The sequence below is a fragment of the Sulfitobacter sp. NFXS29 genome (genome assembly GCF_040148765.1).
Taxonomy (GTDB): domain Bacteria; phylum Pseudomonadota; class Alphaproteobacteria; order Rhodobacterales; family Rhodobacteraceae; genus Sulfitobacter.
On sequence record NZ_JAGDED010000002.1, the window covers coordinates 220,097 to 275,747 of the forward strand.

59 protein-coding genes (2 of these 59 cut by a window edge) are annotated in these 55,651 nt (G+C 61.9%); 22 read left to right on the plus strand and 37 right to left on the minus strand.

All coding sequences use genetic code 11. From position 1 onward, the window contains the following. The 3 genes in view from flhA to flhB are tightly spaced (at most 3 nt apart) and all read left to right on the plus strand, a layout consistent with a single transcriptional unit that may run on beyond the window. Positions 1-1,523: the 3' portion of a flagellar biosynthesis protein FlhA gene (gene flhA / locus J3456_RS05930; protein ID WP_349579325.1), read on the plus strand. Its footprint begins 562 nt before the window's first position; 1,523 of the gene's 2,085 nt are visible here — the last part of the coding sequence; its start codon lies beyond the left edge, outside the window; the stop codon is at positions 1,521-1,523. Positions 1,524-1,525: 2 nt separating this feature from the next. Continuing rightward, positions 1,526-2,281 (plus strand): flagellar biosynthetic protein FliR, encoded by a 756-nt coding sequence (locus J3456_RS05935; protein ID WP_349579326.1) that lies wholly within the window; start codon positions 1,526-1,528, stop codon positions 2,279-2,281. A gap of 3 nt (positions 2,282-2,284) precedes the next feature. Further along, positions 2,285-3,403 carry a flagellar biosynthesis protein FlhB gene (gene flhB / locus J3456_RS05940; protein WP_132445027.1) on the plus strand — a complete coding sequence of 373 codons (1,119 nt, stop codon included), beginning with the start codon at positions 2,285-2,287 and terminating at the stop codon, positions 3,401-3,403. Between the two features lie 9 nt (positions 3,404-3,412). Here flhB and J3456_RS05945 read toward each other — a convergent pair whose 3' ends face one another. The 4 genes from J3456_RS05945 to J3456_RS05960 are packed head-to-tail and all read right to left on the minus strand — an operon-like array spanning position 3,413 to position 5,898. Next, positions 3,413-4,042 (minus strand): MotE family protein, encoded by a 630-nt coding sequence (locus J3456_RS05945; protein WP_120350433.1) that lies wholly within the window; start codon positions 4,040-4,042, stop codon positions 3,413-3,415. Then, a complete protein-coding gene (locus J3456_RS05950; protein WP_349579327.1) occupies positions 4,039-4,440 on the minus strand; it encodes a flagellar motor switch protein in 402 nt (133 codons plus the stop codon). The genes J3456_RS05945 and J3456_RS05950 overlap by 4 nt, the downstream gene beginning before the upstream one ends. Continuing rightward, complete coding sequence (locus J3456_RS05955) at positions 4,421-5,368, minus strand: flagellar motor switch protein FliM (protein ID WP_067938964.1); 948 nt, start codon at positions 5,366-5,368, stop codon at positions 4,421-4,423. The genes J3456_RS05950 and J3456_RS05955 overlap by 20 nt, the downstream gene beginning before the upstream one ends. Further along, entirely contained in the window at positions 5,365-5,898 is a 534-nt protein-coding gene (locus tag J3456_RS05960) for a flagellar basal body-associated FliL family protein (RefSeq protein WP_349579328.1), read from the minus strand. The genes J3456_RS05955 and J3456_RS05960 overlap by 4 nt, the downstream gene beginning before the upstream one ends. 182 nt (positions 5,899-6,080) lie before the next feature. Between J3456_RS05960 and fliF the strand changes: the two genes are divergently transcribed. Genes fliF through J3456_RS05985 form a run of 5 tightly spaced genes read left to right on the plus strand, consistent with a single transcriptional unit; the run spans position 6,081 to position 10,783 of the window. Further along, complete coding sequence (gene fliF / locus J3456_RS05965; protein WP_349579329.1) at positions 6,081-7,784, plus strand: flagellar basal-body MS-ring/collar protein FliF; 1,704 nt, start codon at positions 6,081-6,083, stop codon at positions 7,782-7,784. Continuing rightward, entirely contained in the window at positions 7,781-8,443 is a 663-nt protein-coding gene (locus tag J3456_RS05970; protein ID WP_349579331.1) for a FliH/SctL family protein, read from the plus strand. The genes fliF and J3456_RS05970 overlap by 4 nt, the downstream gene beginning before the upstream one ends. After that, the gene (locus J3456_RS05975) at positions 8,430-8,888 is read left to right on the plus strand and encodes a FliM/FliN family flagellar motor switch protein (protein ID WP_349579332.1); all 459 of its coding nucleotides are present in this window, start codon (positions 8,430-8,432) and stop codon (positions 8,886-8,888) included. The genes J3456_RS05970 and J3456_RS05975 overlap by 14 nt, the downstream gene beginning before the upstream one ends. Beyond that, entirely contained in the window at positions 8,875-9,711 is an 837-nt protein-coding gene (gene fliP / locus J3456_RS05980; RefSeq protein WP_349579333.1) for a flagellar type III secretion system pore protein FliP, read from the plus strand. The genes J3456_RS05975 and fliP overlap by 14 nt, the downstream gene beginning before the upstream one ends. A 22-nt stretch (positions 9,712-9,733) precedes the next feature. Then, positions 9,734-10,783 (plus strand): flagellar motor switch protein FliG, encoded by a 1,050-nt coding sequence (locus J3456_RS05985; RefSeq protein WP_259947975.1) that lies wholly within the window; start codon positions 9,734-9,736, stop codon positions 10,781-10,783. A 6-nt stretch (positions 10,784-10,789) separates the two neighbouring features. Here the strand turns inward: J3456_RS05985 and J3456_RS05990 are convergent, their stop codons facing one another. From J3456_RS05990 to J3456_RS06040, 11 genes are all read right to left on the minus strand, one after another. After that, positions 10,790-11,623, minus strand: a complete 834-nt coding sequence (locus tag J3456_RS05990; RefSeq protein ID WP_349579334.1) for a DUF1217 domain-containing protein — start codon at positions 11,621-11,623, stop codon at positions 10,790-10,792. Beyond that, complete coding sequence (locus J3456_RS05995) at positions 11,620-12,045, minus strand: flagellar biosynthesis repressor FlbT (RefSeq protein WP_349579335.1); 426 nt, start codon at positions 12,043-12,045, stop codon at positions 11,620-11,622. Before J3456_RS05995 ends, J3456_RS05990 begins: the two co-directional genes overlap by 4 nt. Before the next feature lies 1 nt (position 12,046). Further along, on the minus strand, positions 12,047-12,451 hold the full coding sequence (gene flaF, locus J3456_RS06000; protein WP_349579336.1) for a flagellar biosynthesis regulator FlaF: 405 nt from the start codon (positions 12,449-12,451) through the stop codon (positions 12,047-12,049). Between the two features lie 105 nt (positions 12,452-12,556). Further along, a complete protein-coding gene (locus J3456_RS06005; protein ID WP_349579337.1) occupies positions 12,557-13,432 on the minus strand; it encodes a flagellin N-terminal helical domain-containing protein in 876 nt (291 codons plus the stop codon). A gap of 107 nt (positions 13,433-13,539) precedes the next feature. Beyond that, positions 13,540-13,917: a hypothetical protein gene (locus J3456_RS06010; RefSeq protein ID WP_209217508.1), complete on the minus strand. Its 378-nt coding sequence runs from the start codon at positions 13,915-13,917 to the stop codon at positions 13,540-13,542. Further along, a complete protein-coding gene (locus J3456_RS06015) occupies positions 13,914-14,216 on the minus strand; it encodes a rod-binding protein (protein ID WP_349579338.1) in 303 nt (100 codons plus the stop codon). Before J3456_RS06015 ends, J3456_RS06010 begins: the two co-directional genes overlap by 4 nt. Before the next feature lie 9 nt (positions 14,217-14,225). Further along, positions 14,226-15,326 carry a flagellar basal body P-ring protein FlgI gene (locus tag J3456_RS06020; protein WP_260011716.1) on the minus strand — a complete coding sequence of 367 codons (1,101 nt, stop codon included), beginning with the start codon at positions 15,324-15,326 and terminating at the stop codon, positions 14,226-14,228. A 15-nt stretch (positions 15,327-15,341) separates the two neighbouring features. Further along, the gene (locus tag J3456_RS06025) at positions 15,342-16,403 is read right to left on the minus strand and encodes a flagellin (protein ID WP_349579339.1); all 1,062 of its coding nucleotides are present in this window, start codon (positions 16,401-16,403) and stop codon (positions 15,342-15,344) included. A 7-nt stretch (positions 16,404-16,410) separates the two neighbouring features. Beyond that, entirely contained in the window at positions 16,411-17,826 is a 1,416-nt protein-coding gene (flgK, locus tag J3456_RS06030; protein ID WP_349579340.1) for a flagellar hook-associated protein FlgK, read from the minus strand. Between the two features lie 12 nt (positions 17,827-17,838). Continuing rightward, positions 17,839-19,107 (minus strand): flagellar hook protein FlgE, encoded by a 1,269-nt coding sequence (locus tag J3456_RS06035; protein WP_349579341.1) that lies wholly within the window; start codon positions 19,105-19,107, stop codon positions 17,839-17,841. Between the two features lie 98 nt (positions 19,108-19,205). Further along, entirely contained in the window at positions 19,206-20,972 is a 1,767-nt protein-coding gene (locus J3456_RS06040) for a hypothetical protein (RefSeq protein WP_349579342.1), read from the minus strand. Positions 20,973-21,071: 99 nt separating this feature from the next. On the opposite strand from J3456_RS06040, the gene flgF reads away from it, so the two are divergent. The 5 genes from flgF (at position 21,072) to J3456_RS06065 (ending at position 24,710) form a co-directional block, all read left to right on the plus strand. Next, entirely contained in the window at positions 21,072-21,815 is a 744-nt protein-coding gene (gene flgF / locus J3456_RS06045) for a flagellar basal-body rod protein FlgF (protein WP_259947964.1), read from the plus strand. A 33-nt stretch (positions 21,816-21,848) separates the two neighbouring features. After that, the gene (flgG, locus tag J3456_RS06050) at positions 21,849-22,634 is read left to right on the plus strand and encodes a flagellar basal-body rod protein FlgG (RefSeq protein WP_067938908.1); all 786 of its coding nucleotides are present in this window, start codon (positions 21,849-21,851) and stop codon (positions 22,632-22,634) included. Beyond that, on the plus strand, positions 22,634-23,293 hold the full coding sequence (gene flgA, locus J3456_RS06055) for a flagellar basal body P-ring formation chaperone FlgA (RefSeq protein ID WP_349579343.1): 660 nt from the start codon (positions 22,634-22,636) through the stop codon (positions 23,291-23,293). Before flgG ends, flgA begins: the two co-directional genes overlap by 1 nt. Then, a complete protein-coding gene (locus tag J3456_RS06060; protein WP_120350413.1) occupies positions 23,290-24,060 on the plus strand; it encodes a flagellar basal body L-ring protein FlgH in 771 nt (256 codons plus the stop codon). Before flgA ends, J3456_RS06060 begins: the two co-directional genes overlap by 4 nt. Before the next feature lie 80 nt (positions 24,061-24,140). Next, positions 24,141-24,710 carry a hypothetical protein gene (locus tag J3456_RS06065; RefSeq protein WP_349579344.1) on the plus strand — a complete coding sequence of 190 codons (570 nt, stop codon included), beginning with the start codon at positions 24,141-24,143 and terminating at the stop codon, positions 24,708-24,710. A gap of 19 nt (positions 24,711-24,729) precedes the next feature. Here J3456_RS06065 and J3456_RS06070 read toward each other — a convergent pair whose 3' ends face one another. From J3456_RS06070 to J3456_RS06095, 6 genes are all read right to left on the minus strand, one after another. Continuing rightward, positions 24,730-25,398, minus strand: a complete 669-nt coding sequence (locus J3456_RS06070; protein ID WP_067629244.1) for a flagellar hook assembly protein FlgD — start codon at positions 25,396-25,398, stop codon at positions 24,730-24,732. 11 nt (positions 25,399-25,409) lie between these two features. Beyond that, complete coding sequence (locus tag J3456_RS06075) at positions 25,410-26,765, minus strand: flagellar hook-length control protein FliK (RefSeq protein WP_349579345.1); 1,356 nt, start codon at positions 26,763-26,765, stop codon at positions 25,410-25,412. Positions 26,766-26,818: 53 nt separating this feature from the next. Beyond that, positions 26,819-27,451 (minus strand): hypothetical protein, encoded by a 633-nt coding sequence (locus tag J3456_RS06080; protein WP_067938894.1) that lies wholly within the window; start codon positions 27,449-27,451, stop codon positions 26,819-26,821. Between the two features lie 275 nt (positions 27,452-27,726). Then, on the minus strand, positions 27,727-28,656 hold the full coding sequence (locus J3456_RS06085) for a flagellar motor protein MotB (RefSeq protein WP_269343590.1): 930 nt from the start codon (positions 28,654-28,656) through the stop codon (positions 27,727-27,729). 42 nt (positions 28,657-28,698) lie between these two features. Next, positions 28,699-29,166, minus strand: a complete 468-nt coding sequence (locus tag J3456_RS06090) for a Ros/MucR family transcriptional regulator (RefSeq protein ID WP_120350411.1) — start codon at positions 29,164-29,166, stop codon at positions 28,699-28,701. A 186-nt stretch (positions 29,167-29,352) separates the two neighbouring features. Then, on the minus strand, positions 29,353-30,453 hold the full coding sequence (locus J3456_RS06095; protein WP_349579346.1) for a hypothetical protein: 1,101 nt from the start codon (positions 30,451-30,453) through the stop codon (positions 29,353-29,355). 93 nt (positions 30,454-30,546) lie between these two features. On the opposite strand from J3456_RS06095, the gene motA reads away from it, so the two are divergent. The 5 genes from motA (at position 30,547) to J3456_RS06120 (ending at position 32,885) form a co-directional block, all read left to right on the plus strand. Beyond that, the gene (gene motA, locus J3456_RS06100) at positions 30,547-31,413 is read left to right on the plus strand and encodes a flagellar motor stator protein MotA (protein WP_120350409.1); all 867 of its coding nucleotides are present in this window, start codon (positions 30,547-30,549) and stop codon (positions 31,411-31,413) included. Further along, entirely contained in the window at positions 31,410-31,667 is a 258-nt protein-coding gene (locus tag J3456_RS06105) for a hypothetical protein (RefSeq protein ID WP_349579348.1), read from the plus strand. The genes motA and J3456_RS06105 overlap by 4 nt, the downstream gene beginning before the upstream one ends. After that, the gene (locus tag J3456_RS06110; RefSeq protein WP_349579350.1) at positions 31,664-32,089 is read left to right on the plus strand and encodes a hypothetical protein; all 426 of its coding nucleotides are present in this window, start codon (positions 31,664-31,666) and stop codon (positions 32,087-32,089) included. The genes J3456_RS06105 and J3456_RS06110 overlap by 4 nt, the downstream gene beginning before the upstream one ends. A 159-nt stretch (positions 32,090-32,248) precedes the next feature. Continuing rightward, positions 32,249-32,515: a hypothetical protein gene (locus tag J3456_RS06115; RefSeq protein ID WP_349579351.1), complete on the plus strand. Its 267-nt coding sequence runs from the start codon at positions 32,249-32,251 to the stop codon at positions 32,513-32,515. 31 nt (positions 32,516-32,546) lie between these two features. Further along, positions 32,547-32,885, plus strand: a complete 339-nt coding sequence (locus tag J3456_RS06120) for a peptidoglycan-binding domain-containing protein (RefSeq protein WP_349579352.1) — start codon at positions 32,547-32,549, stop codon at positions 32,883-32,885. Between the two features lie 30 nt (positions 32,886-32,915). Here J3456_RS06120 and J3456_RS06125 read toward each other — a convergent pair whose 3' ends face one another. Next, the gene (locus J3456_RS06125) at positions 32,916-33,833 is read right to left on the minus strand and encodes an MYG1 family protein (RefSeq protein WP_349579353.1); all 918 of its coding nucleotides are present in this window, start codon (positions 33,831-33,833) and stop codon (positions 32,916-32,918) included. A gap of 232 nt (positions 33,834-34,065) precedes the next feature. After that, entirely contained in the window at positions 34,066-34,782 is a 717-nt protein-coding gene (locus J3456_RS06130) for a GntR family transcriptional regulator (protein ID WP_349579354.1), read from the minus strand. A gap of 124 nt (positions 34,783-34,906) precedes the next feature. Between J3456_RS06130 and J3456_RS06135 the strand changes: the two genes are divergently transcribed. From J3456_RS06135 to J3456_RS06145, 3 genes are all read left to right on the plus strand, one after another. Next, the gene (locus J3456_RS06135; RefSeq protein WP_349579355.1) at positions 34,907-36,256 is read left to right on the plus strand and encodes a glutamine synthetase family protein; all 1,350 of its coding nucleotides are present in this window, start codon (positions 34,907-34,909) and stop codon (positions 36,254-36,256) included. After that, positions 36,256-37,560 carry an NAD(P)/FAD-dependent oxidoreductase gene (locus J3456_RS06140; protein WP_349579356.1) on the plus strand — a complete coding sequence of 435 codons (1,305 nt, stop codon included), beginning with the start codon at positions 36,256-36,258 and terminating at the stop codon, positions 37,558-37,560. The genes J3456_RS06135 and J3456_RS06140 overlap by 1 nt, the downstream gene beginning before the upstream one ends. Positions 37,561-37,632: 72 nt before the next feature. Then, complete coding sequence (locus J3456_RS06145; protein ID WP_349579357.1) at positions 37,633-38,328, plus strand: haloacid dehalogenase type II; 696 nt, start codon at positions 37,633-37,635, stop codon at positions 38,326-38,328. A 3-nt stretch (positions 38,329-38,331) separates the two neighbouring features. On the opposite strand, the gene J3456_RS06150 is transcribed toward J3456_RS06145, so the two are convergent. From J3456_RS06150 to J3456_RS06200, 11 genes are all read right to left on the minus strand, one after another. Then, positions 38,332-39,066 (minus strand): ABC transporter permease, encoded by a 735-nt coding sequence (locus J3456_RS06150; protein WP_349579358.1) that lies wholly within the window; start codon positions 39,064-39,066, stop codon positions 38,332-38,334. Continuing rightward, the gene (locus J3456_RS06155) at positions 39,063-39,998 is read right to left on the minus strand and encodes an ABC transporter ATP-binding protein (protein WP_349579359.1); all 936 of its coding nucleotides are present in this window, start codon (positions 39,996-39,998) and stop codon (positions 39,063-39,065) included. Before J3456_RS06155 ends, J3456_RS06150 begins: the two co-directional genes overlap by 4 nt. Then, positions 39,995-41,161, minus strand: coding sequence for an ABC transporter permease (locus tag J3456_RS06160; RefSeq protein WP_349579360.1), 1,167 nt, complete (start codon positions 41,159-41,161; stop codon positions 39,995-39,997). The genes J3456_RS06155 and J3456_RS06160 overlap by 4 nt, the downstream gene beginning before the upstream one ends. Positions 41,162-41,178: 17 nt before the next feature. Further along, a complete protein-coding gene (gene osmF / locus J3456_RS06165) occupies positions 41,179-42,093 on the minus strand; it encodes a glycine betaine ABC transporter substrate-binding protein OsmF (protein ID WP_349579361.1) in 915 nt (304 codons plus the stop codon). A gap of 190 nt (positions 42,094-42,283) precedes the next feature. Beyond that, positions 42,284-45,334, minus strand: a complete 3,051-nt coding sequence (locus J3456_RS06170; RefSeq protein WP_349579362.1) for an efflux RND transporter permease subunit — start codon at positions 45,332-45,334, stop codon at positions 42,284-42,286. Between the two features lie 4 nt (positions 45,335-45,338). Continuing rightward, positions 45,339-46,418, minus strand: coding sequence for an efflux RND transporter periplasmic adaptor subunit (locus tag J3456_RS06175; RefSeq protein WP_349579363.1), 1,080 nt, complete (start codon positions 46,416-46,418; stop codon positions 45,339-45,341). Positions 46,419-46,420: 2 nt separating this feature from the next. Continuing rightward, on the minus strand, positions 46,421-47,011 hold the full coding sequence (locus tag J3456_RS06180; protein WP_120350395.1) for a TetR/AcrR family transcriptional regulator: 591 nt from the start codon (positions 47,009-47,011) through the stop codon (positions 46,421-46,423). 118 nt (positions 47,012-47,129) lie between these two features. Beyond that, a complete protein-coding gene (locus J3456_RS06185) occupies positions 47,130-48,041 on the minus strand; it encodes an AEC family transporter (RefSeq protein WP_349579364.1) in 912 nt (303 codons plus the stop codon). Between the two features lie 110 nt (positions 48,042-48,151). Further along, positions 48,152-50,392 (minus strand): TRAP transporter permease, encoded by a 2,241-nt coding sequence (locus J3456_RS06190; protein ID WP_349579365.1) that lies wholly within the window; start codon positions 50,390-50,392, stop codon positions 48,152-48,154. A gap of 111 nt (positions 50,393-50,503) precedes the next feature. After that, complete coding sequence (locus J3456_RS06195; protein WP_067935707.1) at positions 50,504-51,484, minus strand: TAXI family TRAP transporter solute-binding subunit; 981 nt, start codon at positions 51,482-51,484, stop codon at positions 50,504-50,506. Between the two features lie 287 nt (positions 51,485-51,771). Continuing rightward, positions 51,772-52,758 (minus strand): zinc-dependent alcohol dehydrogenase family protein, encoded by a 987-nt coding sequence (locus J3456_RS06200; RefSeq protein WP_349579366.1) that lies wholly within the window; start codon positions 52,756-52,758, stop codon positions 51,772-51,774. A 157-nt stretch (positions 52,759-52,915) separates the two neighbouring features. Here J3456_RS06200 and J3456_RS06205 point away from each other — a divergent pair, with 157 nt between their 5' ends. Then, the gene (locus J3456_RS06205; protein WP_349579367.1) at positions 52,916-53,821 is read left to right on the plus strand and encodes a LysR family transcriptional regulator; all 906 of its coding nucleotides are present in this window, start codon (positions 52,916-52,918) and stop codon (positions 53,819-53,821) included. A gap of 18 nt (positions 53,822-53,839) precedes the next feature. Here J3456_RS06205 and J3456_RS06210 read toward each other — a convergent pair whose 3' ends face one another. The 3 genes in view from J3456_RS06210 to J3456_RS06220 are tightly spaced (at most 47 nt apart) and all read right to left on the minus strand, a layout consistent with a single transcriptional unit that may run on beyond the window. Then, a complete protein-coding gene (locus tag J3456_RS06210; RefSeq protein WP_349579368.1) occupies positions 53,840-54,553 on the minus strand; it encodes a hypothetical protein in 714 nt (237 codons plus the stop codon). 47 nt (positions 54,554-54,600) lie between these two features. Continuing rightward, on the minus strand, positions 54,601-54,960 hold the full coding sequence (locus J3456_RS06215; RefSeq protein WP_067630899.1) for a response regulator: 360 nt from the start codon (positions 54,958-54,960) through the stop codon (positions 54,601-54,603). After that, positions 54,957-55,651, minus strand: the 3' portion of a protein-coding gene (locus tag J3456_RS06220; RefSeq protein WP_349579369.1) for an ATP-binding protein. 1,309 nt of this gene lie beyond the right edge of the window; the window shows 695 of its 2,004 coding nt (coding positions 1,310-2,004); its start codon lies beyond the right edge, outside the window; it ends in the stop codon at positions 54,957-54,959. Before J3456_RS06220 ends, J3456_RS06215 begins: the two co-directional genes overlap by 4 nt.

Below are 55,651 nucleotides of genomic sequence, written 5' to 3' on the forward strand. Positions count from 1 at the left end.
AAGACGAAAGCGCCTTTTTCGGTGCGATGGACGGTGCGTCTAAATTCGTGCGCGGCGATGCGGTGGCGGGGCTGATCATCACGCTGATCAACGTAATCGGCGGCATTCTGATCGGCGTCGTGCAGCGCGGCATGGGGGTGGGCGATGCCTTTAACGTCTTCACCTCGCTGACCATCGGCGACGGGCTGGTGAGCCAGATCCCGGCCTTGGTCGTCTCGCTCGCCGCCGGTCTGATCGTGACCAAGGGCGGCACCCGGGGCGCGGCGAACGAAGCCGTCTTTGACCAGCTTTCGAACTTCCCCAAGGCGCTTTACATGGCGGCCTTGCTGCTGTTCGGCATCGGCCTTTTGCCCGGCTTTCCGCTGCTGGTCTTCGCCCTTCTGGCCGCTGCCATGGTGGGCTTGGGCGTGGTGATCCAGCGCGGCGCGGCAGAGGCGGCAGAGGCCAAGGCAAAGGCCGACGCCGAGGCGCAGAAACAGCAGGACATGCCAGAGGTCGACAGCAACCCGATGCACCTCGATGAGTTGCGGCTGGTTCTGGGCGAAGGGCTGGTGGCGCTGGCCAACCGCCCCGACGCGGTGCTGCCGAGCAAGATCAAATCCCTGCGCAAGCATTTCGCCGAAGAGTTCGGCTTTCCCATGCCCTCGGTGCGGATCAAGGATGACGTGAGCCTGCCGATCAACAGCTATTCCTTTCAAATCCACGGCGTCGACGTGGCCAAAGGCGACATCCGCGCCAATCAGATGATGGTGATCAACCCCGAAGGCGCGCCGCTGCAACTGCCCGGCGAGGCCACGCGCGAGCCGACGTTCGGGCTCGACGCGCTTTGGGTCGACAGCAAGGTTGCCGATCAGGCCGAGGCGCAGGGCTATACGGTCGTCGATCCCGAAAGTGTCATCACCACGCATCTGACCGAAGTGGTGAAAGAGAACATGTCGGAGTTACTGACCTACGGTTCGGCGAAAGAAGCGATTGAGGGGCTGGACCGGAACTATCAAAAGCTGGTCAACGACCTGCCCGTCCCCTCCCCCGCCATTCTGGTACAGCAGGTCTTGCAGGAATTGCTGCTCGAGCGCGTCTCGATCCGCAATCTGCCGCTGATCGTAGAGGCCATGGCCGAGGCGACGCGCCAGACATCCAAACCCGCGCTGGTGCTTGAGAACGTGCGCCGCCGCCTGTCGAGCCAGATTTGCCAAGGCCTGTCCGATGGTCAGGGTTTCGTGCCTGTCATCACCCTGTCGCCCTCTTGGGAGGCCGAGTTCATCGAGGCGGTCAAGATCGTCGGCGAGGATCGCACATTCGTCATGTCGCCCAAACGGGTACAGGAATTCGTGCTACAAGCCCGCCAGCAAATCCAGCGCTTCGCCTCAGAAGACAGCTGGCCCGCGCTGATGGTCAACCCCGAGGCGCGGTCCTATGTGCGCTCCATGCTGGAGCGGGTCAGCCCGATGACGCCGGTGATCTCCAACGCCGAAATTCATCGCAAGGTATCCCTGCGGACCGTCGCCACCATCGGGGGCTAGGGATGGACCTCTCTGCCCTTTTGACCGACGCGCTGATGGGATACTTCGTCGTCTTTGCCCGCATCGGCAGCGCGCTTTTGTTCATGCCGGGCTTTGCTGAAACCTCGGTGCCCACGCGGCACCGGCTGTTCTTTGGTCTGATCCTGAGTGCTGCGCTTTATCCGGTCACCGGCCTTGGCCCCGTGGCCGAAGATCGCCCCGGTGCCTTGCTGTTGATCTTCGGGTCCGAGATCACTGTCGGCCTCTGGATCGGGCTGGTGGCGCGCACGCTGCTCTCGGCGCTGCAATTCGCGGGCTATCAAATGGCGCTGATGTCGGGGCTGGCGAATGCCTTGGCGCCGAACATTGGCGCGTTTGAGGGGGCGACCTCCATGGCGGCGATGTTGCTGATTGGGGCCACGGCGTTGATCTTTGTCACAGACCTGCACCACCTCATTATTGAGTCGTTGCTGATGTCCTATCAGGTTTTCATCCCCGGCACTTTCATGCTGGCCGATCTGACCGATCAATTCGCCCGCGCCACGCAGGTCAGCCTCTACCTTGGCCTGTCGATCGCCGCGCCTTTCTATGTGGCGGGTCTGGTGCTGAACGTCGGGATGGGTCTGGCGAACCGCATGATGGCGAGCCTTCAGGTCTTCTTTATTGCCCAGCCCTTGCTGATTGCGGCGGGGCTGGCCTTGATGGTGCTGGCGGTTCCGACCATGATGCGCGGGTTTCTTGAGCCTTTCGCGAATTGGCTCACCACCTACGGATTCTAGGCCATGTCAGACGAGGACAAGAGCAGTAAGACCGAAGAGCCGACGGAGAAAAAGCTCCGCGACGCGCGCAAGAAGGGCGACGTGCCTCAATCGCGTGAGACCGGCACGGCGATGCTGGTCTTTGCCCTGCTGATGATCCTGATCTTCGTGCTGCCAAGTTCGATTGGCCGGATCGTCGAAGCGCTGCAAGGCCCGCTGCTGGACGCTGGTGTCACCGCCATTGGCACCGGCGGCACCGGGGTCGTTGAGGCCGGGAATGTGTTGAAGTCACTGGGGTTTACGCTGGGACTGGCGATGATGCCGGTTGCGGGGATCATGGTGTTGGCGGCCCTCTTTGGGGTGCTGATCCAAGGGGAGACCGTGGTCTCTGCCGAACGGATCAAGCCGAAAATTTCCAAACTGAATCCGCTATCGGGGTTCAAGCGGCTGTTCTCGGCCGAGGCCTTTGTCGAGTTTGCCAAGAACACCGCCAAGGTGCTGGTGATCGGCTTCATCACCGTTTGGGCCGTGCGCGATATTGCGCAATCGCTGGGCCAGACGCAGGCATTCATCCCCGAGACATTGCTGGATGCGGCCCTGCAAAAGGTGCGCTGGATCTTTCTGGTCACCACCGTGCTCTTGGTGCCCATCGCCATTGCCGACATCATCTGGAAGCGCGCGCAGTGGAAGAAAAAGCAGATGATGAGCCTCAAGGAAATCCGCGACGAGCATAAAGACAGCGAGGGCGATCCGCAGATCAAGGGACGCCGTGCCGAATTGCGCCGCGCCCGCGCCCGCCAGCGCATCGCGCAGGCCATCCCCAATGCCAGCGTGATCCTGACCAACCCAACCCATTACGCCGTAGCGCTGAAATATGAACAGGGTGTCGATGATGTGCCGGTCTGCGTGGCCAAAGGGGCCGATGTGATGGCCCACCGAATCCGCGAATTGGCCAAAGAGCATGACATTCCGATGATCGAAAACCGCCCGCTGGCCCGCGCGCTTCACGCAGCGGTAGAGGTGGATGACCGTATCCCGATGGAGCATTGGCAGGCGGTGGCCGAGATCATCGGCTTTGTCATGGACCTGCGCCGCAACGTGCGCCGCAAGCCGCCCGCGGGGTCGTCAATCCGCGAAGATTAAACCGCCCGCTCAGCGCAGGCGCAGCCCTTCGAGGTTGCGGTCGGCGGGGAGTTTGGAGCGTTCCAGCAGGATTTTGGTAATCAACCGCGCACGGACAAGGCTGAACGAGCCCATGATCTGCGCAGCATCGCGTTCGGGCATGGCACCGATCACCTGCACAGCGGTTTCCACGTCGATTTCGTCCATGATGCCCGCCGCCACCTGTGGCTTCATGTTGCGATAAAGCTCGACCAATTTGGTCATGTCTTGGTTGTTGGCCTCTTCGATCACCTTCAGCTGCGCGCCGATCTCGTCGCGCAGGCTCGCAAGTCGGGTCTGCTCGGCCTTGAGGCTCTCCTCGGCCAGCGCCAGCTTGGCTTCCCGGTCGGCGATTGTGTCGCGTTGGTCTTTGAGCAGGGCACGCTCTTCGGCGATGGCCTCGGCGATCAGATGGCTCGGCTCGCACATGCCGCTCTGCCCCGGAGCGCTGGCGTCATAGCTGGGCGGCGCGGGGGCTGCGGCAAGCTCGACCGGTACCGGGGGTGTGTCACCCGGCGTCTCGGCGATGGCCATCATCGGCATGAACTCCACCGTGAGCTTGAGCACCCCGGCGACGCCAAGGCCAAAAAGCGCGATCTTTGGTAGGGAGATACGGCTCATTCCTTACGCTCCTTGGTGATGTCGAAAAAGGTGCGGACCAGTTCGGATTTGCCCTGCACCGCCGCCTGCCCGCGCACTTGGCTGCGCCCTTTGAGCCGCGCGGCACGCATCTGTGCCGGGCTTTGGCCTGCGGTGGCAGGCTCGGCCGCGGCTTGGCGCGGCTGCGGGGCGTCGCGCTGCACGGGTGGCTCGGGGCGCTGCACCTTGGTGCTGAGATCGCGGAGGTCCTCTACCGATTTGGCGGATTGATCGACCGCGCTGGAAAAGGCCCCGACCATCGGCTCCATTTCCTTTAGGGTGGCCATGAGCGCGCGAACCCGACGATCAAGGATAAAGGCATAGACCAGCGTGCCGACCAGCAGCACGATGATGAGGATATCAATCAAGGCCGGCATCATCGTCGCTGTCCTCCTGACTTTCCTTGGGCAGCAAGGATTGGATCACCCGCAGCGCCAAAGCGCCGTTGCTGCGCTGGCCAAAGGCGGCTTGGAACATCGGCTGCGCGTTCACCATGCCGACCACGGGGGTATCGACCGTCATGCCCAGATCGATCACCTGACCGGGCTTCCATTCCAGCACCTCATGCAGCGGGATCGTCACCTCTTGGAGCACGCCGGTGATGGTGACCGTGGTGCTTGATATCTGGCTGTTCATATCCTTGCGCGCGTTGCTGTCGGTGGGCGAACGCCCGCCAAGGAAGGGCTGCGCCAACTGCGCGCTGACCTCATCAAGCGTGCCATAGGGCAGCACCAGCGCCATATGGCCGCTGCGGTCTTCGAATTGCAGATGCATCCGGACCAGCACCGTCGCGGTACGCGGCGCGGCCAGCATGACCGACCGGGGATTGGACTCCAACGATTGGATGTCGAATTGCACGGGGCTGACATCCTGCAAGCAATGCGCCAGCCCTTTGAGCGACAGTTCCGCCAGTCTGCGGCCCAGTTTCTGCTCAATCGCAGTCAACCCGCGGGGCTTCCATTGTTGGCTCGTGGCGCGGCGGCCGCCCAGCATGATCTCTAGGACCGAAAACAGCAGATCCGGCTCGACCACACAGGCGATCTGGCTGCCCCAGCCCTCGGCATTGGCGATGGCGATGAGCGAGGGCGCCTGAATGCTCTCCATCGCGTCCTCATAGGGCATATATTCCAGCGAGCTAAGCTCGATCTCAGGTGCTACGGTGCAATAGGATTTGAGGTCAGGCACCAAAGCCAGCAACAGGCGGTCGATGATGATCTCAAGCGTGGGCAGGCGCTGAAAGCTTTCGCGCGCCTGACGGATCATCGTCTCTTCGAGGCTTAGCGCATCGGAGGAATCCGCTATCGTCATTGCACCACCATATCGGCAATCAGTATTTCATGCGGCGCGTCAGTGTGGCCCACCGCCCGCGCCCGGCGCAGCAGTTCGGTTTTCAGCATCGCCAGCCCATAGCTGCCAGTCAGGTCGCTGACATGCAACTGGCGCAGGAAATCTTGGAAACTGTCGCGCAGGTAAATCTCACGCGCGATCAGGCGGTCCGCGCCCTCGGCGGTTTCGTCATAGACCATCAGCATGTTCAGCTTGAGAAACCGGCTGGTCTGCCCGCCTTGCGGCCCGGTGTCGGTGACGTTCACGATGATCTCGGGGAAAGGCATGACCGGCATCTTGATCTCGGTCTTTGGCTTTTCGCCATGCGCGTCTTCGCTGCCTTCCTCACCATGGGCGTTGTCCGCGGTCTCAACCGCTTCCTCGACGGTTTCATCCCCGCCGAGCCCCACCATTTTCAACAGCCCCGAAGGGCCAATGGCAAGTGTCACCCCACCGACGCCAGCAAGAAGGCAGAGCAAGACGACAGCAAGGATAGCAAGAGGCTTTTTCATTCTTCAACTCTTAATCGGATCCTGCGCGGAGCGCCATATGCAAGAACAAATACATCCCCAAACAAGCTTTATTGCAACAGAAACCTGTTTATTTTTCGGTTCTCACAAGTATAAATCGATATATGCTTGCATAGTGGCGACCGAGCGGGGAATGCTCGGACTATCCAATCGAGTGAGGGCCCGTGAATCAAATCGTTGAAAACCTTAAGGATTTAGGTCCAAAGCGGCTGGCTCTTCTGGGCGGCATCGGTCTGGCGATCACCGCGGCCATCTTTATCGGCGCGCGGACCATCCTCGCCCCTACCTATGTTCCGGTTTACAGCCAGCTTAGCCCCGGCACCGCGTCGCAGATGATGCAGACGCTGGAACAGGCGGGGCTGACGGTCGATCTGTCGCGCAATGGCGATACCATTTCGGTGGCCGAGACCGATATCGCCCGCGCCCGCATGGCGCTAGCCGATGCGGGGCTGCCGGGCGAAGGTGTCCCGGGTTGGGAGATTTTCGACAATATGTCCGGCATGGGGATGAACTCCTTCATGCAAAAGGTGAACCGGCTGCGCGCGCTGGAAGGCGAGCTGGCCCGGTCGATCCAAACCATCAGCGGCATCAAGGCCGCGCGGGTGCACTTGGTTCTGCCCGAACGCGCCGCCTTCTCCCGCAGCCGGGCCGAGGCCAGCGGCTCGGTCATCGTGCGCTCGCAGGCCAATGCCAGCATGACCCGCAGCCAAGCGCAGGCGATCCAGGCTCTGGTGGCCTCTGCCGTGGCGGATTTGGAAGCGCAGAACGTGACCGTCCTGTCGGCCTCCGGTGAGACGATCTTGGCCAAGGACGAGGGCGGCAGCTCTGACTTCTCGCTCCAAGGTCAGCGCAACATGATCGAAGAGCAACTGGCGCAAAAGGTTGAATCGATCCTCAACGCCCGCGTCGGGCCGGGCAATGCCCGCGTGCGGGTCAGTGTCGATCTGACGACCGAGCGTGAGGTGCGTGTGTCCCGCACGTTTGATCCCGCCCAGCAGGTTGCCCGGTCGATCGAGACCCGCGTGCGCAACTCCAATGAGACCGACCCGGCGACGGGCACAGTCGATGTGGCCAATAACATCCCCGATGAGCTGCGCGACGATGCAGGCGGCGGCGCGGGGCAGTCCACCCGCTCCGAGAACGACGAGATCATCAACTACGAGATCGGTTCGGTCCAAAGCGAAATGGTGCGCGAGCCGGGCGATATCGAGCGTATCTCGGTCGCGGTGCTGGTGAACGGCAGCTATGGCACCCTACCCGACGGGTCAGAGGGTTATATCGAGCGCAGCGATGAAGAAATGCAGCGCCTGAGCCAATTGGTCAGCACGGCCATCGGTTTTGATCAGGCCCGCGGCGATCAGGTGCAGGTCGATAGCCTTCAGTTCCTTGATTTCGATTCAGAGTTCAGCAGCCCCGCAGGCCGTGGCTTGGGCGCGGTGCTGGCCGATAACGCCATGACCATCCTGCGCTCGCTCTTTGCCTTGGCGCTGGTGGCGATCATCATGGTGCTGGGCGCGCGCCCGCTGCGCATGGTGCTGGATGCCACCCTGCCCCAGCCCGCGCTGGCCGGTGCTGGCGCCGACGCGGGCCTTCTAGACGGCCCTGAGCAGGATAACGCGCCAAAAGCGCTAACCGGCGGCACCCAGAACGAGACCCCGCCAAACCGCCTGCCCACCCCGGCGGGCGGCCAGACCGGTGCCGTGCTTGGCCCAATGGACGAGATGCCCCGCGACATGGTGCAACTTGCTTCGGTCGAGGGCGCGGTGCAACACAGCCAATTGCGCGCCGTGGCCGAACTGGCCGAAGACAACACCGAAGACGCCCTGCGGGTTCTGGGCCAATGGCTGTCGGAAGGGGATGATCTGTGATTACGACCCTCAAGCTGCAGAACTTCGACGAGGACGGCAAAAGCAAGCCGCAGGATCCGGCGCTGCCCACGCCCGAAGAAATCGAAGCGAAGATCAGAAAGGCCCATAAGCAAGGCCATATCGAAGGCTATTTGGCCGGGGCCGACGCGGGCCGGGCCGAGATGCACCAGACCATGCAGGCCGAACATGCCGTGATGGCCGAAAAGCTGGCGCAGGAACTGGCGCGGCTGTCGCAGGCGATGCAGGCCCATCAAGAGGCGCTGATGGCGCAGATCGTGGGCTTTACCTTGCAAACCTGCGAGATCGTCTTGCCCGAGGTGATCGAACGCCTATCAACCGCGCGGGTGAAAAAGACCGTGACCCAATCGCTGAAAATGGCCATCGGGTCGAGCCAGATCAAAGTGCGCCTGTCGCCCGCCACGCTTGACCAGATTGGCCCTGAGCTGCGCCAGCGCGCTGTGTACTACAAATGCGACGGCGTGCTGGACCTGCGCGCCGATGCCGACCTGCCCGATGGGGATGCCCGGATGGAATGGGATCACGGCAGCCTTGATTACGGGTTCAAAAAGATTTGCGACCGCCTGCTCGCCGAATTGCGCGACACCCATGCGCGGGCGCTGAAAGCACAAAAGGAGAAGGACGGAAATGGACAAGCCTGACCTGCAATCGCCCACAGACGACAACAACGCCGCGAAAGGCACCGCGCCTGACGCCACGCCCGGCGCGCAAGAACAGCCGCGCGCTGACGCCTTTGGCAATACCGCCAGCACCGGCAGCGATGACGCGGGCGTCTTCCCGCAACTCGACACCGAAGACTCGCGCAACGCCCTTGCCCCCCGCCCCGAGGCCGGTGGCGCTGGCATCAACGCCATGTTGAACGTCGGCCTAGATGTGCAGATCGTGCTGGGCCAAGCCCGCATGCCGATCTCGCGCCTGCTGGAACTCACCCGAGGCTCCATCGTAGAGCTGAACCGCAAAATCGGCGCGCCGGTCGACCTCATGGTCTCTGACCGTCTGGTGGCACGCGGCGATCTTGTGAAGGTCGGCGAAGACCGGCTTGGCGTGTCCCTGACCCAGATCGTCAAGGACTATGTCCCTGACTGACCTCCCCTCTCTGCGCGCCTATGCGCCAGGCCGCATGGGCCTTGCCCTGCTGGTGCTTCTCGCCAGCGGCGGCATGGCCATGGCCCAAGACGGAGGGTTTCTCTCCACGCTGTCGGATGTGATTGGCGACACCGCGCCCGGCAGTGACGAAAACGCCAATCTGTCGGGCCGGATCGTTCAGTTCATCGCGCTGGTCACCGTGCTGAGCATCGCGCCGGGGCTCTTGGTGGTGATGACTAGCTTCACGCGCTTTGTCATCGTCCTGTCGATGCTGCGCTCGGCCCTTGGCCTGAACCAGACCCCGCCCAATATCGTGCTGACCTCGCTGGCGCTGTTCATGACCTTCTTCGTCATGCAGCCAGTGTTCGAGGACGCCTATGAGGCCGGGGTCGAGCCGCTTTTGGAAAACGCCATTGGCGAAGAACAGGCGCTGGAGCGGATCGCCACGCCCTTCAAAAACTTCATGTACGTCAACACCCGCCCCGAGGATTACGCCCTGTTCCTGCGCATCGCCCCGGCGGATGAAGAGGCCGAAGAGACCCCCCTGCCCGCCTCGGCGGAAGAGGCCACCTTTCGCCATCTCGTTCCGGCCTTCATGATCTCGGAACTGCGCCGCGCCTTTACCATCGGCTTTCTGATCTACCTGCCCTTCGTCGCCATCGACCTCATCATCGCCTCGGTCTTGATGAGTGCGGGCATGATGATGCTGCCCCCGGTATTGATCTCCCTGCCGTTCAAGGTGATCTTCTTTGTGCTGATCGACGGTTGGTACATGCTGGCAGGATCGCTGATCGAAAGCTATGTGCCGCTTGCCGGTGGCTGACCTGCACTGAAAGGATTTATCTATGTCGACCAATGCCCTTTCCAAAACCCGCAGAAAGCCCATCACGGTGGAGGATCTGAACGGCCCCACCAAGGCGGCCATCACCTTTTTGTGCCTCGGAGAGCAGACCGGATCGGAACTCATGCAAAAGCTCGGCACTGCCGAGATCGAGCGCATCACCAGCGCCATGAGCCGCCTTGGCCCGATCCCCGCAGAGGTGGTGGAACATGTGCTCAAGGAGTTCACGCAAAAGGTGGTCAGCGGCACAGGATCGGTCGTAGGGTCGCTGTCGACGGCAGAGTCCATGCTGCGCAAGTTCATGCCCGAAGAACAGGTGTCCAGCATCATGGCCGGGCTCAAGGACAGCGAACGCGAGAACGCCATGTGGCGCGGCTTTGGCGCGCTGGATGAGACGGTGATCGCCAACTATCTCAAGGGCGAGCACGACCAGACCGCGGCGGCGATCCTTAACAACGTCGACACCAGCGTGGCCGCCAAAGTGCTGCCGCTGCTCGGCCCTGAGCGGATGCAAGACATCGCCGAACGCATGATCGCGATGGAGGCCGTGCCGCTGCACATGATGCAGCAGATCGAAGAGACGTTGAAACAAGACATTCTGTCGAACGCGATGCACACCAATTCGGTAGAGACGCATCAGCGCATGGCGGATTTATTCAACCAGTTGGATGTGCAGGCCTTCGAAGAGCTTTCCGGCGCGCTGGATTCGCGCATCCCCGACGCCTTCCAAGCCATCAAACAGCGTATGTTCGTCTTTGACGATCTGTTTAAACTGCCGATGCAGGACTTGGCGCAGGTCATGCGCGGGCTGGATGGGGCCACCCTGCCCATGGCGATGCGCGGGGCCAAGAAAGAGCAGCGCGATCACCTGATGGAATGCCTGCCGCAACGCTCGCGTCAGATGCTGATGGACGAGATGGCCGCCACCGGTCCGGTCCGGGGCCGCGACGTGCGCGCCGCACAGGCCGCCATGGTGGAATATGCCAAGACCCTCGCCGACGAGGGCGTGATCGAACTGCCCTCGGCAGCCGATGACGACGAATTCATCGAATAAAGAGGGTCAACGGTAGGCGCTCGACGCGCTGTAGCCGCCGGTGATCGTGGGGATGTCGATGGTGATGGCCGTAAAGGTGCTGCCCTGACCGATAGAGACGGCCCCCTGCATCAGTGAAAGCACGGTGTTCGACGACGACGAGACGCCCTCTACCGCATCGTAAATCGCCGAGAACCGCGAGACGAGTTTGTCGACCTCGGCGGGGTCTTTCAGCTTTTCGATGTCGAACTTCTGCTCGAAAAGCGCGATCTGGCGGTCGAGATCGACTTGGATAGCCTCGTCCGGCACGCCAAGCGCACGGCGCATGAATTTGCCGAGGTCTTCGTCTTTCAACACGTCGAGCCAAGTGTCGATTTCCGACGCTTTGGATTTAAACTCCAAGGCGATCCGCGCGCCTTCGTTGTCCTCTCCGGCCGCATTCAACACAAAGCGTTCCTTGAAACGGTCGATCATCTCCGCTTGCCAGTCGACTTTATCGAGGTTCTCGCTGCTCCCCCCTCCGGGCGTGAACCCCAAGGTCAGATACATGTCGCGAATCTTGGGATCGCTCAGGCGGTTCACCAGCGCGGAACTGTCGGTGATATCGCTTTCCAGCGTCTTGCGGATCATAGCCTTGCCAAAAATCTGGTCTTCGAGGTCAAAGGCCCGCATGACGAAAGTATAGACTTCTGTATCGGCAATCAGTTCCTGCGGGGAAGAGATACTGCCGATACGTTCTTCAAAGGCCGCGATCTGCCGGGCGTTCAGGGCATTGCTGGCGGCAAGGTCGAGCTGTTTGTCGCGCGTTGCGTCAAACAGCTTAACCGCCACCTGCGTGCCCATGCCGCCCAGCGAAATCATGCGTGCGCGGCCTCATGGCTCGGTGCCGGCGGTGCCGGGCGGAGCTGCATCAGCTCAGTCTCGTATTTGAGCACCGCGCGCAATTCGCTCATGGCCTTGTAGAAGTCGGCCATGGAGACGAAGTTCGCCGCTTCCATGATCCGGCTGCGCATCTCAGCGCCAAAGCAACAGGCGAGATCGGCCAAGCCTTGTTGGATCATTGGCAAGATCTGATCGCGGGTGTCGGGGCGGATCAGCGCCGTTTGCACCAAGAAATAGACCTTGGAAACAGGCGTGGATTCCGCGTCCGGCTTCAACAGATCGGATTCGCGCACAATGTCGGCGCGGTTTTCGACCGTCAGCGCCTGACGGCGGTCGCCGTTGCGGATGACACAGCCGTTCACGACAACGCGTTCACGCGGGCGGAGGGTAAGTTTCAGCATCTCACACCTCCTGCATCTGCGGCGCGGCCTGACCGGCCAAACCTGCGGCAATGTTGCCGTTGATCTCAATAAGACCCGCCAAGCGGCCTTCGCCTGCCATCAGCGCAGTGCTGTGACGGTCCACCCAAAGCGCGATGGAGATCAGCGACGCCTTTAGCCCGTCGGGCATCTTGTTTTCCGGCTCGGACAGGTCAAAGCGCAGGGCCGACCAGAACCGTTGATTTTCGTAAATCGCGTCGCGCAGACCAGAAGCGAGGATGTTCAATCGCTCACTCTTGCTCTCTGTCGCATCAAAGCCTTGGCCTTTGTCGGCAAGGTCATGTGTGACGCGGCTTAGAATGCGGCGCTCGATCTGCCGCGGGGTTTCGCTTTCGCGAATTGTTCGTTTGTATGCTGCCAGCCCCATAGGAATTCTTCCTTGTTTTTATAGTTTGCTGCCTGCCAACCGCAAATTCTGACGCGGTTGGACCGGGGCCAAAGCACTAGGCCTTGGCCCCGAAAACCCTAATCCTTAACGGAACAGGCTCAGAATGTTCTGCGGTGCCTGGTTGGCGATCGACAGGGACTGCGATGCCAGCTGCTGCTGAACCTGAAGCGCCTGAAGACGGGCGGCTTCTTCTTCCATGTTCGCGTCAACCATCGCGCCAACACCGGAGTCGAGGTTGTCGGTCAGTTTGGTCAGGAATTCTTGCTGGTTTTCGATCGCCTTCTCACCAATGCCTAGATCGGTCGAAGCTTTAGTAATCACTTCCAGAAAGCTTTGGGCAGCGTCAAGAGATGCGTCCAACTCAGCTGCCGTTGAAGTGTTGCTAATCAAAATGTTAGAAAAAGAGCTGTTATCCCCTGCGTTCGCAACGGCAGGATTCCCCACCTGGGTGTCGAAATCGCTCAGTGTCACGCTGATTGTCGTTGGCGTCAACGTAGCGTCAGCTGCGCGAGATACACCGGAAACAAACGAAATCGAAGTATCACCGCCTAAGCCGCTAATAAGATTTTCGCCATTGAAGCCAGACTGGTCTAGCGCCGTTTTCATTTGCGAAGATAGAGCAGTAAGTTCTTTCTGCACGCTCTCTTGGTCTACACCTTCGTTTTGCGCGAAAGCGAGACGTTCGACAAACTGCTGAGCCAAATCCTGTACGGTTTCCGCACCAAGACGGGCAGTCGAAACCGAGTTCTTCGCTAAGGTCAGGCTCTCGTTCACGGCTTTGTTCATGCCGCTCTCGCCCTTCATGGTTTCGGAAATCGCGAAATAAGCCGCGTTGTCCTTACCGGAAGTAACTTTAAGGCCGGTCGAGATACGGTCCTGAGTTTGGTTCAGGCCATTATTCACGCTCCGCAGAGTCGACAGAGCGTTCATTGCTGAGTTGTTTGTGTTGATCGAAGACATATTCTTATTCCAGACTATTCTAGTTCGTTATGTCGTCTTTCTGACAACTGCGGGGCGAACCCGCTTGATTACGTTTTTACGCGAAAAACTGGCAACATTGAGGCAAATCAGAAACTTTTGTCCACGGTTGTCATCAGTGTTGCGCGGTTGTCACGTTTCGCACCGCTTCGGCCGTAAATGCCTGCAATGCTGTGCTTTTCCCGGATTTGGGAAACCTGTGAGATCATCTCTGACGTGGCTTGGCGGGCCAGTTGCAGGTGGTGATGATCGCGCGCGATCAGATCTTTCAAATCGCGCAATTTATCTTTGCTAACCGCCTCGGGATCGTGGCTCAGTTGCTCTTCCAAGACGGCGGTGAGTCGGGCTTTTTCGCTGGCAAATTCGACCAGCTGGTTGAACGCCCCGCCCTCGACCGCGGCGATTTCGCGGCGCAGCAGGTTGCCCAATGCGTCAACGGCGGCCAGTGCTTTGCGCGGATCGCTCATCGGTTGGCCCCCGTTTGATAGCGCTGCATGGCGGTCTCGATACTGCGGGCAATTCCGGTGCTGTTCTGCTCGGCGATGCTTTCGCCGATCGCGTTGGACAAAAAGCTGCGCCATGTCTCTTCGGCATGGCCGCCGCCAAAGCTTCCGATGTCCACGGTCGAGAGCATTTCATCGACCATTTGTCCGAGGAACATCGCCTCGAACTCCTGCGCTTTTTCGGCGGTGACGGCATCGGCCTGGGTCACTGCGGGCTTGGCTGCCGAGGTCGGCGCGGGGATTGGGAGAGATGCGAATTCCATGACCTGCCCCTAGATGATCTCAAGGTCAGCGTGCAGAGCGCCCGCCGCCTTGATGGCTTGAAGGATTGAAATCGTCTCGGTCGCGCCGACGCCAATGGCGTTCAGCCCGTCGACCAGCCGTTGCAGGCTGACCGACCCGTCGATGACGGCGAATTTCGCGTCTTTCTCTTCCACGCCGACCGAAGAGTTCGGCACCACCACGGTGGTCCCGCCAATCGACAGCGATTCAGGCTGGCTGACGTTGAAATCATCGCGGACGGTGACGGTCAGCCCACCTTGGCTGACCGCGACGCGGTCGATGCGGACATTCGCGCCGATGACAATGGTGCCAGAGCGTGCGTCGATCACCACTTTGGCGACTTGATCGGGCTGCACTTGCAGCGGCTCGATCAGGGCCATCGTCTCCATCAACGATCCCTTGCCATAGGCCGACACGGTGATGGTGCGCGAATCGATGGCGGTGGCGACCGGGCCCATGGCTTGGTTGATGGCCGCCTCGACCCGCTGCGCGGTGACGAAATCTGCGTTGCGCAGCGCCAGCTTGATGCTGGTCATCTCGCTGAAGTCAAAATCAACCTCACGCTCAACAATGGCGCCGTTGTCGATCCGCGCGCCGGTTGGCACGCCTTCGACGATGGAGGCATTGAGGCCTTGGGCCGCGAAACCCGCGACCGCAATCGGGCCTTGGGCCACGGCGTAAATCTCACCATCGGCGGCGGTCAGCGGCGTGACGATCAAAGTGCCGCCGCGCAGCGAAGACGCATCGCCCAAGGAGGACACAACCACATCAATGGTGCTGCCCATCCGCGCGAAAGGCGGCAGGGACGCGGTGACCATGACCGCGGCAGTATTCGCCGTGCGCATCTGGTCTTCGGTCAGGTTGCCGATGCCGAGCCGTTCCAACATGCCTTCGATGGCGCGTTCGGTGAAGGGCGCATTGCGCAGGCTGTCGCCCGTACCGTTGAGGCCCACGACCAGACCGTAGCCCACCAATTGGTTCGACCGCACGCCTTCGACGGTGACGATATCCTTGATCCGCACCTGTGCAGCCGCCGGCGCGGCAAGCGCGAAGGTGAGGCCGATCAGCAGGAGTTTAAACAGGGCGTTCATGGGCGGCGGTTCCGGTTAAAGGTAGTTCAAAAAGGACAGGCGCGAGAGGCGCGCGGTGACGGCAAAGCTGGAGTCGAGTTGGTTTTGCAATTGGGTCAGACGGGTGGCTGCGTCATATTGATCGACGCCTTCGAGGTTCATCACCTCGGCGTCGAGAAACAGCGCCCGGCTTTCCTGAGCCGAGATCGTATCGGCCAGTTGCGCCCGCTTCAGGCCGGTCTGGGTTTCCAGATCCGTCAGCCCTTCGAGCCCCGCGCCGATGGCGCTGCGGGCCTCGGTTAGCCACGCATCGCGGGCGGCCGCATCGGGAATATCGCTGGGGTTTACCGCGCTTAGCATGGCCAGACCGCGCATGAGATCGCGGATCGCCGGGTCATTGGCCTGCGCGCCTTGGGTTAGCGTCTGGGTCTCAGAGGTGCGCGAGGTCAGCGGCGGATTGCCCGTTGGCGCGCCGTTGTAGAATGTGTTCTCGAAATTATGGTTTGGGAACATTGAACTATCGCCAAACCCCGCCTTCAGATCGTCGATGGCGCGCTGCACGTCGGCCATGTCCGTTAGGGGGCCGCCGATCATATGATCCACTGCGATGGCCGGGGATTCCCCCGTGCGCGGGTTGATCTCATCCCATGCCTGCAGCGGGTTGGTGTCGCTTCGGGTGCCGGACATCAGGAAACCGGAGCTGTCGCTGACCGCTGCACGTTCCAACACTTGGTCAAGCGCCGTACGCGCCGCCTGCGACAGATAGGTCGCCGAAAGCCCGCCCGCGTTGTCGGTGGTGAAGGCTTGCTCAAGCACACTTTGACCGACATCGCGCATCGCGCCGAGCGAGGTTTCCACGGCGAGAAAGCGGCGATCCAAAAGCGTATTGGAGGTCAGGAAACCATCGTTGCGGGTGATCTGCATCCGGATCGCGATGGCATCGGCCGAACGGTGGCCCAGATCGTCGTAGGGGTTGGCCTTCAGTCCGGACGTCACCTCTTTTGACACGTCCGAAATTTCGGCGGCGAGGCGGCTGGTCTGCTCGCGCTGGCGCAGGCTTTGCAGGGCGGTGGAGACGGTGCGGGAAATCTCGGTCATTCTATCCTCACACGCTGGCCAAAAGGGTATCGAGCATGTCGCTCAGGCTGCTGAGCACCTGCGAATTGGCGCCGTAGGCCTGTTCGATTTCCAAGAGCTTTTGCAATTCGGTGTCGACGTTGACGCCTTCAATGCTGCTCCGGTTGTCCTCAAAGGTGATAAGCCGCACGCGAGCCGTCTCGGCCTGCGCGTCGGCGCTGACCCGCAGGACGTTCTGCTGGCTGACCAGATCAGCGGCAAAATCCCCCAGACGCGCATTGGTGCTAAGGCCGGTCGCCGCGTCGAAGGTCATGCCCGTTTCAAGGACATCGACGAAGGCGTTCAATTGCGTGGTGTCGCCCGGCTCTCCGGGGGCTGGGGCCCCGACGCCATCGCGCAGACGCCACAGCGCGCCGCCCTTGTCGGGCTGAACGCTGTTGTTGACCGAAAGCCGCCCGGCCAGCCCATCCAATTGCGCCGGGTCAAATGCGCCACCCGCGTCAGTGAACAGCCCCGGCTGCCCGGCCCCGACAGAGGCATCGGCGGCCTCGAAACTCTGCACCAAACCGCGGGCGAGTTCATCCAGCTGCAGTTTCATCTGCGGCAGGTCATTGGCGATCAACCCGCTCAGCCCCGCAAGGCGGCCGCTGTCGGATCCGCGCGCGGTGGTGCTGTTTGGCGTGATGTCGATGTCCCCGGCCATCAGCCGCCCGGTGTCGCGGTTGGCGCTCAGCGTGACGGCGGTCTCTCCATGGACCAGTTCCGTGCCGCCGGTGGTGTGCAGCGTCAGCGTTCCATCCGCTTCCCAACGGCTTTGGAAATCCATCTGCGTGCCCAAAGCATCGAGGCGGCGGTTCATCTCATCCATCAGCCCGCTGGTACCGGTGGGATCGGACCCGGCAAGCGCCAGACGTTCGTTCAGTTCGGCAATATCCGACAGCGCTGCGTTCACCTCGCCCACGCTTGACACAAGGCTATCGCCAGCCTGTCCGCGGCTGGCATCAAGCTCGATGGCGGCCTTGTTAATGCTGTGCACCAAGGTCTCGGTCCGCGACAGCAGGTCGTTCTGCGCCGCAGGATCGGAGGGGTTGTTCGCCAAAAGGTCGAGACCGGCCTGAAACTCCGCCAGACGGGCGGCGGGGGAAACCTCATCGCCCGGCTCGCCCAAAGTGATCAGGTAACTGCCGAGAATCTCGTTTGTGGCAGAGGCTTGACCCAGTTCAGCCGAAGCATTCCGCGACAAGCCTGCAAGGCGTTCATCCACCTGCCGCGCGATGCGCAGCTCAACCGTTCCGCTTTGACCGTTGGTGGAGACCTGCGCCGCTTCACGGCGGGCGTAACCTTCGGTTTGCGCATTGGCGATATTGCCCGCAACAAGGTTGGCGCGACCCTCTGTCGTGCTCAGCCCGCTGCGGGCAATGCTAAAGGCGGATGAGATGCTCATTCATGCACCGGGTTAGCGTTTGATACTTAGCGTTTCACTCAGCATTTCGTCGCTGGTGGTGATGATCTTGGCGCTTGAGGAATAGGCCCGCTGCGTTTGGATCAGGTCGGTAAGCTCTTGGGCGATATCCACGTTGGAGCCTTCCAGCGCGCCGCTGTTGATGCTGCCCAGACCGTTCAGCATCGGATTGCCGATGCTCACCGCGCCGGAATCGCGGGTGGCAACATAGGCGTTGCCATCGACCGAGCGCATCTGGTCGGGGTTGGCAACATTGGCAAGCGGCACTTGGAACAGCGCGCGGCGCTGGCCATTGTCAAAGACCCCGTAAAGGATGCCACTATCGCTCATCTCGGCCCGCTCAAGGCTGCCGGTCTCGGTGCCGTCATCCGCAAAAGCCGGAGGCGTGTAATCGCCCGAGAACTGGGTCATCCCCTCAAAGGTGCCGGGCGCGCCGAAGTCGATCTCAAGCGGCTGTGGGGTGCCGCCGTTGTTGATCTGCAGGGTCACAACGCCGGTTGCGGGGTCAATCGGCAGGGTGCCGGGCGTGTAGCTGTCGGGGGTGCCCGCGTTGACGCCGCTGTCGGTGAAATTCACCGTTGCATTGCCATAGTCGTTGCCCGCCTCATCGCTGATGTTGACGGTCCATTCATTGGCCGTGGCGCCGGGGGTCCAAGACAGGTTCAGCGCGTCGCTGCCGCCCAGTTGGTTGACATAGCGCAGGGTGGATTCAAAGGCCGTGCCCGTGGTGCCGGCGCCGGTCTCTTGCGCAGGCACATTGCCCGATACGCCGACGCGGGTGCTGGGCGTGCCTTGAACCTGATAGCTCGCCACATTCACAGTGCTGAGGTCATTGTAGCTGGTGCTGCTGACGCTTCCGGTGGCCCCGGCTGCATCGGTGGGAAAGCCCGACAGGAAATAACCCGCCGAATTGCGCAGGTTGCCGTCCTGATCCGGGGTAAAGGATCCCGCACGGGTCATGTAGTAATTGGACTCGACAGGATCATTAGGGTTGCGCGACACGACGAAAAAGCCATCGCCCTGCACGGCCAGGTCTGTTGAGCGACCGGTGCCCATGATGTTGCCATTGGCCGAGATATCGGCCCGCACATCCGTCAGCACCCCCGCCTGCGTCGACCCGGTGTTCTGCGTCACGAATTCCGAGAAGGTCCGCCGATAACCGACCGTATTGGCGTTGGCGATATTGCTAGAGATATTCTGGACGCGGGAGGAGTTGGCCTGCAACCCGCTGACCCCGATCTGAAGGGCGCTTGTAATGCTCATGACTTGATCCTGCTCGTTCTTGTTATTCTTGGGTTATACATGACAAAGCCGATTCTTCATGACCAAAGCAAGAATAAAATTTGCGTTTGATATTTATGTCACTGACTTTCCTTGACATCCGTCACTTTGGTCACGGCATCAAGGATACGGTCCGCGCTTTCCATACTCAGCCGCATCACGTCTGATCCCCGCGGCCCCTCCCCTCGGGGCTGTGCGCCGAGCCCGGTGGCGAGGTCTGCCCAGCCGGGCAGTTCGGCAAGCGCGGGAAAGGCCGCGGCGGCTCGTGCGACGGTCTCACTATCGCCCGCCTGATAGGCAGCAAGGGTCAGGCGCGTGGCATCGGCAAAGGCGAACTGCGGGGGATGGGCCTCCCACATTTCAAGAAAAGCTTGCCGGGCCGCGCCCCATTTGCCGGTCTCGTATAGAGCCACCGCACGGCTGCGGCGCAGATCCATGTCTTGGGCGCGCAGCCGCAGGGCCGCCAACTCATCCGAGCGGCCCGCCTGCGCCAAGGCTTCAACCAAAAGGGCTTCGGCCTCGGCCCCCTGATCGTCGGCATAGCCGCTCAGTAAATCTACGGCCGCATCTGCCTGCCCGCCCGCCAAAAGCGCACGGGCCTCGCCGCGGCGCAGATCAGCCAAAAGGGCTGCATCGGGGGCATTCGTCCCGACCCCTTCCAGAGCCTCCACCATTTCAAGCAGCGCGCGATACTCGCGCGCAGCAAGGGCGGTCATCCCGGTGCCCAGCAGGCGCTGCGGCACAGCCACGGCATGCCCCACAAAAGCCGGATCAAAGCGCCAGCGGGCGCTGATACGGGCGTGCCCCTCAAGGAACGGTCCCAGATCGAGTTCACCTGCGGCGCCTGCCGCGTAGAATGCCCCATAGATATCCCGCGCCTGCGCGCGCAGCGCCTCGGCCTCATCATCAGGGGTGCTCCGCAGCAAATTATGCAAGGCCCAAAGGGCGGTATCGGTATCGCCCTGCTCTGTCGCGACCTCTGCCAGCAGCACCGCGCCTTCGCGGCCAAGGTCATCCCCGCTCCACATCCAGCGCGCGGTTTTGAGCAGCGACAGCGCATCTTTCCCCGGCAAGGTCTCGGTCTCTCGCCCCATCCGAACCAGCGCGAGCCGCGCCCGTTGCGCATAGAGATCGCGGCCCTGCGCGGCTTGGACATAGCCCTCAAAGGCCATCAAAAGATCGCCCGACACTTCTGACGCGCGGGCCAGCAGGTAGCGATAGGCGGGGCCATCGCGCAATTCGACATGTTTGGGGAACTGCGCGGCCAATGCCTGCGCCACTTCCCAATTCTCGGCCTCCAAAGCCGCCTCAAGCAGGTCCGGCAGGACCGCGGCTTGGATCGCGGGTGACAGGGCGCCGAGGCTCTCCAACGTGCGCGGGATCAAACGCGCCGCCTCCTCCGCCGCCCCCAGCCGGGCAAAGGCCGCTGCCCGCAGGGCCTGCCCCTCGCTCCACCCGACGGACCAAGACACCGCCTGCCCCAAATCTCCGCCCGCGCCCGCGTCCTCTTCCAACAAAGCAAGGGCGAGGTTCAATGTTCGATGCCGCCGCGCTGCGTCACCTTTGAGGGCCTCGGCGTCGAGCGCCGCCAAAAAGCCTGCCGCCTCAGGGCGCATCATCCATGCAAGGTGCAATTCCGAAAGGTCCAGCAGCGCCGCGGCCCGCTGGGGGGCATCCGGATCGGTTGCGGCGAAAAGCTGCATCATCAGCGTCTCACGGGCGGCAAGGAAATCCTCTTGCCCCTGTTCCACCAAGGACAGAGGCGCAAAGATAGCACCTTCCTCCGCCGCCACAGGCGCGGCCAAGATCAAAGAGAGACCAAAGACAATGTTGTGCAGATGCTTCATTTCATGAATAGATGCACTTTATTCTTGTAAAGATCCATTCTTTATTTCACACTGACCTTCAATAAAGTCACGCCATCCTTGCCCAACCTGAGGCCCGCCATGACGGAAACCAGCCATATCAGCATGTCGCTGGCGACTTCCCTTCAGCGCCAACTCGACATCACCGCCAACAATATCGCCAACGCCAGCACCGCAGGCTACAAGGGCGAGCATGTGGTTTTTGAGGCCCTGCTGCAGGACAACACAGCACTTGGCGACGATCAGGCGGCATTCGTCAGCGACACAGGCTCTTACATCGACACCCGCCCCGGCGCGCTGTCGCAGACCGGCAACCCGCTGGATGTGGCGCTGCATGGTGAGGGGTGGTTCAGCTATCAAACCGCCGACGGGCAGCAGGCCTTTGGCCGCGATGGCAGCTTTGTCCTCGACCCTGAGGGCAATCTGACCCTGTTGTCGGGGGCCAAAGTACTCGACGCGGGCGGTGCGCCGATCCAACTGCCCCCCGCGGGCATAGGCGACATCAACATTTCCGAAGACGGCACGATTTCGGGCAGTGAGACCGGCCCGCTGGGCCGTATCGGCGTTTTTAATATCCCTGAAATCCAAAGCTACAAGCGTCTTGGCGGCGGCATGCTGGTCGCGCCCGAGGGCGCTGCCAATCCCGCCGTGGCCGAAGCTGTGCAGGTGCGCCAAGGCACGCTGGAGCTTAGCAACGTCAATCCGGTGCGCGAGATGACCCGGCTGATCGACGTGCAGCGCGCTTATGAGCGCACGAATACCATGATGGGCAATGCGGACGACCTGCGCCGCGACTCGCTCAAACGGATCGCGCAGGCGGTCTGACCCCGACATCCGTGAAACGGAAGGAACGAGACAATGAAGGCACTTAGCATCGCCGCAACCGGCATGATGGCGCAGCAGACCAATGTCGATGTGATCTCGAACAACATCGCCAACGCGAACACCACCGGGTTTAAAGCCAGCCGCGCCGCCTTTCAGGATCTGATCTATCAATCCATGCAGCGCGAGGGCGCTGTCACTTCCGAGGCCGGATCGACCCGCCCCGTGGGTATCGACATCGGCATGGGCGTGCAGACCGCGGGCACCGTGAGGTTGAATACCCAAGGCGGCATGGTTGCCACCGAGAACCAGCTTAACGTCGCTATCGACGGGCGTGGGTATTTCTCGGTCACGCTGCCCGATGGCGGCACCGCCTATACCCGCGACGGGTCGTTCCAACTCTCCCCTGAGGGCGAGATCGTCACGATGCAGGGCTACCGTGTCGAGCCGGGCATGGTCGTGCCCGAGAACACCACAGCGGTCGAGATCAACGAACAGGGCGTCGTCATGGCCTATGTCGAAAACGATCCCGTGCCGGTGGAACTGGGCCAGTTCAGCCTGACCACCTTTGTCAACGAGCCGGGGATGCGCCCGGTGGGCAACAACTTCCTGCTGGCGACCGAAGCCTCCGGCGAAGCGCAGGTGGTGAACCCCGGTGATCCGGGCGCGGGGATGATCCGTCAGGGCTATCTTGAGGCGTCCAACGTGAATGTCATCCAACAGATCACCGATCTGATCTCGGCGCAGCGCGCCTATGAGATGAACTCCAAGTCAATCGAGACCGCAGACCAGATGCTCTCGGCTGCGAACCAAATCCGCTAATGAAACGGCTCGCCGCCCTCTTCCTTGGCCTGATGGTGCTGACGGGCCCTGCCCTGTCGGCCCCCATCGGCGTGTTGGTCGAGGAACGCGCGCGCACCGATTACGCCGACAGCTTGCCGCAAGACGGCGAGTTCGAGATCACCGTCAAGGACGCCCCAGCTGACGCCGTGTTGACGCTGGCAGAGTTCTGGATGGACCCGCGCAGCGGCAAGTTTCTGGCAAATGCGGTCCTTGAGACGGGCGAGGTGCAGCGCATCGGCGGCTATGCCCTTGTGACCATGCCGGTCCCTGTCCCGCTCACGCGCCTGCTGCCCGATGACATCATCATGGAAGACGACCTGACCGTCATGCGCCTGCCCGTGGGCCGCATCGGCACCTATGTGATGACGGATATGGAAGAGGTCATCGGCAAACAGGTCCGCCGCGTGCTGACGCCGGGCCGCCCGATCCAGATCCAGTCCATCATCCAGCCGCTGGTCATCAACCGGGGCGAACGGGTGGATATTTATTTCAGCGACGGGCTTCTGGCCCTCTCCTCTCCGGGGCGCGCGCTTGATGATGCGCATGAGGGGCAGGAAATCCGTATCGTGAACCTTGTCAGCAACAAAACGGTCACCGGCATCGCCACCGGCGAAGGGACCGTGGAGATCATTCGATGACCACCGCTTTCGCGCGCCCCTCTGTCTTGATGTTGGGCGCGGCCCTTGCCCTGACCGCCTGCGATACCGCAGATCACTTCGACCGCGATCCGCAGCCCTCGCCGATCGTGGTGGATGGGCAAACCATCCCTGAAGTGGCCCGCGTTCAGGTGCCGATGCCCGCCGTCGCGATGGAGCCGCCACGTCGCGGCAGTGCCAAAGCCTCGCTCTTCTCGGCCCGCAGCGAAGCGCTGTTTGCGGACCAGCGCGCCGATGATATCGGTGATATCGTCACGGTCGTGATCTCAATCGACGACCGCGCGCAATTGCGCAACTCAACCGACCGCGAGCGCGAAGGCGCAAGCTCCATCGGTTTCCCGACATTCTTTGGCTATGGCGCGAAAATTGCCGCAATTTTGCCCGGAATCAGCGCAGCCGACCTGCCGAGTGGCGATGTCGTCGAGATCGGCTCGGCCTCCGAAGCAAGCGGCTCTGGTGCCATTTCGCGCAACGAACAGATCGAGCTTAAAGTGGCCGCCTTGGTCATCGACAAATTGCCCAACGGCACGCTTGTGGTCGCGGGACGCCAAGAAATCATGGTGAATCAAGAGCTGCGTGAGCTGCGCATGGCTGGGATCGTGCGCCCTGCCGACATCCGCGATGACAACACCATCTCTTATGACAAGATCGCCGAGGCCCGCATCGCCTATGGCGGTCGTGGCACGCTTTCGCGCGCCCAAGAGCGCAGTTACGGCGAAGATGCGATGGATGTGATCCTGCCCTATTAATTCGCGACTTGGTCACAAAGTGAGACCATTGCCGTCGCAATCGACCGTTAAACCTGACGAAAGCTCAGGAAAGGTCGAACATGAAAAAGGCAGCAATCGCATTCGTAGCACTCCCCTTGCTTTGCATGGGTGCAGGCTATGGCGCCGGTCTGGCCCTTGGCCCTGCCCCAGCCGAAGCGGCGGGAACAGAGAGTGATGAAAACGCCCCCCACGGCGCGGATGAAGCGGTAAAAGACGCAGGCCATACCCCCGAGAAAGACGCCCATGGCGAGGCATCCGCCAAGGATGAGGCCCAAGCGCCGATGGACAGCTATGAACTGGCCAAAGACCGCACCGTGGTGCGGCTTGGTCAGATGACGATCCCGGTGGAGAAGACCAACAGCGTCTCTTATATCGTGGCGGATTTCGCGCTGAAGATGGGAACGCTGGAATTGGCCGAACGCTACCGCCGGGTCGAAGATGCGACGCGGATGCGCGATTCCCTTTTGCAGGCGATGAACCTCGCCGCCGAAAGCGCTGTGCTGCGCGGGGTGGCGATTGACAGCGAAGCCCTCTCGCGGTTGCTGCGCGATCTTATCAGCAAAGAGCATAAGGGCGTCGACGATGTGATGTTCGTATCGCTCTACAAACAGGATGTGGCGCGGCTCTGACCCGCGCCGCGCCGAAGGTTTACAGAACCGAACGCACCACGTTTGACAGCACGGATTCCCCGTTATCCAACTCCAACTCCGGCCCCAAGGCAGTGAAGTTCACCCGCGTCACCTCGGACCGGGTCAACGGGGTCACCCCCACGTCATTGCCCGCGGCATCCGTCGCCGTGATCTCAACCCGGAAGGTATCGGGTGGCACCGGCAGGCCCACTGAATCGAGGCGGTTCCAATCCACGTCGATCACCTCCCCCTCTGCGGTAGAGGGGCCGGGCATCTCGCGGATCAGGCTGCCGTCTTGGGAATAGATGCGGACGGTCACATCCTCCGCCCCGGCATTGAGCTGATAGCTCAGCGGGAATTCATCCTCGGTCATGCGAACTTGTGTCGAGGGGACCAGCACGTCGCGCCCGATCAATTGCAGGTCCGACATCGCGCCGACAGTGGAAAGCATCGTGCTGATCTGCTCAAGGCTCGCGTTGGTCGCGATGCTCTGCTCGACTTGAGTCAATTGCGCCAATTGCGAAACGAATTGCGTCGAATCCACCGGGTTCAGCGGGTCTTGGTTTGAGATCTGCGCCGTCAGCAGAGTGAGAAAGCTGTTGTAGCTCTCCTGAAGCTCTGCCGAAGAGGTCGCCGCCGCCGAGGTGTTGGCGGTGCTCAGGGTGCTTGCTGTGGTCGCGTCAATCATGGTCTCGCCTTTCAGGTGAGGATATCCAACTGCCCGGCACTCAAGTTAGAGCTGGGGGTTTGCGCCAAGGGCTGGGCGTCAGTGCCCGGCGCATCATCGGCCTGCGCTGCTCTTTGGGTGAACTCTGGCCCATGCTGCTGCCCGCCGTTGCGGCCCCGGTCGTCGAAGGTCTGGAAATCAAGGTCGGCGTTATCGGCGCTGATGCCGCGCGACTGCAGCGCATCCAGCAGGTGTTCGCGGTCTTGGCGCAGCATGTTTAGCACCGAAGCGCTTTCAGCGGTCATGGCGATCTGCATCCGGCCCGTCTCGCTGCGGACGACTTCGATCTCGATCTCGCCCATGCCGTAGGGCGAGAGCGAGAAGCGCAGCTTGTTGTCTGCGGTGTCGAGGCCGCGGATCTGCTGGCTGACATGCTGGCGCAGTTGCTCATCTGGCGCGGCGGCGGGGTTCGGCGCGGGCGCGGGTGTCGGCTGCGGCGGGCTGAGGCGTAGTCCCTCGCTCTGGGGGGCCTGCGGTGCGGTCAAAGCGGCGACTTCGCGCAGCGCGGCCTCGGCTGCCGGAGCATTCGCGCCGGGCTGGGGTGCCTTGGCGGCATCGACAGCGGCACTGAACCGGTCGGTGGCGGCGGTGATGCGGGGGTCTGCGGCTTCTGCGCTCAAGTCCACCTGCGGGATGGGACTTGTACTGGCTTCGGCGGGCGCGGCAGAGGCGGCGGGCGCAGCGACGACCCTTTCTGTAGTCGCATCGGGCGTCAACCGCAGGACCGGCGTGTCGCCCGAGGTTACCGGCTTGGCGGCGACTTGACCAACGATCCCATCGATTTGCAAAGCCGGCGCGGCCCCTTCGGCCAGCCCTAAGACCGGCCCCTTGACGATGGCGACCCGTCCGACGACCGGCACCACCGCTGACGCGATGCTAAGCTGGCTGGTCGGCGTCGGGATGCGCAGGGCACGGCCAAGTTTCTCTTCCAGCGCGGCCTCAAGGCTGGGGTCGTCAATTTGGGCCACCGCTTCCAACGCGCCGACACTGCCGGGCGGCGCCGCGCCCAGGGCTTCGGCAAATGCGGCGAGTGCGGCCTTTGGGGTGATCGGGTGGTTGGCCTCCTCCAGCGCCGCGATGGTGTGATCCATCAGGGCCATCAGCCCCTCTGCCGTCTCAAGGTCAATCCCCTCAGGCAGCGCATCATCGGCGGCGTCTGTTTCCGGCAAGGGGCTTTCCATGCCCTGAACCTGCGGCTCTGGCGCGGCCTCCTGCCCCGTCATGCCCTGCATCAGGGCGGCAAAGCCTTCGGCCGCCCCATTTGGGGACGGCTGCCCGAGACCTGGGACACTCGGCACCGCTGGTGCTGCCTGAAGCTGAGCAATCATTTGACGTCCTCCAACTTAGGCTTCCACAAGGAAATCCGAAGGCCCTTTTGGGATCAGGAGATCCGCACGTTTCCGCGCTGATCTTCGAAGGCGCGGCGCGCGCTGCGGCCTTCAACAAGGGCTTTCAACCGCAAAGTCCACTGATTGAGGGTCACGGGTGTCTCCGTGCCGGTCAGGGCCCGCAACGAAATCTGTGCGCTCTCGGCGGGCTGTGCTGCAAAGACCGAGTGACTGTCAACCGGACGGCCCCAGTACTGCCCCAGAACCGCGCTCAGCCCCATGCGGAAAGCCGCAGGCTCAAGCCCCAGCTTGAGCAGCTCATCCGCCTCTGCCGCGTGATGATATGCCTGACCCAATGCGTGCAGAACGCTGTCTTCGTCCATCATCGGGAACAGTCCACGCCCGATGATCCCGATCAAGACTTCGCCCACCAGCGCACCGGCAGCTTGGGAGATATTGGTGAAATTGTCGCTTTTGCGAATGACGACGAGCGAGCCATAAGGCACATCGGCGTCGAGTTCTTCGGCAAGGATATCGCCAAGGCAGATACCCGGGATCGGTTCGATGCAATCTGGCATTGCGACCGGGTGACCGGCCCAATCCTGCATCTCGAAGACCGAAGCTTGAACCGGAATAAGCGCCCGGATCAGCATGTTGAAATGACGGCCATCGGCCGATGAATCCATGTGGCAGGCACCCTTCCAGATGCCACCTATAAGTGAGTTTACCTGCATTTCCGCCTCGTTCAGGACATTCTGTCCATGGTTTATCCGGGCGTTTTTTTAAAGTTTTTTAGGTGCCCGGTGCTCGTTTATTGCTTTAGGTCTAGATCGCAAGACCTTGACCGTCAACAATTTTTCAAGACCGGATATTATTTTTGGGAATCAGCGGCAGGGATGTCGCACTTTTGCCGAGGCTTGAATTACGCACAACCGGGCCGATAGAGCCTTGAAAATAAGGGCTACTCGGCCTGGTACACCAAGCGAATCGAGATGCGGCGATTTTCCGAGGCCAAGGGATCGATCGTGTTGATCGGTTGCGTGTCGGCCACACCGGAAACCCGCATGAACCGCGCCCCAGCGATCCCCGCAGCCATCAGCGTGCGGCGCGTGGCATTGGCACGATCTGCCGACAATTCCCAGTTCGTGTAGCCGTTGTTCGCGCCAAAGGCGGCGGCATCGGTATGGCCCACAATCTCGACCGGCTGGTTCTGATCGGCGATCACATCACCGATGGCCAGCAGCAATTCACGGGTCTTGGGGGTCACATCAGCACTGCCGCGCGCAAAGAGCGACCGTTCGTCCTGATCCAACACCTGAACCGTCAGCGCCCCGTTTGATTTCTCCAACCGGACATTGCGCGCCAGATCATTCAGCGTGCTGTCCGATGTGATCCGCTCGGCGATATCTTCGGCCATCCGGTCAATCTCGGACTGGCGGCGCTCGGATTCCTCAATCGCGGCCAATGTAGCGGGATCGGCGGCTGCCGCAGGCTCGGGCGCTTCGGCATATTCCACGACCACTGCCGCCGGTTTGTCGCGCAGGCGGCTGTCGAAGACCATCATCGGGTTGTCCCGGCCAAAGGTCGGCTTTTGCACATTGCCGGTGTTGTCGACCGCGCCGGTCATCACCCCGGCTGCCATCAGCGGACGCAGGTCCGCCGCCGCATCCGAGGAGGAGCCCCCATCCGACACCGTCGGCGTAAAGTAATTGGCCAGACCGCGCAGCTTTTCCTCATCCGAGGCGGCGAGGATCCACAACAGCAGGAAAAACGCCATCATCGCGGTCATGAAGTCCGCATAGGCCACCTTCCAACCGCCGCCGTGGTGGGCATGGCCGCCCTCCGCGTCGTAGCGCTTGATGATGATCATCGCGTTCTTTTTGTCAGCCATCACACGGCCTCCCGACTACGCAAGATCGGGCCCGGGGCCAGATCAGGAAAGCTCTGCGTTGTTGTCCGACTTGTCACGGCTGTATTTGCCCAACCCGGCGCGTTTGGCGTATTCGGCTTTGCGCTTGGAGTAGCTCGGCGCGACCAGCGGCGCGTCGGCGGGCAGGCTGAACATCACGCGGTATTCCGCTTCGGTCAGCCCATGTTCGGCCCCGAGGTGACGCTTGAGCATTTTGAACCCCTTGCCGCAGCACAGGCAAAAGATCGTGTCATCGGTCATCGGCTGCTCACCCGGCGCGGCAGTCATGCCTTGGGCCTTGGGCGCGATGGGCGCGACGGCGGCGGGGATATTGGCCAATGCGGTGGCAGGGGCGTCGGCTGGGGTGGCGCGCAGACGCTCGACCAAGGTCAAGATATCGTCGATCGTCACGTCGCTGCGGCTGGCGAAACCCGAAACGATGGTCGCAATCGCGGTATCGCTTAGATTCTGCTTGGGGGGTACATTAGGCATGAAGCAACTTCCTTGTTAAGTTAATCTTGCCTTCTGCAAGGTTCGCAAAGCGTTCAAGAAGCGCTTCGCAAGGGACGCAGCAAAGATAAATAATTCTTTGCCGTTTATTCTTATCACGATTCGAATTGTATTTGGAACCCGCGCAAGCATTGGCAAGCACTTTTCCGCCATATCGTGCAGAATGCATCACGGCTCCATCTGCGCGACGGTATTGAAAATCGCGCTTTTCGGGGCCGGATCGGGGGCCACGTCATTCCCCGTCGTCTGCGCGATGATCGTGCTGAACAGACCGGTCACCCCCAGCCCTGCCACCGCGATCAACGGGATATGCAGGGACTTCCACAGGCTCTTGCGCGGTGCGGGCGGCTGCGGTGTCAACGTCGCGGGGTCGAGCAACTCAGGCTCGGGTGCCGGGGGCACGTCAATGGGTGCGCCGAATTCGACAAAGATACCCCGGGGCATGACCGCGACCTTCACTTCGCGCCGCTCACAACTGTCGCTGAACCCGGCGGGGAAAAGCTCGGCCGGGATGTCGATCACCATGTTATCCTTGGGCCGCCACTCCGCCGCGAGCGTGTCACGGGGGATGTAGACTGATGCAAAATCGTCACGGAACGCAATGTCACGCACCAAGGTCGGCACCATGGGCAGCGGCTTTTCCGGGCTGGCCGCGATTCGCATCCGCCCCCCGGCGAGCCACATTTCAAGGCGCACATAGAAACACTCACCCGGCTGCACCTCGGCGGAGGGCATATAACCTTCGGGCGGGCCCGTGCGCAGCTTGCGGCGCTTGCGGGTGCCGATGGGAAAGATCTTGTTGGTGCTGACGCGCTGGAACTGCTCCAACTCAGGGCGCTGGCGCATCAACTCGTCGAAATCCAAGCCCTCTTCGCGGGCGAAGTTGTAGTTGATCAGGTAATCCGCCGCCGTTTCTTCCAGTGTTTTGCTTTCCTGAATCGCCTTCAACAGCGCGTTTTCCTCAGAAAACAACAACCTGCGGCAGGGATGCCCCTCAACTTCGGGGCTGACGGCAAAGCTGCCCACGGGACGATCAAGGATATCCGCAACCCGGTCAAAGACCGCGTGCTCTTCGTCATTGTGAAAGACCACGAACTCACAAAGCCCGCCCGCATCCATGCAAAGCAGCAGCCGCATCTCCTCGGGCCAGCCCTGCACGAGCACCGAAAGCTCGGAGGGGTCGACGAAATAGGCGAAGGCGTCGGGCTCTTGCAGAGCGTCGACATCATTCCTCAACTCTTCTTTGACCGAAAAACCACTATTCATCATAGAAACCCAAGTTCTTTCCTAGATAATACTTGTATAGACCCATTCACTCAAGGATAAAGTAAGAATAGTTTCTTTTTGGAGGCGTGTGCAGCAATGACACTCTTGCTTGGTCTTGTAATGGTCTTCGGTCTGGTCTTTGGCGGCTTCATGCTGTCGGGGGGCAATATGGACATCGTCCTGCACGCCCTACCCTATGAAGGCATGATGATCGGCGGCGCCTCTCTCGGGGCTTTTGTGATCGCCAACTCCTTCTCGGTGGTGAAGTCATCGCTGGTCGGCGTGATGCGCGTGATCAAGGGGCCGCGTTGGAAGGCGGCGGATTACAACGATCTACTGGCGCTGATGTTCGAACTGGCGCGCCTATATAAGACCAAGGGCATCGTCGCGATGGACGAGCATATCGAAAACCCCGAGGCCAGCCCGATCTTTCAACGCTACCCCAAGCTGATGAAAGACCATTTTCTGACCGACCTCATCGCCGACAGCTTCCGCATGATGTCGATGCAATTCGACGACCGGTTCCAAATGGAAGACGTGTTGAACCGCAAGATCAAGAAGCACCACCATGAATCACTTGTCTCTGCCAGCGCGATCCAGAGCATGGCCGACGGGCTGCCCGCCATCGGCATCGTTGCGGCGGTTTTGGGGGTGATCAAAACCATGTCCTCGATCGACAAGCCGCCAGAGATCCTTGGCGCGATGATCGGCGGGGCCTTGGTGGGCACCTTCCTTGGCGTTTTCCTTGCCTACTGCATGGTGCAGCCCATCGCGGGCCGGTTGGAGCAGATCGAAGAGGAAGACGGTGCGATATATACCGTGATCCGCGACGTGATCGTGGCCATCGTGGCGGGCCACCCGCCCGGCATCTGCATCGAATTGGGCCGTGGCAACATCCCCACGACGAAACAGCCGAACTTCTCCGCCGTGGAGGCCTCGCAGCGCGAACTGCCCGCCGTATGATGCGCCCCCTGCCCCTGATCGCGCTCATCGCGCTTCTTGCCGGGCCGGGGCTGGCGGCTGGACCGGCCAAGGAAAAGGACGCGGAAGAGGTCGACAAGACCGCCGAAGCAGAGGCCCGGTTGCCCAACTCCATGCGTCGTCACGGTGTCATCGGCCATGTCCCCCCGATGGAGGGGCTACCGCTGCTTGACGCCGAAGTGCTGGAGCGGATGCGCGAGCGGCTCATTGTTCTGTCGCAGGGCGCCAAGCCGTGAAACCGCGGCGCGGCGACGGGCTGGCCGTATTGTCGCGGCTCAAACGCTTCGAGATGGAGAATGTGGCGCTGGAGATGGCCGAGGTGAACCGCGCCCTGACCCAGATCGAAGACGAACGTCATAGCCTGATGGAGCAGCTCAACGACCGTGGCGACCCCGATGCGGTGGAATCGACGCGCGTGGTCTCGGCATTCATTCGCAACGTTTCGGAAACGATCCACCGCAAAGAGGCCGAGGCCGAGCGGCTGCGCGCCGATAGCGCGGGCATTCATGACAGGCTGAACGGGCTCTTCGCCGAGGCCAAGCGCATTGACCTGATCCGCACCCGCCGCGCCGAGGCCCGTAAGCAGGCTGTGCAAGAGGCCGAAACGGCTGCCCAGGCCGAAGGCTTCCTCTCGATCTGGCTCGACGATCAGAGATAGGACCTATCGGTTTACGGGAAGTTTTTCGAAAATTTCCCTTAATTAGCGAATACTGGCCTAGAAAAGGCCGCAATTCCATTCCAACTAAATCACATTGTATTTGTCGCCGTCAGGGCGGTGCCGAAGCCAATTTTAGTTTGTTTATATAGGATACGATGTATGACCGATGCCCCCACCCACACCACCACAATCATCCATACCAAACCGCAGAAAAGCGTCGTTGCGGCGTTTTTCCTGACGCTACTTTTTGGCCCGCTGGGGCTGCTTTACGCCACCGTGGCAGGGGGAATCGTGATGATCATTCTCGCCATTCTCATCGGTATCGTGACCTTCGGTTTCGGCGCATTGATCACTTGGCCGCTGTCGATCATCTGGGGCGTCGTCGCCGCGTTGATGTCGAAACGCACGTCCTCGGCGCCTGCTTAACCCCCCCCGGCTTTACCAAAGAGGAATTACGATGAAACGAAGAGGATTTTTCACCGCCGCCGCTATCGGTGCCGCGACATTGCGTGTCGGCCCGCTCTATGCGCAATCGGCAGAGGTGACCCTTGCCGAGGTGCAGGCCCTGTTCCAAAGCCGCGACCTTGGCGCGCGCCGGATGGTGCAAGACAGCCTCAAACACGAAGGCTATTACACGGGGGCGATTGATGGCGCATGGGGGCCAGGGACCGCAGAGGGCTTTCGCGCGCTCATGGCCTCCGACCGCTACCAGCGTCATGCGCCGACATGGACTTTCGCCCATGAGATACAGGTCAGCGAAACGATGTTTTTCCTGACCTCCGACGCCTATATGTGACCTCTGCCGGGGCCCTTTGGGGCCTCGGCCTTACTCGGCTTGCGCGACCGCCAGTTCGGCCATGCGCAGCGCCGCCTCTCGGGTTGCCGCCACGGCGATGAAGCGCGCGTTGTGGCAGAATTTTGCGCTCGGCACGCCGCTTGCAGTCTCCAATTCGGCATCCGTTAACCCGGCCCAAGCCTCGGGCAGATCGGCGCGGGCCTCGAAGCTGTCGCCGCTTTTGCGGATCGTGGTCAGAGCCCAATCGTCCCCGCGCGGGTGCACGACGAATAGCAGATGATCCGCTCCGGCCTTCTCCACCGCCGAGCGGAAGGGCATGCCCGTCGGCAATTCCAACACGCGCCCGCTGCCTGCCGCCTCAATGGCCTGCATCACCATCGACTCGGCCCGGCGTTTGGCGGCCTTGCCCTTGATCGCGGCTTCGACAAAGGCCCGGGCAACTGGCAAAGCGGCCATGAAGGCGCGGTCGTCGGCATCTTCGCCCCGTTCATCGAAAACGGGTTTTAGTGTCTCCAGCAGCACCGGCAGGGTCATGCCCGCCAGCGGCCCTGCCACCGACGGCTCAAGCGCGCCATTGTCGATCAGGTCAACCGGCAGCACGAAACCTTGGTCGAAGCTGCGGTGAATATCCTCAAGGTCCGCCTCGGGCAGGTCAAAGCTGCGCAGATAGTCGCGGCCATAGTGCTGCCAAATCAACCCGAAAGAGCTGAAAGGCTGGCCATCTTCGCGCAGCGGGCCGGGGCGTTGGTGGTGGTCAAAGATCAACGCCTCGGCGTCGTAATCGCGGCCTACGTCATAGATGATCCGCCCGGCGCCCGGCGTGATCCACTGGGCGTCACGGCTGCGCAGCAGGGTCGCTTCCGGGTAGAGCCGTGTCAGAATGACGGAGGACAAAAGCTCATCCGCGTGAAAGCCGCCCGAATGGGTGACGAGATGGGTGATGGTCATGGGGCTGGCTCCGCTCGGGCTGGGGAAATCGGTCTTTTAGGTCGGCTCGCGCCCCCATACTGCGCGGCGCGGACCAAGTGCAAGCCGCCCGCCTCAGCGCGACAGCGCGGCCAGCGTGACCGAGACGGGATCGAGGATGAAGGCGCGTAGCCCCCTGCCCCCATCCTTCGGCGCAGTTCTAGCCTGATCGCCGTAGGAATTTATGGTTCCAAGGCCAGACGCCGCTCTGGACCTAGATCTGGCCCGCTTCCCCGCCCGCCTCTGCCGCCAGCAGCTTGCGGCCGGTGTCGAGCACCCCGTCGACGATGTCATTGGCAATCGCCGCGCTTAGCGCCGCGCCATCGCGTGCGGTTAGCGCCGCCAACACCTCTTTGTGCCGGTCGATCTGATAGTATTCCGCCACCTCAGTGATGACCTGCCGCTGAAAGGGACCGAGTTGCAGCCAGATGCTTTCGATCATCGGCAAGGACGCCTGCGCCGGGTTCACCGAATACAGCATCCGGTGAAAGGCTTGGTTCTGCAGCGTCAGTTGATCCGAGTCCCGTTCCGCCACAAACCGATCCATACTGCCGTCGATCTCGGTCAGCCTGTCGATCACGATGTCCGAGATATAGGGCAAGGCGCGCAGGGCGGCGTGGGTCTCGACCGCGATGCGCAGGGCGACCAGTTCCTCGAACCGGTCAGAGGTCATCAGCGGCACGGTCAGGCGGCGGTTGTCCTTGATCTGGATGGCATGTTCCGAACTCAGCCGCCGCACTGCCTCGCGCACCGGGGTCGGGCTGAGGCCAAGACGCTCTGCAATGCCGCGCATGGTCAGCGAGGTGCCGGGCGTGATCGCGCCAAGCATGATCGCATTGCGCAGCCGCTCATAGACATATTCCTGCGTCGTCCCGCCCGGAATCTCAGGGATTTCGGGGATGTTGAGCGCGTCGTTTTCGGTGTCGATCATCGGGCCGCCTTTGGTCTTTCGCCGCTGACCATACGCTCCGGGGCGATTGACAGACAAGCAAATAGTGGTATGACGTTTATCTAAATGGTATCACATTTTCAGGTTCGATATCGAAAGGAACCCCATGTCTCAGAGCAAAGCCGAAGCCTGGCTGGCGCAACATCCCGAAATCGAATCTATCTTTGCCTGTGTCTGCGACCTTAACGGCACCATGCGCGGCAAGCGGGTGCCAGCGGATCAAGTCTCTAAGGTTGTCGAAGGCGGGCTGCGCATGCCCCTGTCCATCGTTGGCATGGATATCTGGGGCGAAGACGTCGAAAACAGCGAACTGGTGTTTGAGACCGGGGATTCCGACGGGCTGTGCGATTTCACGGGCCGCCCCTTGATGCCCATCACATGGACTTCGCGCCCGACCGCGCTTGCGATGCTCTGGATGCGTCAGGAAAACGGCGCCCCCTTCCCCGGCGATCCGCGCCGGGCGCTGGCCGAAGTGGCGGCCAAGTTCAAAGCACGTGGCCTCACCCCCGTGGTCGCGACCGAGTTGGAGTTCTACCTTGTCGACCCGTCCGAGGATCACCCACAGGCGCCCTGCTCTCCGGTCACCGGCAAGCGGCTGGATTCCGACGGCGCGCTGTCGCTGGACGAGTTGCAGCATTTCGATGAGTTCCTGAACGAGGTCTATGACGCCTGCGAATTGCAGGGCATCCCGGCGGATGCGGCGATCTCGGAAAACGGGGCGGGCCAGTTCGAGATCAACATGCGCCATGTCGACGATCCGCTGCGGGCCGCCGATGATGCGGTGCTGTTCAAACGGCTGGTGCGCGGCATCGCCCGCAAACATGGCTTCGCCGCAACCTTCATGGCCAAACCCTATGGCGATCTGGCGGGCAGCGGTTTTCACGTGCATTTCTCGCTGGTCGATGAAAACGGCGTTAACGTCTTTGACAATGGCGGGGATGAGGGCACGCCCCTGATGCTCAACGCCGTCGCAGGTCTGTTGGCGACCATGCAACAAAACACGCTGACCTTCGCACCGCATGAAAACTCCTATCGCCGCTTGCTGCCGGGTGCCCATGCGCCGACCAATGTCGCTTGGGGCTATGAAAACCGCACCGCCGCGATCCGCATCCCCGGCGGAGATGCCAAGGCCCGGCGCATCGAACACCGCGTCGCCGGAGCCGATGCCAACCCCTATCTGGTGCTGACCAGCATCTTGGGCGGCGCGCTTTTAGGGATCGAGCAAGACATGCAGCCCGTCGCCCCGATCACAGGCGACGCCTATACGATGAAGCTCGACAACCTGCCGCTCGACTGGGCCACCGCCATCGACGCCTTCCGCAAAGGGCCGGATGTGCCCGGCATTTTCTCATCGCGGTTGCAGACCATGATGGTCGAATGCAAGACCCAAGAGCTGCGCAAATTCGCGCGGCAAGTGACCCATTTCGAATATGATACCTATCTGGAGATCGTCTGATGTCTCGTCCCCCCTACGCCGGTGACGGCAGCCATACGTCAAGCTACTACGCGGCCTCGGCCAACCCGTCGCCGGATCGCCCCGAACTGAAGGGCGATCACGAGATCGACGTTTGCATCGTCGGCGCGGGCTATAGCGGGCTGTCGACGGGACTGCATCTGGCCGAGAAGGGCTATAAGGTCGCCATCATCGAAGGCGCGCGCGTGGGCTGGGGGGCCTCTGGGCGCAACGGCGGGCAGATCGTCAACGGGCTGAACGCCAGCCTGCAAACGATCAAACGCCGCTATGGTCAGGACACGGCAACCTTCGTGGCTGGCCTTGTGCAAGAGGGTGGCGAGATCATCCGCGAGCGGGTCCGCACCTATGACATCCAATGCGACCTCAAGGAAAAGAACATCTTCACCGGCCTCACGCCTGCGCATATGCGCGAGTTGGAAGAGCGGCAGAAGCTCTGGCAGGGATACGGCATCGACAATCAAGAGATGCTGGATAAGGACCAGTTGCGCACCCACATCAATTCCGACCTCTATGAAGGCGGGCTGATCGACCATTCGGGCGGCCATATGCACCCGCTCAACCTTGCCCTTGGCGAAGCGGCGGCGTTTGAGAAAAACGGCGGCACGATCTATGAGATGTCCCCCGTGACAGATGTCGATCACGACGCCCCACGCCCCGTGGTCAGAACCGCCAAGGGCACGATGACCTGCAAGACGCTGGTGCTCTGCGGCAATGCCTACCTTGGCCATGTGGTGCCCACGCTGACCCCGCGCGTAATGCCCGTCTCGACCCAAGTCATGGCCACCGAACCACTCAGCGAGGCGCAGGCTCACGCGCTGCTGCCCACCGATGCCTGCGTCGAAGACATCCGCTATATCCTCGACTACTACCGCTTGTCAGGCGACAAACGCATGCTTTTCGGTGGCGGCACCGTCTATGGCGGCGCCGATCCGCGCGACATCAAGGCCAAGCTCAAGCGCAACATGGACAAGGTCTTCCCCCAACTCAAAGACGTGAAGATCGACTATGCCTGGAGCGGCAACTTTGCCCTGTCCTTCAGCCGTGTCCCGCAGATGGGCCGGATCGGCGACAACACCTATTTCGCGCATGGTTACAGCGGCCATGGCGTGACCGGCTCGCATACCTTCGGGCGCATCCTTTCGGAAGCGATTGACGGCGATCTGACCCGCTTTGATGTCTTCGCTAATGTGCCGTGGTTCCCCTTCCCCGGCGGGCGCATGTTGCGCGTGCCCTATTCGGTGATGGGTTCATGGTGGTACGGGCTGCGCGACCGTTTGGGGGTCTGAAACCTTTTGACAGGGCTGGGGGTTTCTTCACAATGACCGGGCGCATCGCCCGCCGTGACAGGAAGGACCCCCATGCCCGATCAAAAACCCGTCTCTACAATCGTCTTCGACGTGAACGAGACCCTGCTCGACATCACGACGCTGGAACCGCTCTTCGCGCGGGTGTTCGGCAACGCCACAGTCCTGCGCGAATGGTTTGCCGAGCTGATCCTCTACTCTCAGACCATGACCCTCTCGGACCGATATGCCCCCTTCGGTGCGCTGGCGGGGGGTGTCTTGCGGATGGTCGGCGCGAACAAGGGCGTGACAATCAGCGATGAGGACGTGGCCGAGTTAAAATCCCTCATCGGCTCCATGCCCGCCCATCCGGATGTCGCCCCCGCCCTGCGCAAGCTGCGCGAGGCAGGTTTCCGGCTGGTCACGCTGACCAACTCGCCCCCCTCCCCCGCGCCCACACCGCTAGAGAAAGCTGGCATCGCTGACTTCTTCGACCGCAGTTTTAGCGTCGATGAGGTGGAAAAATTCAAACCCCATCCGGCGACCTACCAGATGGTGGCCGATGCGTTGGACCTACAAACCGATGACCTTTGCATGGTGGCCTGCCATCTTTGGGACACCATCGGCGCGCAAGCGGCGGGCTGTCAGGGGGCCTTTCTGACCCGCCCCAACAACAACCTGATTGAGGCCGAAAACGTCCCGCAGCCGCACTACCTCTCAACCGATCTGGAGGATTTGGCCGAGCAGATCATCGCCGCGAACGGGGGCTGAGCCTTAGCCGCCCATGCGCCGCGCCAGCCGCGTTTCAAGCTGCACCATCGCGTCATAGATCAGCACCGCAAACAGCCCCACCGCCAGCCCGCCTTGCACAACGAAAGCGGTGTTATTCGTCAGCAGCCCCGCGATGATCACCTCACCCAAGGTCCGCGCCGCCACGGTCGAGCCGATGGTCGCCGTGCCAAGTGCGATGACCACCGACAGCCGGATGCCCGTCAGCGTCACCGGCAGGGCCAACGGCAGTTCCACCCGCCACAGCCGCTGCCAACGGCTCAGCCCGATGCCGCGCGCGGCCTCCATCGTTGCGGGCGGCAGATTGGTCAGCCCCGTCACCGCGTTCTCGAAAATCGGCAAAAGCCCATAGAGAAACAGTGCCACCAGCGTCGGCCCTGCGCCAAAGCCCAAGGCGGGCACGGCCAGCGCCAGAACCGCGACGGGCGGAAAGGTCTGCCCCATGTTGGTGATGGTGCGTGACAGCGGGCGGAACGCCGCGCCTGCCGGGCGGGTCACAAGGATCGCCAGCATCACCGCCACCACCGTCGCCGCAGCCGAGGCCATCGCGACCAGCGCCAGATGGCTCAGCGAGAGCGACAAGAGCGAGGCGCGCGTGTAGATCACCGGGCCATTCTCCGGCGCCAAGGGCGCAAGCAGCGGCGTGAACCACTCAGGCCGCAGGACCAAAGCCAGCAATACCGCCACCAAAAAGGGCCGCAGGATCCACCCGATCCTCATGCGTGCTGTCCGGCCCGCGCGCGGATCGCATCCAGCGTCACGCGGCCCAATGGCACGCCATCTCTCGTGACCGGCACCGCCCCATGCCCGGACCACAGACAGGCCGAGAGCGCGTCGCGCAGGCTGGCGTCGGCAGACAGCGGTATGCCCTCGGCGGTGCCTTCTTCGATCAACTCAGATACGGGGATCAGAGAGAGCAGCCGCAAGGGTCGCTCCACATCGCCGACCATATCCGCGACGAAATCCGTCGCAGGATCGGCGATGATCTCGGCGGGGGTGCCGTGCTGCACCAGATGCCCCCCGTCCATCACCGCCACGCGATCGCCGAGCCGGATCGCTTCTTCCATGTCGTGGGTCACCAGCATAATGGTCGAGCCAAGCCGCTGCTGGATGTGCCGCAGGTCCTCTTGCGCGCGGGTGCGAATGATCGGGTCCAGCGCGCCGAAGGGTTCGTCCATCAACAAAAGATCGGGCCGCGAGGCCAAGGCCCGCGCCACACCGACACGCTGTTGCTGCCCGCCCGACAGTTCCGCCGGATAGCGGTCGCGGAATTGCGCAGGGTCCATCGAGAATAGCGCGAGCAGTTCATCCACCCGCGCCGCGATCTTGTCGCGCGGCCAGCTCAGCAGTTGCGGCACCGCGCCGATGTTGCGCCCCACGGTGTGATGCGGGAACAGCCCGTGCCCTTGGATGGCATAGCCTATCCGCCGTCGCAGGATATGCGGCTTGACCGATAGGGTAGATTCCCCGTTGATCCGCACCTCGCCCGAGGTCGGCTCCTCCAGCCGGTTGATCATCCGCAAAAGCGTCGTTTTGCCCGACCCAGAGGTGCCAACGATCACCGTGATCGTGCCCGTCTCGACCGTCATCGACACGGAATCCACCGCCCGGATATCGCCATAGGTCTTGGTAATTCGGTCGATCTCGATCATGTGCTGTCCTTTGGGGTCTTGCGGGTCAGTTCGACCAATATGTCCATCACGATGGCCGCCGTAAGCGCCAGCACCACGGTCGGCAAAGCACCCAGCAGGATCAGATCGGTCGCGGTCTGGTTCAGCCCTTGGAAGACGAACGTGCCGAACCCGCCGCCGCCGATCAGCCCGGCGATGACCGCCAGCCCGATGTTCTGCACCAATACGATGCGCAGCCCGGTCAGGATGATCGGCAGGCCCAGCGGCAACTCCACCCGCAACAGGCGCTGCAGCGGCGTCATCCCCATGCCGCGTGCGGCCTCAAGCGCCGCAGGCGGCGCAGAAGCGAGCCCCGCAACCGTGTTGCCGACCACGGGCAGCAGCGAATAAAGCACCAGTGCGAGAAAGGCGGGCGCAAAGCCGATGCCCGCAATGCCAAGCGCCCGCGCGCCGGGCAAGTTCGCCCCAACCCAGCCGAGGATCGGGATCATCAAGCCAAACATGGCAAGCGAAGGGATGGTTTGCAGAAAGCTCAGCACCGGCAAGGTGGCACCGCGCAGACTGGCAAGGCGGTGGCACAGCACCCCAAGTGGGAAGCCAATCACCGCTGCGGCAGCAAGCGAGCCGAAGGCCAGCCCGAGATGACGCAAGAATTCCCGCCCGAAAGCATCCGCCCGGCTGGCGTATTCCCGCATCACCGACAGATCAGACAGCGCGCCCGACAACAGGATCGCGCCCAGCACCGCGAGCACCGCCGCCAGAACGCCGCCGCGCATCAGCGGCCCCGGTGCCATCGCGGCCAGCGCATCGGCCATGAGCAACATGAAAACAACCAGCAGACACCAAAACCCTACCGAAGGTGACACACGCGCATATTCACCCGCCCCGGCCAGCAGGCCAGACGCGCCTTGGGTCAGCAGCCACAAGAGCCCGCCCAACCCCAAAACCGCGCCGCCGATACGCAGGTTATTGCGGCCCGCTGGCAGCCCCATGACCAGCCCTGCGCCAATCGCGGCAAGGCCGGGCAGCACCACGGGGAAGCTGGCCACGCGCCATGCCATCACCCCCTCGCCCGCGACGATGCGGTTGGCCGCCAGTGTCATGAACGGGGTCAACAGCGCCGCCGCGCCCAGCACGGCGAACAAAAGCCCCGGCGCAGAAATCCCTGCGCCGGGGCCGGTCAATGTCCGCGTGGCGGAGATCAGTCCAGCACCCCGGTCTCGGTCAGATAAGCGCGGGCTACTGCCTCAGCAGGCTCCCCGCCGACCTGAATGCGACCGTTAAGCTTTTGCAGCGTTGCCATGTCGAGCCCGGCAAAGATCGGGTTCAGCACCTCGGCGATCTGGGGGTATTCCTCCAGCACTTCGGCGCGGACGATGGGCGCGGGCTCATAGACCGGCTGCACGCCCTTGTCGTCTTCCATCACCACAAGGCCGGTCGCACCGACACCGCCATCGGTGCCATAGACCATCGCCGCATTCACGCCCGATGTGCCACGCGCCGCCGCCTGAATGGTCGCCGCCGTGTCACCGCCCGACAGGATCACGGTCTGGTCTTGGGTCAACGAGAAACCGTAAGTCTCTTGCATCGCGGGCAGCACGGCCGGCGAGGACACGAACTCGGTCGAGGCGGCAAGCTTCACCTCACCGCCCTCGGCCACCCATGCGCCGAAATCGGACATGGTGGTGAGGTTGTTTTCCTCGGCCAGCGGGCCGGTCACGGCGATGGCCCAAGTGTTGTTGGCCGGCGCGGAATCGAGCCAAGTGACGTTATTCTCACCGCCATCCAATTCCTTAGCGCGGGCATGGGCCTTGGCCGCATCTTTCCAGACATCGCTTTCCGCTTCGTTAAAGAAGAAGGCCGCGTTGCCGGTGTATTCGGGGTAAATGTCGATCTGATCGGACAGGATCGCTTCGCGCACCACCTGTGTGCCGCCCAGTTGCAGACGGCGTTCAACCGGCAGGCCCGCATCTTCGAGCGCCAGTGCGATGACATTGCCCAAGAGACCGCCTTCGGTGTCGATCTTGGACGAAACGGTGATCTCGGCAGAGGCGGCAGAAGCCAGAGCGGCGGCAAGACCAGCGGCGGCGGCGGTAGAAATAATACGGGGACCCATGGGCGGAGAACTCCTTGAAACAATGGCCAGACACGGCGACGCGCCGTTTGAAAATGGTAAGGTAGCTGGCATTTTTGCGAAACCAAGGATGGATTGCACGGCGGCGCGGAATTTTTACCGCACGCGGATACGCCAAAGGGCGCGCCCGGCGTGACCGGGCGCGCCCTTCGTATTGCTGCGACACACCCCGCTAGGCCGCGCGCGCAGCCTCAGCTTCCCGCGCGGCGCTGCGTTTGAAGAAGATGAAGTAGAGCACCGGTGCCGCAATCAGGGTCAAGACCGATGCAAAGGCCAGCCCGCCCATGATCGTTGCCGCCATGGACTGAAAGAAGGCATCCGACAACAGCGGCAGCATCCCCAGAATGGTCGTCGCCGCGGCAAGGAATACCGGACGCAAACGCGAGGTCGATGCAAGCACGATGGCGTCCTTCAACTCCATCGTCGGATCGGCAGCACGGGTAAGGTCGATTTCTTCCACCAGCACGATGCCATTCTTGATCAACATCCCCGAGAGCGACAACAGCCCCAGAAGCGCGGTGAAGGTAAACGGCAACCCCGTCCCGAGCAGCGCAAGGCTGACCCCGTTCACCGCCATCGGCACCAAGAGCCAAATGATGATCGGCTGTTTCAGCGCGTTGAACAGCAGGACCGAGATCAGCACCATGATGATAATGCTGAAGGGCAACTGTTTGCCCAAAGCGGCCTGCGCTTCGCCCGCGCTTTCCAACTCGCCGCCCCATTCCATGGCATAGCCTTCGGGGATTTCCATCGCTTCGATGGTTTCCTGTACCTCGGCCTGCACCTGTGCCGCCGTGACACCGCGCGGGATATCGGCCCCCACGGTGATCACATCGGCCCGGTCGCGGCGGTAGAGCAGCGTGTCCTGCGGCTCGAACCTGAAACCATCGGTCACCTGCTCCATCGGGACCAGCGCATTGGTGTTCTGCGCATAGATCACATGGTCCGTCAGCGCCAGATCGGCATCCTGCGGGGCGCGGATCACGATGGGGATCTGACGATCCCGCTCGCGGAAGGTGCCGCCGCTGGTGCCTTCGGTGGCGAACTTCAGGGTCTCCGTGATCTCGGTCCGAGAGATGCCCGCGTCCTGTGCACGTTCCTCGGCATAGATCGGACGCAGCACCAATTCACGCTCGCGCCAATCCTGACGCGGGGTGATGATATTGTCCGATGCCGCCTGCATCCGCGCCATGGCCTCATCCGCCAGTTCGCGCAGCACATTCGGATTGCGACCCGAGAAACGCACCTCGATCGGGGCACCGCCACCGGGGCCAAAGGCCAGACGCTTGGCCCGGAACTCCCCCTGCGGGACCGCATCAACGGCAAACGCCTCCAGCGCGTCCATCTCAACTTGGATCACGTCAAGCGCGGTGACCCGGACGATTAGATGCCCATAGCTGGGGTTGGGGTCTTCGGCCTGATAGGTCAGCATGAAACGCGCCGCGCCCTGCCCCGCGTAAGAGGTCACGTCCTCAACATTGTCCCGCGCGACCAGCCAATCTTCGAGCACGGCCAGATCGTTGGATGTCTGATGGATCGACGACCCCTGCGGCAGTTTGTAATGCACGAAGTACAGCGGTGTGTTGCTGTCGGGGAAGAACTGCTGCTTGATCTGTCCAAAAAGGGCATAGCACACCGCCGTCCCGGCAATCAGCGCCACGATCACCAACCAACGCAGCTTGAGCGAGGCACGCAGCACGGCGGCATAGCCCTTGAAGATTGCGCCGTCATAGCCGCCAGCCCCGCCTTCGGCCCCACGTTTGAAAAAGTAATGCCCCAAAAGCGGCGTCGCGGTGATGGCCAAGAGCCAAGAGAGCAGCAGCGAGATCGCGATAACGGCAAAGAGTGAGAAAAGGAATTCACCCGTCGCATCGGGGCTTAGCCCGATCCCGGCAAAGGCCATGATCCCGATGACCGTGGCCCCCAGAAGCGGGATCTGCGTCTTGCTTGCCGCCTCGGTCGCCGCATCGCGAGCGCTTTTGCCCTGCTGCATTGAGATTTGCATCCCCTCGGCCACAACGATCGCGTTGTCGACAAGCATCCCCATCGCGATGATCAACGCCCCGAGCGAGATACGCTCCATTTCAATCGCGCCGAGCGCCATGAAAAAGAGCGTCCCCACCACCGTCAGCAACAAGGTGGAGCCCACCACGATCGCTGCGCGCCAGCCCATAAAGACGGCCAGCACGGCCACCACGATGGCAACGGACATGGCAAGGTTTAGCAAAAAGGCGTTCGATGCCTCTTCGACGACCCTGTGCTGGCGGTAGATCGATTCAATTGAGATGCCCAAGGGCAGCGTCTTGCGCAGCTGCTCCAGCTTGTCGTCGACCCGTTTGCCGATGTCGACGATGTTCTCGGTCGCGATCCCTGCAACACCGACGGTAAAGGCCTCCTGCCCATTGTGGCGGATCACCAGATCAGGGTCGGCTTCGCGGGTGCGGTAGATATTGGTCACATCGGCAAGGTTGATGACCTGACCGCCCACCCCCACCGACAGCGCCGCAATCTCGGACACGCTGTCAGAGCCTTCGGGCCGCTGGATCAAAGTGCGCCCATCTGCGTCTTGAATGGCGCCCCCATCGACGATCTCATTGGCGCTGGATACCGCGCCGACGATGGCCGTGGGGGGGATGCCAAGCGTGGTGCTCAGCGCAAGCTGCGGCTCGACATAGATCACCTCATTGGGCACGCCCGACAGCGCCACATCCGACACGCCATCGACCAGCAGCAATTCGCGCCGCAGATAGGTGGACAGCTCATTCACCTCTGCATCGGAGTAGCCCTCGGCGGTGACGGCGTAATAAAGGCCGTAAACATCGCCGAAACCGTCGTTCACATAGGGCTGCGTCGCCCCGCTGGGCATGGCGGCCTCGTTCACGCGGTTGCGCAGTTTGGTCCAGATTTCCGGCAGTTCGGACCCGTCAAAGGTGTCCTGCATGTTGACCGTGATCCACGACAGACCGGGCTGGTTCATGGATTGAATGTCCTTGATCTCGGACATCTTCTGGATTTGCGATTCCAGCGGTTCGGTGACCTCTAGCGCCACCTCTTCGGCAGAAGCACCGGGGTATTGGGTCACGACCACGGCGGTTTTGATGGTAAAGGCCGGGTCTTCGAGGCGGCCAAGGGTTGCAAAGCCCCAGATGCCGCCCAGAAGACAGATCAGCATGATGATCCAAGTATAGATCGGGCGGTTGATCGACAGACGTGCGATATCCATGCGCTCAGTCTCCGAAGCCAACAAAGCGGCGCACGGCGGCACCGTCTTCAAGCTGGCTTGCGCCGCTCACCACGATCTCTTGCCCATCGGAAAGCCCGGCTTCGACTTTGACATCGCCGCGCGCGGTGGGGGTGATCTCAACCGCCGTGCGGGCGACCGTGCCCTCGCGTGCGCCGGTGGGGTCAAAGACCATGACATAGGTACCGCGGTCATTGCCCACTACGATGGCGGAATCGGGGACGATGATGCTCGACCCGCCGATGTTCAGCGTGGCGCGCACCTCAACCGAGGCACCGGGCAGCGGCACGAAATCCTCGGGCAAGTCCGCGCCAAGGGTGATGCTGTAGGTCTGGCCGACATCCGCCGTCTCGGCATTGTATTCGCGGATCTGCATCGGGTAGCTATTGGCGTTCGCCGGGAATTTGGCCATGAACCGAACATTCGGATCGCGCCCCGCGCGGAGGAACAGGGTCTCGGGCACATCGATTTCGACGCGAAGTTCGGACATGTCATGCAGACGCACCACCGGCGTGCCCGCGCTGACGGTCGAGTAGTTGGGCACCAAGCGCGAGGCCACGATCGCATCGAAAGGCGCGTGCAGGGTGGCATTCTCAAGATCACGCTCGGCGTTGCGCACGGCGATATCGTTCACCGTCACGGCGGTTTCGGCGTCTTGCAGATTGACCTCGGCCACCGAGGACCCCGCCAATTTCTGATAGCGTTCCATGGTCCGACGGGCCTGCGCATCATTGGCCTGCGCTTGCTCTAACGCCAGTTCAAACGGCTCTAGATCCATCCGGGCGACGATCGAGTCCTTGCTGACCGTGGCCCCCTCTTCGACCGGAAATTGCTCAATCTGGCCGCCGACCTGAAAGGCAAGGTCCACGGTTTCACGTGCAACCACCTTGCCGAAGAACACGCGCTCCATCTCGGCGTTGCTGACCTTGACCGTCTGCAGCTTGACCACCGGGATTTCGGCCGCCGTGGCCATCGGCGCGGCCACACCGCCGGCCAGGGCCAGCGCAAATCCCAATAGCCGCCCTGCGCCCGAACCGCGCATCGTCTTAACAAGCCACATGGCCATGGTTAGTCTTCCTTATGAATAGCATCCGGCACGGGCCCAAGGGCGGCGGTCAGACTAAGTTGTTTGAGCGTGCGCAGCTGCGCGAGAAAATGGTCACGGTCCAGCGCGTGCATGCCGGCGGCTTTGGCGGAACGCTGGATAAAATCGGCAAGTGCCTCGACGGTCAGGCCATTGCGGGTGAGCGCCGCCTCATGGGGCTGCAACACCTCGGCGATCACGCCACGGAAACGCCCGGCGGAACATTGCAGCGCCTCTTGGCTGACCGCATTGGCCCCGGCGATGAAATCCTGCGCGTTGGGCATCGCCTGCATGGTGTCATAGCCGCGCACCGCCATCCGGTCAAAGATCAGGTCCAGCTGTGCCCCCAGATCGGGTGCATTGGGCATCTCTTCGGCGATCTCTTGCAGCGCCAATTCGGTGTAGCGTGCAATCAACCCACGCAGAATGTCATCTTTGTTGCGAAACCGGTTGTAGAGGGTCTGGCGCGAGACACCGGCCTCTTCGCACAGATCGCCCATGCTGGTGCGCTTGACCCCATAGCGGGAAAAGACATGCAGCGCAGCGTCGAGCACGGTCTTTTCAAGTTCGGTCATGCAGGCTCCTTGGCTGTGGTCAAGGGCAATTGGACAGTTGGACCGAATATGTCAACCTGTAAAACCTTTGCCATGCGGCAGGCGCAGATCACATTCGCGTTTCACACATGGTCCGGGCCTAGGGCGCGGAAATCAGGCTTCCCAAATAGAGTGTGAGCGGCAGGGTGAAAAAGCTCAGCAATGTCTGCGTGGTGATGATCGCGGCCATCAGTGGCGCATCGCCTCGCATCTCACGCGCGAGCGTATAGCTGGCCACCCCGGTCGGCAGGGCCGCGAAGATCAGCGCGATTTGCAGGGTCAGTGGCGCAGGGGTCAACACCAGCGCCGCCAGCAGCACCGCCAGCGGGTTCACCAGATGTTTGCCGATGATCGAGAGCCCGATGACCGAGACAGACCCCGAAAGCCCCCGCAGTCGCAGATTGGCCCCAACACAGAGCAGCATAATCGGCAGCGCCGCATCGCCCAAGATACGCGCGCTTTCGTGCAGGACCGGCACTTCGTGCAGACCGGCGAAGTTGAAAAGCACACCCGCAAGGATACCCAAGATCAGGGGGTTCTTGATCAGCCCTTTAAGGATCGACTTACCACCCCCGCCCAATTGGCGGGTCATAAGCGTCACCACCGTCACATTCACCACCGGCACCAGCAGCGCAGAGCCCAGCACCGCGATCTGTAGCCCCGCCGTGCCAAAGACGGCTTCGGCAATCGCAAGGCCAATGAAGGTGTTAAACCGCGCGCTGCCCTGCATCAGCGAACTGCCCTGCGGCGCGGCATACCGTCGGCCAAAAAGCCAGCCGCAGAAAATCGCCGCAAAGAACCCCGCATAGAGCAGAAGGGCATAATCGCCCAAGCCCCCGCTGAGGTCTGCCGCCGAGATCTTGGCGAAGAACAGCGCCGGCATCAGCACCCAGTAGACCAACCGGTCATTCAGGTTCCAGAACTTGGTCGACGGAATGCCGCCCCGTCGCAGGCCGTAGCCCATCAGGATCAGCGCAAAGACCGGCGCGATCGCCAGAAAAATAGTGAACATATTAACCGCCCGGAAGGATCGCTCGGACCCTAGGCGGCGCTTGGAGCGGATGCAACAGGGGCCGCTGCCTCAATTAAAGGCACCCCGGCCCCGAAGGGCCGGGGCTTGGATCAATCGCTGCCGCGCACGGCGATTTGGGCGTCTGCAGCGGGGCGGAACTTCAGCTGGATGACAAAGATCAACGCCGCGATCGCGATGCCGATCAGGTCGGTCACCAAACCGCCTGCGATCATGCACAACGCCGCAAGGACCAGACCCAACCGGATGAACCACGCGGCCAAGCTGCCCGCAAACCAGCCCTGCATCCCCGAGGACAGCAGATAGACCCCGAATACCGCCGTGACGCCTGCACGGATCACCTCGAACCATGTGCCGTCCATCAAGATCGCGCCGTTGTAGAAGAACATGAAGGGCACGATGAAGGCCGAGATGCCGATCTTGAAGGACGCCACCGAGGTCTCCATCGGGTTGGCCCCCGATATCCCCGCCGCCGCGTAACTGGCCAGCGCCACGGGGGGCGTGATGGCCGAGACGACGGCGAAGTAGAAGACAAAGAAGTGTGCCGTCAGCAGCGGAATGCCCAGTTGCACCAGCCCCGGTGCCACGACCGAGGCCGCCACCGCATAGGCCGCCGTGGTCGGCATGCCCATCCCCAGCAGGATGGCGATACACATGGCAAAGAACAGAGCGAGGAACTGGCTCGCCTCTGCCAGCCCCAAGAGCACCGAAGAGAAACGCGCGCCGACACCGGTCAGGCTGATGACGCCCACAATGATACCGGCACAGGCACAGACCGCGATGATCTGGATCGACATGATCCCGGCAAGGTCAAAGGCTTTGACGATGCTGCGCGGCCCCATACGGAAGGGCGTGAACCACGACACAACCGCCGCCGCCGCCGTCGCCAGCGTCCCCGCGCGGATGATCGAATAACCCATGAACAGCGCATAGATCAGAATGATGATCGGGATGAACAGGAACACCCGGCGCAGCATGTCCTTGAGCTTGGGCAGCTCTTCAGAGCGCATGCCGCGCATCCCCAGCTTGGCCGCTTCGAAATCCACCATGAAGTAGATCGACACGAAGTAAAGCACCGCCGGGATAATCGCCGCCACGGCGATGTCAGTGTAAGGAATGCCCGTGATCTCGGCCATGATGAAGGCGCCCGCCCCCATGATCGGCGGCATGATCTGCCCACCGGTCGAGGCCGCAGCCTCAACCGCGCCTGCGGTGCGGGCCGGGTAGCCGACTTTCTTCATCAGCGGAATGGTCAGCGACCCGGTCGCCACCACATTGCCCGCCGAGGTGCCGTTGATCATGCCCATCAGGCCCGAGGCGAAGATCGCGACCTTGGCCGGACCACCGCGCGAACGGCCAGCGGCGGCAAAGGCGAAGTTGACGAAATAGTCGCCCACTTTCGATGCCTGAAGGAAGGCAGCGAAGATGATGAACAAGATGATATAGGTCGAGGATACCGCCGTGGTCGGCCCAAGGATGCCCGCATCGGTGTAGACTTGGCTAAAGAACCGCGTCCACTGGATGTTGGGCGCATTCAGGAAGCCCGGCAGCATGTCCCCCACAAAAACGTAGATCAGGAAGATGCCTGAGATCACGATCAGTGCCAGCCCCGCCACGCGGCGCGTCAGCTCCATGATCAACGCGGTGCCTGCGACGGCGGCGATGGAGATGCCGATGGGCGCGAAAGGCGTGCCCGTCGAGTTGCGCATCAAGGTGCTGTACATGGTGATCAGATAGATCGCCACGCCGATGCCACAGACCGACAGCAACAGGTCTGCGGGCGAAACCTGCCCCCGCTCACGGCCCCGCAGCCAACCGACGACGATGCCGATAGCGGTCGCGGCCACCAGCGGCAGGCCGTAGTGGTAAATCTCAAGGTTCTTGAACTCGGGGCTCATGCCGTTCCACTGCACCCCGGAGTTGATCTGGCTGGCGATGCCCCAGGCAGTCCAAATCGAATAAAGCGCCGGGATCATCGCGGCCCATGCCACGAAATCCAACGGATGACGGCCCTGCCCCGTGCCTTCATCGACAAAGCCACGGGCGGAGTAGAGCGTGAAGCCAAGGATCAGCGCGCCCGCGATGTGCACGATGCGGAAGTTCCACGTCTCCATCGGGAAGGTCGGCAACAACGGGAGGCGAATGCCGGTCAGCTCACCGATCGACATGCCGTTGAGTGCCGCCATGTGGAAGAAGGCATAGATCGCCGACATCGCCGCAACGACCAGATAGGTGCGCCCGGTGAATATGCGGCGGTTGCTTTCTACCGGTTCGTCATCGACCCCTTCGGCGACAATCGGGCCCTGAGGGTCGGCGCTATGCTGGTCTGTCATGGAGGCTTCCTTTCCCGATATCTGCGCGGGATCTGTCCCGGCACTCTGGCGGGATGATGGCAAGATGCCGCCCCGATTAGGGACGGCATGCAAGTTTGTCTAGGCGTTTGCTTAGTTACCGTAGATCATATCGTCGGAAATATCGGCATCCGCGTTCTCTTTGAACCATGCCGCCGCGCCGGGGTGCCATTTCAGCACGGTGTTCTTTTCCCAGTTCTCTGGCAGGGAGGACGCAGCCGCCTTGTGAATGCCTTTCATTCGCTCATTGTCGGACATGACCACATCCACAGCCGCTTTGACGAAGGATTCCGGCAGATCGCAGTTGGCGATGGCGAAGTTCCACATGGAGACCGACCGCGCATCCGCTTCAAGCGTGGTGTAGGTGCTGGATGCGATGTCGAACTGGGACACCGGGAATTCTTCGAGCAGTTTGGCCTGCTCTTCCTCGGTGAACTCGATGATGTTCACATCTGTCTGCACTTCGAGCTGGCTGACCGCGGGGACCGGCACGCCGGCAGCAAAGGCGATCACGTCCAGCAGACCATCCTGCAACTGGCCGCCCAGGTCGGTCCAGCCGCCGTTGCGGCGCTCATACTCGACGCCCAGCGTGTCCATCATGCGTGGGAAATAGGTGTCGGAGGTGGAGCCCGCCGGACCAAAGCCGATCTTGGCACCCGCTGGAATGTCAGCCACGGTTTCGATGCCCGAGGACGCAAGCGCGGTCACCGAGAAAGGTGTCTGGTACATCGGGAACATCGCGCAGGCTTGGGTCATTTCCAGACCGGGTGCGATGGGGTTGGTGCCAGCCAGCGATTCCGCTGCCGGGCCCATTGTGGTCATGCCGAATGCCGCTTCGCCGGTGTGGACCAGCGCCATGTTCTGCATCGGGCCGCCGGTGACTTCGCCGCCGCCTGTCAGGCCCAGTTCTTTGGCCACAAGGTTCGCCCAGCCGGAGCCATAGGCAAAGTAGGTGCCGCCTTGGCTGGCTGTGCCGACGGTAAAGCTGCTCGGCCAGTCGGATTTATCAACGTCCTGTGCGGCGGCAGCGCCTGCCAGAATCGTGGTTGCAGCGAGGATTGCGGTGAATTTCATATCTCTCTCCCTTGGTTGCTTTTAACGGGCGTCGGCACAGGAGCCGCGCGCCGCTGCTGTATTCAGCTTGTCCGGCCAATTAACTGTACTCTGACAGGCAGAGGCAAGACCGAATTTACCGCCGAGCGCGAGATGAGGAAGAAAGAAGCGGGCCACCCTTGGGTCAAGGACGATTTCCTTGGCGCTTGCCTGCCCACCCTTCCTCATCAAAGGGAAAGTTAGGGCAGCAAACAACCCCTACCCCGCCGCAAAAGATACGCGGCGGGGCGGGAGGATTTCGGGCCGGATCAGACCTCAATCACCACCTTGCCGATGGCCTGCCCGCTTTGCAGCCGCGCATAGGCCTCGCCAACTTGGCTCAGATCAAAGGTCTTTTCGTCCAGCAAGGGTTTCACTGCGCCCTCATCCACCAGCGTGGCGAGGTTGCCAAGGATTTGCCCATGTACCGCGCGGTTCACGTCGTGCAGCATCGGCAAGAGCATGAAGACCACGTGCAGGGACAAGCCGCTGAAGTGCGCCGGGGTCAGGTCGATTTCCGACAGGGCCACGGTTGTCACCACATGGCCGTTCAGCGCGGCGGCAGCGAAAGAGTTGGTCAGATTGTCCCCGCCGACGGTGTCGAACACCGCATCGAACCCGCGACCCGCGGTTTGCCCGGCCACGTACTCTTCGATTTTCTGGGTCTTAAAGTCGATGGCCCGCGCGCCATAGCCTTCGATCACCGCAAGCTGGTCATCCCCGGTACCGGTCGAAGAAACCTCGGCCCCCAGATGCCGGGCCAGTTGGATCGCCAGATGACCCACGCCGCCTGCGCCGCCTTGGACGAGCACCTTCTGCCCGGCCCCGACGCCCGCCCGGTGAAGCCCTTCCCAAGCGGTGATGCCCACCAGCGGCAGGGCAGCCGCCTCGCGCATCGAGAGCGATTTGGGTTTATGGGCGATCAGCCGCGCGTCGGCGCGCATGAATTCGGCCAAGGCCCCTTGCAGATCTGCCAAGCCGCCGGCGCAGCCATAGACTTCGTCACCCACGGCGAAACCGGTGACACCTTCGCCCAGTTCTTCGATCACCCCAGCGAAATCCATGCCCAAAACGGCAGGCAGATCGGGCGACAGGGGCAGGTCTTTGCCCGCGCCCTTGATCATGGTGTCGATGGTGTTCACGCTCGTCGCTTTGACGCGCAGCACCACATGTCCGGGGGTGGCCAAGGGGCGCGGCAGTTCGGCTTCGACAAAGGGAGCATCAGCGCCGTAGCTGGTGAGGGTCATAGATTTCATCGGTCTATCTTTCGTTAGATGTTGCGTTGAGGCAGATATAGACCAGCGGGATACGCCAGATAATCCGGCGAGAGCTGAGTTCAGTTTCTTGATATTGAATACAATGACAGCCGCCTGTACGCTGGCCCTGCGGATAGCCCGCAGCAAGGACAGCCCCATGGACATCGACAACCTGCGCCTTTTCGTCATGGCTGCCGAACGGCTTAACATCTCGGCCGCCGGGCGCGCCTTGGGGATGGCCCCTGCCGTGGCCAGCGCGCGTTTGGCCAAGCTTGAACAGGAGCTTGGGGTTGAGCTTTTGCGGCGCACGACGCGAAAGGTGTCGCTGTCGCTGGATGGGTCCGACTTTCTGCCCTATGCGCGGGAGATACTGGCGCAGGCCGATGCCGCGCGGGCCATTCTAGGTGGGACCAAGGCGGGGCCGAAGGGCATTTTGCGCTTCGCCGCCCCCAGCAGCTTTGCCCAACGCCATATCATGCCGCTGCTGCCAAAGTTTCACGAAACCTACCCTGAACTGACCCTTGATCTGCGCCTCTCCGACACCCGGTTTGACGCGATCGAAGGCAGTTTCGACCTCGCCCTGCGCAGCGCGCCTTTAACCGACAGCAGCCTGCGGGGGCGCAAGCTGGCCGATGACACCCGCGTTCTCTGTGCCGCGCCGTCCTATGTGGAAACCTATGGGATGCCGGACACCCCTGCCGACCTGCGGGATCATCACTTTATCGCGTGGGGCGATCTTGAACCGCGCGCGCTGATCGGGCCGGAGGGCAAGGCCGCCACGCTAGACCCCGGCAAGATGACCTGCCGCGTCATCATGGACGATGGCGATGCCCAGCGAGAGGCGACACGCGCGGGGGCTGGCATCTCGGTCAATTCGCTGTGGAGCGTGGCGGATGAACTTGCCTCGGGCCAGCTGCTGCGGCTGCTTCCCGGCTGGCGGATGAATGACCGCTCGGTGCTTTGGCTGGTCTACCCGCGCTCAAACGTGCTGACCCCCAAGACGCGGTTCTTCATCGACTTTCTGATCGCCCACCTCGGCAACCGCCCCGACTGGCGCGATTGAGAAGGCCCGCCGAGCGCCTTAAAAGCTGTGCCAAACCCCGACTTTGACCTTGGTCACGCTATCGGTGAATTCATGCGACAGGCCGAACTCCAGAAAGCTGTTCTCAGACACTTTGACCACATGCGAGGGCGCGAAGGCCAATGTCTCATCTCCGTCAGAGGGGGCCGCGAATTCCAGCTTGAAAATCGACAGGTTGCCATTCGCGTGGTTGATGCCAAAGGAACTGTCGATCTTGCCCAGACCTTCGCCATCTTCGTAGAGGGCATAGGTGCTTTCCACCCCCAGCCAGCCGCTGCCCCATGCGCCGGACACCGGGTGGCCCCATGACAGACCGGGCCGCAGGGCCGCAACCGCGCTGCCATCGCGCTCGGCCCAGCCAAGACCAAGTTCAGCGGCGAAAACGTTGTCCCCCTCAGGTGCCCCCAGTGGGTAGCGCAAGAAGGCGATGGCGCTGACCTGACCGGCGTCTTGGCTTTTGCCGATGTCGAGGCCGAAGGTCAGCTTCTCGGTGACACCGTATTCGTAGTAAAACGCGCCATAATCGCCGAAGTCGGGGCCATCGACCGTGGATTCATATGACAGCGTTACAAAGCTTTTGTCTTCGCCCCGCGGCCAAGCTGCCGATGTCACCTCGCTTGCCGAAACGGTCAACGCTGCAAAGGCCGAGAGGAAGACGAGGCCGGACCATATGCGCCGCGTGGATTCTGAGGGCATCTGTGCTGTTTGGGGCATGATAAGTTCCGGTTAATCAAAGCCGCGAGGGGCTGCGCGATGAGGTATTAGGCGATCGACCGAATGAAATCCGCCAGCTTTAGCGGTTTGAACGGTTTGTGCAGAATGTAGTCGGCCCCAAGGGCGCGAAACTTCTTTTCCGATTCCGGCGAGGTTTTGGCGGTGCACATCACGATCTTCGTGTCGTCCAAATCCGCATTGGCCCGCGCACAGCGCAGCACCTCCATGCCATCGGGGGGCGGCATCATCACATCCAGCATGATCACGTCGAAAGACTGCGTTTCCATCGTGGCAATCGCGTCTAGCCCGGTGGCTGCGAATGTCGGTTCGATGTCATCTTCGGTCATGATCGCAAACTCGATCAACTCGCGGATGTCATCCTCGTCATCGACGAACAACACTCTCATGCCGGGGCCCCCTGCTCGGACGTGGCACCAGTATCACGGGCGAAACGCACATAGAATGTGGTGCCGGGGTTTTCATCTCCGTCTTCTTCAGAACGCGTCTCAAAGCTTACATCGCCATCTTGTCGCAACACCAACTCCCGCGTGATGGCCAGCCCCAGCCCCGTGCCATTCGCTTGGTTCTCGCGAGAATGCACAGGGTCAGCGAACCTTTTGAACATACGATCATGCGCGGATCTAGGGATGCCTGGCCCCGCATCGCAGACATAGAACGTGACCCATCGGTCGTCCACCTCGGCGCCGATTTTTACCGTCCCGCCGCGCGGCGTATATTTGACCGCGTTCGAGATCAGGTTGGAAAAGATCTGCTGCATTCGCACGGTATCCACCTGCACATAGGCCTCTTGCGCGGTGTTTGGCCCTGCGTGAATGTCGAGCTGCACATCGCGGTTCACCCCATAGCCGGTGTTGGCGGCAATCGCCTCCGACAGCACCTCCGACACCGCGACCCGCTCTGCCTGAATGCTGAGTTGGCGTTGGTCGATGGCCTGAAGGGTCAGGATGTCATTGACCAGCACCAAAAGCCGGTCGGCGTTGCGGGTGGCCATCGACAACAGCTTGCCCGCGTTCTTTGGCATGGTATCGCCAAAGCGGTCGTGCAGAATTTCAAGCGACCCGGCAAGGGACGTGAGCG

Excerpts from the sequence above, each read along its gene's own strand:
- J3456_RS06095 (WP_349579346.1), bottom strand. The coding sequence starts at position 30,453 with ATGATGAATAGTGGTTTTTCGGTCAAAGAAGAGTTGAGGAATGATGTC.
- J3456_RS06200 (WP_349579366.1), bottom strand. The coding sequence starts at position 52,758 with ATGAAATCTATGACCCTCACCAGCTACGGCGCTGATGCTCCCTTTGTC.
- J3456_RS06015 (WP_349579338.1), bottom strand. The coding sequence starts at position 14,216 with ATGGAATTCGCATCTCTCCCAATCCCCGCGCCGACCTCGGCAGCCAAG.
- J3456_RS06190 (WP_349579365.1), bottom strand. The coding sequence starts at position 50,392 with ATGACAGACCAGCATAGCGCCGACCCTCAGGGCCCGATTGTCGCCGAA.
- J3456_RS06080 (WP_067938894.1), bottom strand. The coding sequence starts at position 27,451 with ATGGATTCATCGGCCGATGGCCGTCATTTCAACATGCTGATCCGGGCG.
- J3456_RS05955 (WP_067938964.1), bottom strand. The coding sequence starts at position 5,368 with ATGACGATAGCGGATTCCTCCGATGCGCTAAGCCTCGAAGAGACGATG.
- J3456_RS06120 (WP_349579352.1), top strand. The coding sequence starts at position 32,547 with ATGAAACGAAGAGGATTTTTCACCGCCGCCGCTATCGGTGCCGCGACA.
- J3456_RS06020 (WP_260011716.1), bottom strand. The coding sequence starts at position 15,326 with ATGAACGCCCTGTTTAAACTCCTGCTGATCGGCCTCACCTTCGCGCTT.
- flaF (WP_349579336.1), bottom strand. The coding sequence starts at position 12,451 with ATGGGGCTGGCAGCATACAAACGAACAATTCGCGAAAGCGAAACCCCG.
- J3456_RS06185 (WP_349579364.1), bottom strand. The coding sequence starts at position 48,041 with ATGTTCACTATTTTTCTGGCGATCGCGCCGGTCTTTGCGCTGATCCTG.
- J3456_RS06205 (WP_349579367.1), top strand. The coding sequence starts at position 52,916 with ATGGACATCGACAACCTGCGCCTTTTCGTCATGGCTGCCGAACGGCTT.
- J3456_RS05975 (WP_349579332.1), top strand. The coding sequence starts at position 8,430 with ATGGACAAGCCTGACCTGCAATCGCCCACAGACGACAACAACGCCGCG.
- flgK (WP_349579340.1), bottom strand. The coding sequence starts at position 17,826 with ATGAGCATCTCATCCGCCTTTAGCATTGCCCGCAGCGGGCTGAGCACG.
- J3456_RS06135 (WP_349579355.1), top strand. The coding sequence starts at position 34,907 with ATGTCTCAGAGCAAAGCCGAAGCCTGGCTGGCGCAACATCCCGAAATC.
- J3456_RS06035 (WP_349579341.1), bottom strand. The coding sequence starts at position 19,107 with ATGAGCATTACAAGCGCCCTTCAGATCGGGGTCAGCGGGTTGCAGGCC.
- J3456_RS06075 (WP_349579345.1), bottom strand. The coding sequence starts at position 26,765 with ATGATTGCTCAGCTTCAGGCAGCACCAGCGGTGCCGAGTGTCCCAGGT.
- J3456_RS06060 (WP_120350413.1), top strand. The coding sequence starts at position 23,290 with ATGACCACCGCTTTCGCGCGCCCCTCTGTCTTGATGTTGGGCGCGGCC.
- J3456_RS06005 (WP_349579337.1), bottom strand. The coding sequence starts at position 13,432 with ATGTCTTCGATCAACACAAACAACTCAGCAATGAACGCTCTGTCGACT.
- J3456_RS05945 (WP_120350433.1), bottom strand. The coding sequence starts at position 4,042 with ATGAGCCGTATCTCCCTACCAAAGATCGCGCTTTTTGGCCTTGGCGTC.
- J3456_RS05950 (WP_349579327.1), bottom strand. The coding sequence starts at position 4,440 with ATGATGCCGGCCTTGATTGATATCCTCATCATCGTGCTGCTGGTCGGC.
- flgA (WP_349579343.1), top strand. The coding sequence starts at position 22,634 with ATGAAACGGCTCGCCGCCCTCTTCCTTGGCCTGATGGTGCTGACGGGC.
- osmF (WP_349579361.1), bottom strand. The coding sequence starts at position 42,093 with ATGGGTCCCCGTATTATTTCTACCGCCGCCGCCGCTGGTCTTGCCGCC.
- J3456_RS06195 (WP_067935707.1), bottom strand. The coding sequence starts at position 51,484 with ATGAAATTCACCGCAATCCTCGCTGCAACCACGATTCTGGCAGGCGCT.
- flgF (WP_259947964.1), top strand. The coding sequence starts at position 21,072 with ATGACGGAAACCAGCCATATCAGCATGTCGCTGGCGACTTCCCTTCAG.
- J3456_RS06130 (WP_349579354.1), bottom strand. The coding sequence starts at position 34,782 with ATGATCGACACCGAAAACGACGCGCTCAACATCCCCGAAATCCCTGAG.
- J3456_RS06215 (WP_067630899.1), bottom strand. The coding sequence starts at position 54,960 with ATGAGAGTGTTGTTCGTCGATGACGAGGATGACATCCGCGAGTTGATC.
- J3456_RS06210 (WP_349579368.1), bottom strand. The coding sequence starts at position 54,553 with ATGCCCCAAACAGCACAGATGCCCTCAGAATCCACGCGGCGCATATGG.
- J3456_RS06105 (WP_349579348.1), top strand. The coding sequence starts at position 31,410 with ATGATGCGCCCCCTGCCCCTGATCGCGCTCATCGCGCTTCTTGCCGGG.
- motA (WP_120350409.1), top strand. The coding sequence starts at position 30,547 with ATGACACTCTTGCTTGGTCTTGTAATGGTCTTCGGTCTGGTCTTTGGC.
- J3456_RS06065 (WP_349579344.1), top strand. The coding sequence starts at position 24,141 with ATGAAAAAGGCAGCAATCGCATTCGTAGCACTCCCCTTGCTTTGCATG.
- J3456_RS06070 (WP_067629244.1), bottom strand. The coding sequence starts at position 25,398 with ATGATTGACGCGACCACAGCAAGCACCCTGAGCACCGCCAACACCTCG.
- J3456_RS06170 (WP_349579362.1), bottom strand. The coding sequence starts at position 45,334 with ATGGATATCGCACGTCTGTCGATCAACCGCCCGATCTATACTTGGATC.
- J3456_RS06025 (WP_349579339.1), bottom strand. The coding sequence starts at position 16,403 with ATGACCGAGATTTCCCGCACCGTCTCCACCGCCCTGCAAAGCCTGCGC.
- J3456_RS06090 (WP_120350411.1), bottom strand. The coding sequence starts at position 29,166 with ATGCCTAATGTACCCCCCAAGCAGAATCTAAGCGATACCGCGATTGCG.
- J3456_RS06145 (WP_349579357.1), top strand. The coding sequence starts at position 37,633 with ATGCCCGATCAAAAACCCGTCTCTACAATCGTCTTCGACGTGAACGAG.
- flgG (WP_067938908.1), top strand. The coding sequence starts at position 21,849 with ATGAAGGCACTTAGCATCGCCGCAACCGGCATGATGGCGCAGCAGACC.
- J3456_RS06115 (WP_349579351.1), top strand. The coding sequence starts at position 32,249 with ATGACCGATGCCCCCACCCACACCACCACAATCATCCATACCAAACCG.
- J3456_RS06010 (WP_209217508.1), bottom strand. The coding sequence starts at position 13,917 with ATGAGCGATCCGCGCAAAGCACTGGCCGCCGTTGACGCATTGGGCAAC.
- J3456_RS05960 (WP_349579328.1), bottom strand. The coding sequence starts at position 5,898 with ATGAAAAAGCCTCTTGCTATCCTTGCTGTCGTCTTGCTCTGCCTTCTT.
- J3456_RS06125 (WP_349579353.1), bottom strand. The coding sequence starts at position 33,833 with ATGACCATCACCCATCTCGTCACCCATTCGGGCGGCTTTCACGCGGAT.
- J3456_RS05935 (WP_349579326.1), top strand. The coding sequence starts at position 1,526 with ATGGACCTCTCTGCCCTTTTGACCGACGCGCTGATGGGATACTTCGTC.
- flhB (WP_132445027.1), top strand. The coding sequence starts at position 2,285 with ATGTCAGACGAGGACAAGAGCAGTAAGACCGAAGAGCCGACGGAGAAA.
- J3456_RS06140 (WP_349579356.1), top strand. The coding sequence starts at position 36,256 with ATGTCTCGTCCCCCCTACGCCGGTGACGGCAGCCATACGTCAAGCTAC.
- J3456_RS05990 (WP_349579334.1), bottom strand. The coding sequence starts at position 11,623 with ATGATTTCGCTGGGCGGCATGGGCACGCAGGTGGCGGTTAAGCTGTTT.
- J3456_RS06085 (WP_269343590.1), bottom strand. The coding sequence starts at position 28,656 with ATGGCTGACAAAAAGAACGCGATGATCATCATCAAGCGCTACGACGCG.
- J3456_RS06180 (WP_120350395.1), bottom strand. The coding sequence starts at position 47,011 with ATGACCGAACTTGAAAAGACCGTGCTCGACGCTGCGCTGCATGTCTTT.
- J3456_RS06040 (WP_349579342.1), bottom strand. The coding sequence starts at position 20,972 with ATGAAGCATCTGCACAACATTGTCTTTGGTCTCTCTTTGATCTTGGCC.
- J3456_RS05995 (WP_349579335.1), bottom strand. The coding sequence starts at position 12,045 with ATGCTGAAACTTACCCTCCGCCCGCGTGAACGCGTTGTCGTGAACGGC.
- fliP (WP_349579333.1), top strand. The coding sequence starts at position 8,875 with ATGTCCCTGACTGACCTCCCCTCTCTGCGCGCCTATGCGCCAGGCCGC.
- J3456_RS05985 (WP_259947975.1), top strand. The coding sequence starts at position 9,734 with ATGTCGACCAATGCCCTTTCCAAAACCCGCAGAAAGCCCATCACGGTG.
- J3456_RS06175 (WP_349579363.1), bottom strand. The coding sequence starts at position 46,418 with ATGGCCATGTGGCTTGTTAAGACGATGCGCGGTTCGGGCGCAGGGCGG.
- J3456_RS06150 (WP_349579358.1), bottom strand. The coding sequence starts at position 39,066 with ATGAGGATCGGGTGGATCCTGCGGCCCTTTTTGGTGGCGGTATTGCTG.
- J3456_RS06155 (WP_349579359.1), bottom strand. The coding sequence starts at position 39,998 with ATGATCGAGATCGACCGAATTACCAAGACCTATGGCGATATCCGGGCG.